The sequence below is a fragment of the Chryseobacterium sp. JUb7 genome, assembly GCF_024806495.1.
In the GTDB taxonomy this organism is placed as follows: Bacteria; Bacteroidota; Bacteroidia; order Flavobacteriales; family Weeksellaceae; genus Chryseobacterium.
The window spans coordinates 634,386-692,056 of record NZ_JANUFF010000001.1; the positions used below are offsets into that span (position 1 = coordinate 634,386).

Consider the following 57,671-nt stretch of genomic DNA (forward strand, 5'->3'; position numbering starts at 1 on the left):
TCCGAAAGAGAATCTACTTCCGGGAGTAACAGGATTAAAAGGCCCTTTATCGTGTTTGAATTCAGCCAGATACGGAATTTCATGGGGTGTAATCGGTGCTGCAATTGATTGCTACTGTACTGCTGTTCAGTATTCTAAAGAAAGAAAGCAATTTGGAAAACCAATCGGTTCTTATCAGTTACAACAGAAAAAATTAGCAGAATTTTTAACAGAAATTACTAAGGCTCAATTACTTTGCCTTCAGTTAGGGACACTTAAAAATGATCATAAAGCAACGCCTGCACAAATTTCAATGGCGAAAAGAAACAATGTAAAAATGGCTATCGATATCGCAAGAGAGTCCCGTCAGATACTTGGCGGAATGGGTATCATGGGTGAATTCCCGATGATGCGGCATGCTGCCAATCTTGAATCGGTAATTACTTATGAAGGAACTCACGATGTTCATTTATTGATTACAGGATTAGATATTACAGGTATCAATGCCTTCTAAAAAAGACAAAATATTTGCATATAGTGAAGCCTGATCAGATTGACCAGGCTTTTTTCATACTCAAAATCAATAAATTATATTCAATGAATAATTATTAATCATTCAACATAGTGTGAGTTGTACTAAAAAAATATAATTTAAACATACAAAAAATACAAGCAATGAAAAAAATAACAACTCTACTGTTAGGGCTATCAGCACCTTTTTATTTCGCACAGCAATCCGGAGATATTGCCAGTTTTGAACAAAAACTTAATCTTACACCTCAAGGTCTGGTAAATTTTATTTCAAATAATCTTGGAGAGCAAAACACCCCAGATTTTGCAAATTATCTGAATAGTTTTAATGTAGGCTTAAAAGCATACAAAATAACCTATTACACCAAAAACGAAAAGAACATATTGGTAAAAGCAACAGGCCTGCTAATGTACCCTAATGTAGATTATAAACTCTCTACTGTAGTTTCCGAGCACGGGACCACCGACAGCCGGGAAAATGTTCCGTCAAACCTTAAAGGTACTTTGACCGCCGGATTTGTGGTAGAACTTTCCTATGTACTCAACGGCTATATTTTAATGGCTCCCGACTATGTGGGTATGGGTTCCGGTGAAGGAATTCATCCTTATGTACACTATCCTACAGAAGCCAGTGCAACTATTGATTTTGTAACTGCTGCCAATAAAATTCTTGCCCAATTAAACATAAAACGTTACGATGAATACTTTCTTACCGGCTATTCTCAGGGAGCACACGCTGCAATGTCTACGTTGAAAAAATTGAATATTTCAAATCCCACCAATCTAAAGTTCAAGTATGCTTAGTATGGGAGACGGACCTTATGATTTTTCAGGAGTGACACTTCAGAAAGGAGTTATAGAAAAAGATGTTTATCCTTTTACTTCTTTTATTGCGAATGTGGTCAATACCTGTAACAATACAGGTTATAAAACGTATACCAACAGCATTTCAGAGGTAATCTCCACAGAATATCTGGATAAATACAATTACCATGTTATTCAGGATAACGGAGGCTTACTTTGGGGACCGTTTCTCTGGAGAAAACTTTTCACCACGAATTTTATAAATGATGTTACCAATAATCAAAACAATAATCTGAGACAGTGCCTGAAAACAAGTGATGTCTACGATTGGTATAACAAAACTCCCATGACATTAGGACATTCTACCATTGATCTTGCTATTCCACCTGAAAATACGTCAAAAACAATTGATACCCAACGTGGATATTATCCATGGTGGGATTTAAATAAATATAAACTTGAGGCTTTCTATTGGGGACCTTTAGGCCATGTTGGAGGAATTATTCCATTTGTAATGGCTTCTAATGCTAAATTTAACACATTGAGAAGTGGTGGTTTATTTAATGAATGGGCGGCTTTAACTTCAAAAATACCAGATAATCAACAAAAAACAAGCCCACTTTATTCGTCACAGATTAAACTAAATTTACATAATCTGGAATTAAAAGAAATTGTAGATTTCAATACCGAAAAACAGACCCGGAAGTCGGTCACAAATAACAACTTATCGAATTTAAAAGATGGAGTTTATTTATTAAAAGTATCCGACAACAATTCAGAAAAACTAATTCCTTACATCAAAAATACTCCCAATGCAATTACAGAAAAGGAAATTGTAAAATCTGATAATAATAATATTCTCACCTTAAAACTTGATGAAAATGAATTAACTCAGATAAATATTTTCGATGAGAATAAAAATTTAATTAAAACTATTTCTCGCGAAGATTATAAAAAAGATGAGGGAATTAATTTAAAAATAATTGATAATCAAAACAATATATTCGAAATTATAACTCCTTATTACAGCCTTCAGTTTAATAAAAAGTCTGAGAACCTGACTCGTCTCAATGAAAGAACAGAAATATTCAGTAAAAACAAACAGATCTTTATCATTGCAAAAGACAGTTTAAAAGACATTGCTATTTACAGTATATCAGGAAGTTTAATAGAAAAAACTGAAATAAAAAAAAATCATTTTGAATCCAAAACTCTGGAATCAGGAATCTATGTTGTACAGGTCACCAATAATAACGGGAAAATTGTAAGTAAAAAAGTAAAAATCTAAAAAACCATTCTTCATAATCAAAAAGCACTTCAGAAATGGAGTGCTTTTAACTTTAATAGGCAAAAGACTTTATATTTTCTATGAAATTAACATTCGGGTTTAAAATTTCCTGAATAAGACTTTTAATAGATTTCATCGCATCATCTATAGTTCCTTTGTCAAACTGCAGCGAAACAACTCCCTTTTTAGCTTCAGCAAAACTCCAGATTCCTGTTTCTATCGGAAGTCCCCAAAATTCAGGAAGGTTCTGGACAACATACTGATAAATACAAAGCTGCAAAGCCTGCTTCCTGTCGCTGTTAAAGAAGTACTCGTCCACATTATCTGCATCTATTTTTACCATAAGATTTTTGATCTTGGCTGTTTTATAATCGATAATTCTTAATGTCCCGTTAAGCCTGTCAATTCGGTCAATGAATCCAAAAAAGGAAATTTTATCATTTTCTTCAAGGTAAAAATCTACATTCTCAAACCGTTTTTCAATATCCAGAATCTCTAACTTATTTCCGTTTTTCACCAAATCAAGATCATGATTAAGGATGTTTTCAATAACTTTTTTTGCAATAGCCTTATGAATATAGTTCATCCCTTTTTCATAAAACTCGGGTTGATGTTTCAGCTTATCAATGGCCACTTCTATATAATAATCTATTGCTTTAATTGATTCTTTTAAATCACTTTCTTTTAATACCTTACCTTTTAACACCTCATATACTTCTTGAAGAGTATAATGCACTAAGTTTCCATAATTTTTCACTGATAACTCTTCCTCAATCTCATCTGTCTCGGAAGTCTTAAGAATCTTGGAAAGATAAAAATCAATGGGGTTATAGAGGTAACTGGTAAGATGGGAAGCCGATACTTTTTCTTTCCATTTTTGAAGCCGTTCTAAAACGATATCCGTTTTTGAAATCTCTATGGGTTGCGTGATAATCGGTTCAGAAGAATTCTCAATAATCAAATGCTCGATCGGGTGAGAACTTTCCATTTCAATCTGAGTGATAAATCTGCTTTTTTCTCCGGTGTTTACTCCGGAACTTAACGCATTGAAAAGTAAATGTACATTTTTTGAATCCTGAATCAGGCGGTAAAAATGGTAGGCATAAATACTGTCATTTTCCAAAAAAGTATGAAGATCAAAAAACCTTCTGATATCAAAAGGAATATAAGTATTCTGAGAGTTTCCTAAAGGTAATTTACCTTCATTAACAGAAAGCATGATCACATTTTCAAAATTCAGAAGACGGGTTTCCAAAAGTCCCATAATCTGCAGACCCCGGAGCGGTTCACCCTGAAAATCAATACTTTCAGAATTAATATACTGATTAATCAGAATCTCCAGTGTTTCCATTTTAATCTCAAACTGGTAAGGCGAAAGCTGATTTTTGATTACCTTAAATGCATTCTCGAAATGAGAAACATTTTCGTATTGAATATCATCTATTTCCAGCCACTTGATATCTTTACAAAAATCTATTAATGAATCAAGATATACGTTTGTAGATTCAGCTTTTTGAAGCAGATTATAATAAGAGAGTCCGGCTAATAGTTCATGCAACAGCTTTTTTGAAATATAAACAATATTCCGTTCTTCTATTTTGGATTTAAACTGAGCAATAACCTCTTCATCTTCAGCTGATTTAGGAAGCTCTTCAAGAATTGGAAAAATATCCCGGTAATAGTAGGAGGATTTATTTTTTTCCAATTGTTTCTGTAGGTAAAATAACTGTTTTACAGCATTAGAAAAAGAAAGATTTTTCAAAGGAAAACCCATTGTAATATTCAGATTCCGAACATCATACATAACATCCAGACTGGCAGGCAAAAGATTTTCATCCAGCAAGACGACTGCTGTATTGGAATAGGTTTTATTTTCAATTTCTTTAAAAATCTCAGGCAGAACTTTTGCCTGGGTTATGTTTCCTGAAACTTCATAAACTTTTATATTTTTAGGCTGGTTAAAATCATCTTCAATCCATTGAAAATCCCGAACATCATTAAATTCTTTCCATGTTTTATGATTTCTTAGAAACTTTCCGGCTTCCTGTCTTTCATCATCAAAATAATAATGATCTGCCTGAAAAAAGCATTGTGCTTTATCCCACTGCAAAAGACTTCTGACCAGCTTTTCCTCTACAGGTGTAAAGGCATTAAATCCACAAAACACAAAGTTTTCTTTTGTATTCTTCGCAAAATCAACAATCTTCTTTTTGGCAGATTCATGAATCATTCCCGAAGTCGCCCAATTTTTTTCCTGTAATTTCTGTTTTAGAACAGGTAGAAAAACATTCATATTCTGCCAGAAATTAATGAATTTTTTTCTTGGCACGTCATCATCTTCGCCAAGATCCTGTGCCCATTCTTTTATCCTCTCCTCATCAAACATGTACTGTAACACGAGCTGATCATTGTCTGAAAACTTCAAAATATCGTCCCAATCCTTTTGTAAAGTCGGAAACCACTTTAAAAATTCAGCAAAATCATCATTAGGAATAAGATGAAGACTTTTATATACGTCAAATGCAAAAAGCCACAGAGAAATCCCCTGAATCGGTTGCTTGTCAGCAATCTCATCAATTAATTCTTCAATCGTAAAAAAACTCGGAAGAAATCCCGAATATTGATGTTCCTCTAAAATCTGTCTTATGAAAACAATAGGTCGCTTACCGGGTAGAACGATATTAAATTCTGAAAGATCAGAATTCTGGGTAAGCAATTCGTTGATAATTTTATTGAGGAACTTCAAGAGGTTTTATAGCTTTTAAAATTTTCTAATTCTTGCGAAATAAGAGCATTATACTCTGCCTGTTTTTCTTTATTATTTCCATGATTGGTTTCTTTATCATAAGAAATCTGGAAACTGCGGTATTCATTCATAATCCGGTTATAAATGCCTTTAAAATTCTTATCGTAATCTCCTGACGTTTTTATTTTTTCAGCGACTTCTTTTCTTAATTTTCTGGAAAAAACTTCTGCTATATCAAAATGTTTCTGCTCATGATTCAAAACATAATCATCGATTCTTTTCACATCCTTCCAGGACTTATCAATATTGAAAATGGTCTGAATATCAATTTTTACAGGTGATTTAGGATTGGTAGATTTTACTACGGTATATTCCCAGCCACAATGCGTGTAAGCTACCACATCAGGATTGCTTTTCCTGTTGACAGGACTTTGAAAATTATCCCAGGTAAGCTTCTGATCTTCTTTCCAAATCATTTTTTGAGAAAACAACACGTTAGTAATCAGAAAACAAGATATAAAAAACAGTCTTATCATTTATTCAACTACAATTGTTTTGGTGATCCAGTTATTTCCACCATTCCAGAATTTAAATGTATAGGTGCCTTTCTGCTGCGGACTAAAATTGATCTGATTCGTTCCTGTATAATTTCCCTGTACACATGGTCCGTTGGAAATATATTTATAAGAAGTAACTGTTCTTGTCAGGTTGTCGTTATGAATATAGTCATACCCATAAAAGCCTTCACAATGAGACGAATAGGTAGAATAAGTCCTGATACTCTGCACCGTAAAAACATCCATTGTATCATTAACAATTTTCACACTGTCAATTTTAATTTTATCAATAGATTCTATGGTACGATAATCGTCATCGTCATTACAAGAAATAAAAAATAATCCTAAAACTATTGCAGAAAAACCAAGGTGGAAAAACTTTTTCATAACTACACAAATTTTGATTATTACTATAATTTAAGCAAAAATTATTCCTTAATTATGTTAAATTAAGAATTAAAATTACCTTTCGATACATAAACTACTTTTTTAGTATCAAAAAACTCTTCATCAAAATAGTTTTTAAGACTGTAAATTTCACATTTAAGTCCGGCAAGCTCTTCTGCAAGGTCACCACCCTTTAAATATAAAATTCCGTTATGTTTGGGATTAAACTGTTCTTTTTCAAATTTACCTTTCAGCCATCTCAAAAATTCCGGCATCTGCGTTACCGCTCTGCTTACAATAAAATGGAATTTCTCTTTCAGTTTTTCTGCTCTTCCGTGGATAGCCGTCAGATTAGTTAAACCTACTCCTTCTGCAACAGCATTAACAACTGTAATTTTTTTACCGATAGAATCTATTAAAGTAAATTCTGATTCGGGGAATAAAATAGCCAGTGGAATTCCCGGAAAACCACCACCGGTTCCAATATCCAGAATTTTAGTTCCCGGAGCAAACTCCATCACTTTTGCGACTCCCAGAGAGTGTAAAATATGTTTTTCATATAAAGACTCCATATCTTTTCTGGAAATAACATTGATTTTTTCGTTCCATTCGTTGTAAAGATCTTCCAACTTATTGAACTGTTCTATCTGTTTTTCTGTAAGATCGGGAAAGTATTTTAGTAGTAACGTTGTAGACATGTGAATTATTATAATCTGCAAAAATAAGTTTTATTTCATATTTATTCAATTTTTGGTTTAAAAAGGATAGAAGTTAGAATCTTAAGCCAGAAGTTACCACTGTTGATGTTTAGCACTTCAAAAATTTTCCAACGATTGGTTTTTTTATATATTTGTTTAATATACAAAAATACTACATGGACAAACTTTCAGATAGAGTAAAAAGATTGGGCTTCTCGCAAACATTTGTAATGTCTAACAAGGCTAGAGAGATGAAGGCTAAAGGAATAAACGTCATCAGTTTAACGCTTGGAGAACCCGATTTCGATGTTCCGGACAATATTAAACAGTCAGCTTTTGATGCCATTAATCAAAACTACAGCCACTACTCCCCTGTCCCGGGATTCCTGGAACTTCGCGAAGCAATCGCCAATAAATTAAAAAGAGATAATAATTTAGAATATAAACCCACACAGATTTGTGTTTCCAACGGTGCAAAACAGGCTATCATCAATGTGCTTGCAGCCCTCCTTAATGATGGTGACGAAGTATTGCTTCCGGCTCCTTATTGGGTAAGCTACGACGAAATGGTAAAAATGATGGGCGGAAATTCTGTAATCCTTCCAACCTCTTATGTTACCGATTTCAAAGTAACTGCCGAACAGCTTGAGGAAGCGATTACCGATAAAACGAAAGCGATTCTTTTCAGTTCTCCATGTAATCCTTCAGGAGGATATTATACATTTGATGAATTAAAATCAATCGCTAAAGTAGTTGCCAAATACCCTCATGTAACTATCATTTCTGATGAAATCTACGAATACATCAACTACGAAACAAAAACAACTTCTATCGCTCAGTTTCCTGAAGTTTATGAACAAACCGCTGTTATCAATGGTATGTCGAAAGCTTTCGCGATGACAGGCTGGAGAATCGGATATTCCGCATGCCCGGAATGGCTGGCAAAAGCATGTGAAAAAATTCAGGGACAAATGACAAGCGGTGCCAACACAGTGGCTCAAAGAGCTTCTATCACTGCTTTACAGGCCGATCCTTCTGAATACAAATACATGATTGACGCTTTCAAAAAAAGAAGAGATCTTGTGTATGATTTAATGAAAGAAATTCCTGGTTTTAAAGTACTGTTACCCAAAGCTGCATTTTATTTCTTCCCTGATATTTCTTATTATTTAGGTAAAACATTAAACGGAACAGAAATTAAAGATTCTGACGATTTCGCTATGTTTATTCTCGAAAATGCCCATGTAGGATGTGTCGGTGGTGTTTCTTTCGGAAGCCCGGAATGTATCCGCTTTTCTTATGCAGCTTCGGAAGAAGAATTAAAAGAAGCAATGAGGAGAATAAAAGAATTGCTGGCAAACGTAAAATAAAAATACAAATGAACTTTTTAAAGAAAATTACCATTGCAACAAGCATTGCTGCGGCAAGTTTTGTTGGGAATGCGTATGGTCAGAACTTCCAGTGGAAAGAAGCACAATCTAATGGTTATACTTATAAATACGTAACCAATGATCCTACTTCCGCAAGATATTACACGCTTAAAAACGGATTGACTGTAATTTTAAGTCCAACTAATAAAGACCCTAGGATACAGACCTATATTGCGACAAAAGCAGGAAGCAAAACAGATCCGGCAGACCATACCGGACTGGCTCACTATCTTGAGCATATGCTTTTTAAAGGAACAGATCAATTCGGATCAAAAGACTGGTCGAAAGAAAAGCCTTTGCTGGACCAGATTGATGCTCTTTATGAGAAATATAACAAAACAACAGACGAATCCAAAAGAAAACAGATCTATAAAGAAATAGACCGTGTTTCCGGAGAAGCTGCCAAATATGCTATTGCCAACGAATATGACAAAATGTTGGCTGGAATGGGAGCAGACGGTACCAACGCCTTCACTTCATTTGAGCAGACCGTATATACAGAAGATATTCCTTCTAATGTAGTTGACAAATTTTTGGCCGTTCAGGCTGAAAGATTCAGACAGCCGGTACTGAGACTTTTTCATACAGAGCTTGAAGCCGTTTATGAAGAGAAAAACAGATCTCTTGATGACGATGGCGATAAAGTTTTTGATATGATGTTTGCTAATCTTTTTCCTAATAACAACTATGGAAAACAAACTACCATAGGGACTATTGAGCATTTGAAAAACCCTTCTTTAAATGCTATCAGAGAATATTTCAACAACTATTATGTTCCCAACAATATGGGAATCATCATGTCCGGAGATTTTAATCCTGATGAAGTTATTGCAAAAATAGACAAGGCTTTTTCTTATATGAAATCAAAACCTGTCCCTACCTATAATGTTGGGCAGGAAAAACCTATTACAACTCCTGTTGTAAAGGAAGTTACAGGTCCTAATCCGGAGAGCTTAATGATTGGATTCAGATTTCCCGGCGCTACTACAAAAGACGCAAGACTCTTAAATCTGGTAGGAAATATGCTGGCTAACGGACAGGCAGGACTTATCGATCTTGATTTAGTAAAAAAACAGAAGTTACTCGGCGCTTATGCCTTTCCTTATTTATTAAAAGATTATTCTGTCCTTTTGTTGCAGGGTAAACCTACTGAAGGACAATCCTTAGATGATGTAAAAAATCTTTTACTTCAGGAAATTGATAAATTAAGAAAAGGAGAATTTTCCGATGATCTTATTCAATCTATCGTCAATAACGAAAAGAAGGCTATTATTCAAAAAGACGAAAAATATTCTTCAAGAGCCGGTATTCTGATGGATGAGTTCACTTCTGACATCGATCATAAAACGTCATTAGAATACGTGGATGAAATCTCTAAGCTTACCAAAAAAGACATCATGGATTTCGCTGCCAGATATCTTCAAAACAACAATTATGTTGCGGTTTACAAAAGAAAAGGAGAAGATAAAAGCATTGTAAAAGTTGATAAACCTACCATTACTCCGGTTTCTGTCAACAGAGAAGATCAGTCTCCGTTTTTAAAGAAAATTGACGAAATGCCGGAAAATGCCATTGCTCCTGTTTGGCTGAACTTCGACAAAGATATTTCTAAAAATAAATTAGGAAATGTAGAGGTGCTTTCTGTAAAAAATACAGACAATGCTCTTTTCAGATTATATTATTATTTTGACTCAGGAAAATGGAATAACAAAATTCTTCCTTTGGCTACAGAATATCTTGAATACCTGGGAACAAAAAATAAATCTTCAGAAGCCATCAGTAAAGAATTTTACAAACTTGCTTCCAGTTTTAATGTAAGTGCTGGAAATGAGGAAACGTATGTTTCTTTGGAAGGTTTAAACGAAAACTTTGACAAAACCGTCGCTTTATTTGAAGATTTAATTAAAAACTCCCAAGCTGACAATGAAGCACTGAATGCTTATAAAGCAAGACTGAAAAAATCCCGTGCTGATGCTAAACAAAACAAAGGCATTATCATGGCAGGACTTAGAAGCTATGCGCAATACGGCGCACAAAATCCTTTTAATAATGTCTTAAGCGATGCCGAACTGGATGCTCTGAAGGCAGAAGACTTAATCAATGTTCTTCATGATTTGTTTAACCATAAACATAAAGTACTGTACTATGGTCCCAAATCAGGTACTGAAGTCGTTGCTTCCCTTACTCCAATTCATAAACTTCCGGGATCTTTGAAAGAATGGTCTAAAACAAAAACATTCACACAAATCCCAACAGATAAAAACAAAGTTTTATTTGCTCACTATGACATGGTTCAGGCCGAGGCTTTATGGGTCAGAAATGCTGATCAGTACAATTCTTCTATCACACCTACCGCCAATCTTTTCAACACTTATTTCGGAGGTGGTATGGGATCAATAGTTTTTCAGACTATCCGGGAATCCAAAGCTCTTGCTTATTCTACATACTCTTATTTTTCTCTTCCTTCTAAAAAAGAGGATAAAGATATGATTATCTCTTATGTAGGAACTCAGGCAGATAAATTCGGAGAGGCTACTACCGCTATGAATGAACTCTTAATGAGTCTTCCAAAATCTGACCAGCTGTTTGAAACCGCAAAAAGCGGATTGAAAAAAACAATTGCTTCAGAAAGAATTACACAGGACGGGATTATATTCACTTATCTGAAAGCCCAAAGGCTCGGAAATAATTCTGACATAAGAAAAAATGTATATGAACAGGCTCCTAAGCTTTCTTTCGGTGATATAAATACTTTCCACGACAAAGAAATGAAAGGCAAAAATTACACCTATTGTGTAGTTGCTTCTCAGGATAAAGTAAAAGAATCTGAAATGCAAAAATTGGGCGAGGTAAAAAAGCTCAGCTTACAGGAAATATTCGGTTACTAAAAATACTTAAAAAGCTCTGGAATCAGAGCTTTTATCTTTGATATTGACCAAAACAATTATAGATTTTATTTATCGATATCAACTTGTTTGATAGACGGAATATTTCTATATTTGCATCAGAAATTTAAATATAAAAACGAGAAAATTATGTCTTTAGTAGGAAAAAAATTCCCAAATGTAACAGTAGACGCAATGTCTGAAATGGGTGACGATTTAAGAATCAACATCTTTGAAGAAGCTACAACAAACCAACAAAAAGTAATTTTATTCTGGTATCCGAAAGACTTCACTTTTGTTTGCCCTACTGAGCTTCACGCTTTCCAGGAGGCTTTAGGTGAGTTCGAAAAAAGAAACACTAAAGTAATCGGTGCTTCTTGTGATACAAACGAAGTACATTTTGCATGGTTGAACGTATCAAAAGATAACGGTGGAATCGAAGGAGTGACTTACCCACTTTTAGCTGATACTCACAGACAATTGGCTAACATCTTAGGGATTGTAGATCAGGATTTCGAATACAACGAAGAAGGAGAAGAAGTTTTCACTGGTTCTAACGTTACTTACAGAGCAACTTACCTTATTGACGAAACCGGAAAAGTGTTCCATGAGTCTGTAAACGATATGCCTCTGGGTAGAAACGTAAAAGAATATTTAAGATTAATCGATGCTTATACGCACGTTCAGAAGCACGGAGAAGTTTGTCCTGCAAACTGGGAAGAAGGAAAAGATGCGATGAAAGCAGACAGAAATTCTACTGCTGAATATTTAGCAAAGAACTAAAATAATGTATTAATTTGAAAATGAGATAATTTGAAAATTAGTCACATGATTATTTAAGAATTATCTCATTTTCTATTTTTATAACATTTTCAAATTAATACAATTTCCAAATTTTCAAATTAAAATTATGTATACAGAATTAACAGAAGATACTCTACAGAACATTGTAAGTGACAATGAAAAAGTTGTCGTTCAGTATGGCGCTACATGGTGTGGGAACTGCAGAATCATGAAGCCTAAATTCAAAAAACTAGCATCAGAAAACGAAAGTATTCCTTTCCTTTATGTAGATGCTGAGAAATTACCGGAGAGCAGAAAGCTAGCTAAAGTCGACAACCTTCCTACTTTTGCCATCTTTAAAAATGGAGAACTGGTAAATCAGGTACAGTCTAATCAGGCAGAAAGTTTAATCAACTTATTTAACGAATTATAATGAAGTTACCCATAATAAGACAGTTTTATCAAAATCAGACTCCCGAGAATCTTGAAAAAACATTAGAAGTTTTAGAAAGTTTCAGCGAGTTCAGAGGAACAAGTGAAGAAGACTTAAATGTTGCCGGAGAGTTAATTACAAATATCTGCGGAGCGCTGGAAGTTCACGCCAACGTACAAAACGGAATGAGTGAGAAGGATGCTTTAAACTCATTCGCTCAAAAGGTTTTAGGATCTATTGATAAATAAAACAAATATTTAAGAAGATATTCTTACAATAAAAAATCCCGATGAAAAGACATCAGGATTTTTTGGGTTTATAAAAATTCTTTAATTCTAATTAGCTTCTTCTGCTCATCAGGATACTTAAAATATACCAGAACAAAAGCATAATTGAAGCAAACAGCTGTAACGAAGCTCCCACATACTGGTTGGTAGCATAAGAATCTTTAAGTTTGCTGGTTTGATATAAAATAGTTGCAGAAGCCAGAATCACCATTCCTACCGAGAACCAAAGCCCAAGATTGAAACCGAAAATCATCCCGGCAACGATGAGTCCGATAGAAATAAATCCACCAATAACGATAATATTTCTTAAAAAAGAAAAATCTCTTTTAGAAGTAAAAGCTACCGCAGAAATTCCTGCAAACATAGCAACCGTTAAAGTTGCCGCCTGAAAGATCACCTGTCCTCCGGAGTAAACCATTGCGATATAAATCAAAGGAAGGAAAATAATTGCTTCAAGCAGAATATAAAATCCAAGCCCGAAATACTGAGTCGATTTGCTTTGTGAAAGCGACCATTTTGTTGCCAAAACTGAAGCCAGCCAAAACACCCCGATGATCAGTAACCAAACATATCTTTGAGCAAACATTGCAGCAATCAGTTCAGCTGGAACTATTCTCAATAAAACAGCTTCAACTCCGATAAACGCAAGAATTGCCAAAGCCACATGTACATACGTTTTTTTGTAAAATTCAGCCTTTTCCACGTCCTTAGCATGGGCGACCAAAACATCTGTCATCATAGTTATTTTTAATTTAAATTATTTTTTTGCAATAAGCTTTAAGTAAACAAAATTACTCATCACCTGTAAATCATTTACTGTATTCCGGTTTTACTCCCAAAATTTTGCCGTCATTTTCAAATATTACGGTAATAATATCCTTTGGAAGATCTGACTTGTCATCGGCATATTTATACTGAATAGCAGGATATGTCTCATTATCCAGTAACTTCTGAAATCCTGATTTATACACTTCTGTTTTCCTATCAAAACTTATCCCCCCGGACAGCTTCTGAATCATATTATCATTAACAATATTTTTCACTTTATCCGAAATCAAAGCATTGATAGCCTGTTTATCTGAAATTTTCAAAGCCGCAACAAATTTAACAAACGATTGGTTGTAAAAATCTATTTTATCTTTATTGAGCTCACCGGTTAATTCAATTTTTTTGCTTTCCGTAACTTTTATAGAGCTCGCATTCTGAGAAAATCCCAGTTGAAAAGCCAAAACAGCCAGTATAAAAAATATTTTTTTCATATTATGAGTAGTGATTGGTTGACGGTAAGATACGAAGAATTATATTACTGATAAAAATTTCATGGTATCTACATTATCTGCGTAAGTATCCAATCCTGGATTCTGAGCTTCTCCAAATGCAACGGAATCAAAGCCAAGCTCTTCTCTTGCAACCACACATTGGATATTTTCTTCATTTTCTGTGATAAAACTTTTCACGTCATCTAAAGAAGAATATCTGCTGAAATTAATTACCGAAAGTGGACTGAAAAGCTTATCATCTTCTATCAGCATAACAAAATTATTATCCCAGAATTTCTCCTGATTTAGAAGATAAACAGCTCTGTTATAGTCATAATTATTAGCATACTTATTATGATTAATCACCTCCTGAAAATCTATAAAACTTTCAAACAATCTGTCGATTACAAAATCATTCGGAATAAACAGTCGCGTTACATTTCTGCAGCCCAATCCAAAATACTGGAAAATATCATTCGCTAAAAGTTTCAGCTCCTCTTCTGTTTCATCACCCTTTAAAACAGCAACTGATGTTCTGTTTTTTCGGATAATATTCAGATGATTTTTAAAATAATACTCCAAATATCTCGCCGTATTATTACTCCCTGTCGCAATAACTGCATCGAAGTTTTCTAATTTTTCCACGAACTCAAATTCAACCTGCCCTTCAGAAAATTCGTTCCATTTTTTCAATAAAAAAGGGATCATATATCGGTCTTTTGAAGATAATTTAATCACCGGAATATGATTGCTCAGCACTACTGAAATTACATCATGAAATCCCACCAGAGGTATGTTTCCGGCAAGAATCAACCCTACTCTTTTTGAGATTTTTGAGATCGAATATTCTTTAATCCAGTTGTTTATATTCTCCTCTGTCAACAAATCCGCCCATTGCTGCAAAGCAAATTTCTGATTTTCAACGGTAAACCACTGATTTTCTATTTTTGACTTTTCTAATAAGAGTTCAAAATCAGCATCATTTTGATTATAATCTTCCGTATTTTTTGCTAAATACCCTTTTATATAATCACTTAGTTTCGTAAGTCCTAAAACTTTATTTTCAATATTCATAATTACTGTAAAATTGGGGAATATTTTGTAATTTTGTGCAAATTTAAAAAAAATTAGCGATGGCTATTAAAATAACTGATGAATGCATTAATTGCGGGGCCTGCGAACCAGAGTGTCCAAATAATGCAATTTATGAAGGAGCAGTAGATTGGAAAGCTTCCGAAGGTACCGAACTTTCAGGTACTGTGACATTACCATCTGGTCTTACAGTGGATGCAGATGCACCCCAAGAGCCTGTAAGTGATGATGTTTACTTTATTGTAACAGATAAATGTACAGAATGTAAAGGCTTCCATGAAGAGCCACAGTGTGCCGCTGTTTGCCCTGTTGACTGCTGTGTTCCGGATGAAGATCATGTAGAATCTGACGAAGCACTGCTTAATAAAAAAGCATTCTTACACGGAGAATAAAAACTGCCGTCTCATTCATTATGAGACGGTTTTTTATATACAATACATCAGAAAATTTAAATAAGAATCTAAAAATGAAGCTGTAACAACTCAAGTTTTTACAGAAAACCAAAAAAATAAATAATATGAGCAAAAAGCACAACTTTAGCGCAGGACCATGTATCTTACCTCAGGAAGTATTCGAAAAATCAGCTCAGGCGATTTTAGATTTCAACGGAATCGGACTTTCTCTTCTTGAGATTTCTCACAGAAGTAAAGATTTTGTAGCGGTAATGGATGAAGCACGCGCGATTGTAAAAAGGCTGATGAACCTTGGGGATGATTATGAAGTTTTATATTTGGGAGGTGGTGCCAGTCTGCAATTTGCAATGGTTCCTTACAATCTAATGAAAGTTGGAGGAAAAGCAGCTTATTTAGATACAGGGACTTGGGCTGCAGGAGCTATTAAAGAAGCTAAAAAAGTAGGAACAACAGATGTTGTAGGCTCTTCAAAAGAAGAAAACTACTCTTTTATTCCTAAAGATTACACCGTAGGTTCAGAATATGATTATTTTCACTGTACATCCAATAATACGATCTACGGAACTCAGATGAAATCTTTCCCTGAAGTGGATACACTGATGGTTTGTGACATGAGCTCTGATATTTTCTCAAGACAGCTTGATTTCTCTAAATTTGACCTTATCTACGCCGGAGCTCAAAAAAATATGGGGCCTGCAGGAGTCACTTTAGTGGTTATTAAAAAAGAAATTTTAGGTAAAACGGGAAGAGAAAACATGTTCTCAATTCTGGATTACTCTCAGCATATTGCTAAAGAATCAATGTACAATACGCCACCGGTTTTCCCTGTTTATGCATCTTTGCTTACTTTACAACATTTGGAAAACAACGGAGGAATTGCTGCTGCTGAAGCGAGAAATGAAGCAAAAGCAAAACTTTTATATGACGAAATAGATAACAATCCGCTGTTTGAAACGTTCTGTGTAAAAGAAGACCGTTCACTGATGAATGTTTCTTTTAAATTAACAGATGAAAGTAAAAAAGAAGCGTTTGACAATGCCTGGAAAGCTGCAGGAATCAGCGGTCTGAATGGTCACAGAAGCTTAGGAGGTTACAGAGCTAGTCTGTACAATGCTTTACCGATTGAGAGTGTGCAGGTTTTGGTAGATGTCATGAAATCCATTAAGTAATTTAATTATTTAAAAATCAATAAATTAAATATTATTGAGTGTTATTTTAAATTTTCTTAATTTGCGCAACTATTTAAATTTTAAAATAAGCCGAACTTTAAATATTTAAATTAAATAAAAACCATGAAAGTTTTAGCTAACGACGGTATTTCGAAAGCAGGAGAACAGGCATTGAAAGATGCAGGAATTGAAGTGCTGAACAACAGAGTGGCACAGGACCATGTAATCAATTTCATCAACGATAATCATGTAGATGTTCTTTTGGTAAGAAGTGCTACGAAAGTAAGGCAGAACCTTATCGATGAGTGCCCGGGTCTGAAGATTATCGGCAGAGGCGGCATAGGAATGGATAATATCGATGTTGAATATGCTATTGAAAAAGGAAAATACGTAATCAATACCCCGACGGCATCGTCCAGATCGGTAGCTGAATTGGTTTTCGGACATTTCTTTTCTTTAGCAAGATTTCTTCACGAATCCAACAGATTGATGCCATTGGAAGGAGAAACTCATTTCAATGCGATGAAAAAATCGTTTAACAATGCGTATGAACTTTCAGGAAAAACACTAGGAGTTATTGGTTTTGGAAGTATTGGTCAGGAAGTAGTAAAAATGGGAATTTCTTTAGGAATGAACGTAAAAGTTTTAACCAGAAAACCCAGAACAGAAGTTTTGACTTTAAGTTTCTTTAACGGACAGTCTGTCAGCTTTGAAATCACTTCTACCAATGATACAGATGCTTTCCTTAAAGATGCCGACTTTATAAGTATCAATACTCCGCAAACGAACGAATATATCATAGACACCCCTCAATTTGAAAAAATGAAAGACGGCGTCTATATTGTAAATACTGCAAGAGGCGGCGTGATCAATGAAGTTTCCCTAATAGACTTTATTGAATCTAAAAAAGTAGCCGGAGCCGCACTTGATGTTTTTGAAAAAGAACCAAATCCGGAAGTTCTTTTGCTGATGAATCCTGCATTATCGCTTTCTCCGCATGTAGGAGGAAATACAGTGGATGCTCAGGAAAAAATCGGAATCGAGCTGGCCGAACAAATAATTAAGATAAAAGAAACTATAGAATAAATATGCCTGTTTTTAAACCTTTCCGTGGAATAAGACCTCATAAAGACTATGAGAGCACTTTCCCTACTCACCCTCTGGATAATTTTACGCAGGAAGAAATAGCGGAAAAAGCTCAAGTGGAAAATACTTACATCAACATGATTAAGCCTTATGTTGTAAGTAAATCTAAAGATATTGACAGAAATCTAAGAAAAATCCGTTCTACTTTTGAAGAACTTCTGGGCGATAACAAACTCGTTCAGGACAATTCTGCCTACTATCTTTATGAGCAAATCTACCCCAATAAACAAATTTTCAGAGGTTTACTTGGTTTAGCAAGTATTGAAGATTTCTGGAGCGGAAAGATCAAAAGGCACGAGAGCACGATTCCTCAGAGAAAAGAAAAGCTGGCACATTATCTTGATAAAGTAAATCTTCAGGCTGAGCCCGTATTATTGACTTATCCTGCGAATTCCAAGATTGAGCTGCTGATGAATCATGAGGAAAAAAATGTTCCGATTTTCAACCATGTAGACACCAAAGGAATCAGACATAAAATCTGGAGAATAGACAACCGTTTAAAACTTCAGCAGTTTAAAGAGGTGATCGATCAGATTGATTCTTTTTATATTGCAGACGGACACCACAGAATCGGGTCAACGGCTCTTCATGCAAAACATCAGAAGGATAAAAATAAGAGACATAACGGAACGGAACATTACAATTTTGTGTACAGTTTTATTGTTTCCAACCAGTCGATTAAAATTCACGATTACAACAGAATTGTGAGTGATCTGAACGGTTTGTCGAAAGAAGAATTCTTAAAGCAGCTGGAAAATTATTTCTTAATTCACGAAAAAGAAGAAACTGCCTACTATCCTTCTCAGAAATTCCACATTTCGATGTATCTGGATGGTAAGTTCTACTCTCTTCACGTGAAGCACGACCTTCGTTCCAAAGAAATGTCTCTTGATAATCTTGATCACCATCTTTTGGATAAATATATTTTTAAAGATATTTTAAAAATTGAAGATCCGGATAGCTCAGATCAGATTTCTTATGTAAAAGGAACCTCAAATCTTGAGGGAATCAATCTTTTAAAAGAAAAAATTGACAATGGAGAAGGTAAAGTAGGATTCGGAATTTATCCTGTAAGTTTTAATGATATGATTAAAATTTCAGACTTAAAATTAAGTATGCCTCCGAAATGTACATTCATTGAGCCTAAATTGGTTACTGCATTGTTAATGTACGATATGAAACCTTAAAAAATTACTATTTTTTCGCTACTTTTATCAGCGGAAAAGAAAGGTCAATAAGAAATGAAAAAAATCTTCATAATAATTCCACTCTTTTTGGGTGGAATTTTGTTTTCTCAAAAAAAACCTGTTAAAAAGCCTGCTAAAAAAGCCACTACCGTTAAATTCACCTACCATGATGAATTTAAAAAAATTTCCGATGAAATATTTACCAACGGAACTGCTTATGATAATCTCGGAGAGCTCACAAAAGGAGTCGGACCTCGTTTCAGCGCTACACCCGGATACACCAAAGCTACGGAATGGGCAGAAAAAAAATTCAAAGACGCAGGTATTGAGATGATCTGGAGACAGGACGTACGAGTTCCGGTTTGGATAAGGGGCAAAGAATCTCTTCAGATTAAAGCAGCTAATGGAGACTGGAAAAATATTAAAATGCTGTCTTTCGGAAATTCTGAGGGTACCGGAGGAAAAGATCTTATCGGCGAAATTGTTTTAATCAATACCACGTCTGAACTTAATGCTCTGTCAATAGGACAGTTAAAAGATAAGATTGTTTTCGTTAATTTACCTATAGACCCTAAAATCATCAACACCGTTGACTCGTATCTGCAGGCTGCCAAATCGAAACTTATTTCTTCTTCTGTCATTGCAAAAACGGGAGCAAAAGCATTAATTATAAGATCCTTAACAACAGCATTAGACGATACACCTCATGCAAAAATGGTGTATTACGAACCTGATGATAAAGTAAAAATCCCTTCCCTAACCATCGGCGTAAGATCGGCTGACGAACTTGAAAAATTACTTAAAAAACAAAAAGTTACAGCAAAGCTGAATATGGCTGCAGAATCAAAAGGAGAAGCCATCAATCATAATATCATTGCAGAAATTCCTGGTAAAAAAGACGCTAAAGTCATTGTTCTGGGAGCTCAGCTGGATTCCTGGGATTTCGCAGAGGGTGCTCACGACGATGGTTCAGGTGTCGTACAGTGCATCGAAGTGCTGAGAACTCTTAAAGCACTTAATTATGACAACAACCATACGATCAGAGTTGTTTTATACGCCAATAGTGAAAATGGCGGACAGGGTCGTGAAATGTATGCTGCCTATGTTAAAAAAAGAGATGAGAAACATGTTTTCGCATTGGGAACCGACTCCGGAGGATATTCCCCGAGAGGATTTTCTTTAGACATGGCTCCCCAAAGAAGGAAACAGATCTTTGAATGGAAAAATTATTTTCTTCCATACGGGGTCTATGACTTTGATCAGACTTATGCTATTCAGGATATTTCGCCGCTGAAAAAGCTGGATATTCCGTTAGCAGAAATGGTAGTTGACACCCAAAGATATTTCGACTATCATCATTCTGTAGAAGATACTTTTGATAAAGTCAATAAAAGAGAATTGCTGCTGGGAGCAGTCGCGATGACACAAATGATTTTCATGATTGATAAAAATTGGTAAAATGAAAAAGATACTGGGAACTTCATTATTACTTCTCAGTCTGGCTGTTTTTGGTCAGGCTAAAGAAGATTCAATACAATTCAGTAAAATATCCGTTGAAATATTAAATAACGGAAAAGGATATACAGAATTAAGAGATTTAACTAAAAATATCGGACACCGTTTAAGCGGATCTGAAGCTTACGAAAAATCGGTAAAATGGGCTGAGCAGAAACTTCGCGATGCCGGTGCAGATAAGGTATGGCTTCAGGAGGTGATGATCCCTGTCTGGGAAAGAGGTAAAGAATCTTTGCAGATCCAAACCTCCAACGGAAAATGGAAAAGCTTAAAAATGCTTTCTTTGGGAAACTCTGAGGGAACCCGTGGTAAAGATGTTTCCGGAGAAATCATTATGGTGAAATCGATGGAAGAATATGAAAAACTTTCACCCGAACAGGTAAAAGGGAAAATAGTATTCTTCAACTACCCTTTCAGCCAGTCTTTTGTAGAAACATTCAGAGGATATGGTGATGCCGCAAAATACAGAGTGAATGCAGCTTCATTAACAGCTAAAAAAGGCGGTAAATTTGCCATCATCCGCTCACTTTCTTCTGCTTTTGATGATGTTCCCCACACCGGAGCCATGCGCTATGAAAACGAAAATAAAATCCCGGCTGTTGCCATTGGAAATACAACTGCGGATGAGCTGGAAAAGCTTTTAAAATCTCAAAAAGTTACAGCAAAACTAAATTCCAACTGCGGAATGAAAGGCGAAAAAATTTCCCACTCTGTTATTGGTGAGATCACCGGTAAAAAAGATAAAAGCGTTATCGTAGTCGGTGGACATCTGGACTCTTGGGACGTGGGCGAAGGTGCTCATGATGACGGTGCCGGAATTGTTCAGAGCATCGAAGTTTTAAGAACATTTAAGAAGTTGGGAATTCAGAATAATCATACTATAAGAGTGGTTTGTTTTGCAAATGAAGAAAATGGCGTAAAAGGCGGCATTCAATATGGAAAAATAGCTAAAGACAATAATGAAAAACATCTTTTTGCTTTAGAATCCGATGCCGGAGGTTTTACCCCGAGAGGAATTTCTTTGGAAATGGATAATGAAAAACGAAATCAGATCAAAGGCTGGGCAAACCTGTTTTCGCCCTATGGAGTTTATAATTTTGAAGGAACCTATTCCGGAACGGACATTTATCCTCTTCATGATATGGGTGTTCCTACGGCTGAGCTTGTTCCCGACTCTCAACGGTATTTTGATATTCACCACACGGAAGAAGATACCTTTGAAAAGGTGAATCGCAGAGAATTATTACTCGGAGCTGTAGCCATGACCCAGATTATTTATATGATTGATAAAAACTGGTAAAATATATTGAATACCGTCCTTATGGGCGGTATTTTTTTTGAACCTCTTTTCTAACATTCCTTATTTTGAAATCAAATATAAAAGATTTCCAGAGGTGAATAAAACCTCCGTGATGCCAATTAATATCAAACTTATTCTCATTATCTTTATAATATCCGGGGAGCACGATTTTAGAATGAAACAATGGCGAAACATCTTTTATCTTATCATAATAATCAATACCAAGATTCGATTTTCTGACATATTCCAGTTCTATAATAGTTACCTCTTTTCTGGCATGAAAGACATACAGCGTAACATCATAGAGATCTGTAAATTCTTGGTGAAGAAAATCAATAATATCCGCTAAATCCTGTGGTACTTTTCTATTATTGTTTTTATTTTTAAGTTTTCGTAATTCGTGAAAATTTAAACCTTCACCATCCTGAAAGTCAGAAAGTATAAATTTAAAATTTGATGAAACTTTGTTAACACAGAATTTATCGGCTAGTTTCAATAAATCCGATAATGACTGGCTGATTATTGTTTCTAAAGCACTTTTCTGCATTTGATCGAGTTTTTATTAGTCTTGATAAAAATTAATATCTTAATTCTCTCTCAAAGATATTTTTTTTCAGAATACTAATTTCAGGCTAATATTTTCTATTTCAAAATATCTTGAATAGTCCTGTATCAGATGGCTAAGCTCTATCTGGCACATTTAATAAAATCAAACAGTATTTATTTTTTCATTGAATTATTCCGTCAAAAAAACAATTATTAAAACGTAAGTATTTAATAATTAAACACAAAAACGAAACGTTTGGCATAAAATTAGCTACATAAATTCTCAAACACATACACTAGATGAAAAAAACTCTAATTGGATCTGTAAAGACTCCATAATGCTGAATACGACTTATTGTCAAATCTTTGAAGATTTCAGCAATTCAAACAATTAGATAAATCATATTGATTGGGATTTTTATTAAATGCTCCATACCATTTAATACAAATTCTTTACAATACATCGTGAACCTTAGCCAGCGTAAAAGATCATTCTTTTTGCCATGATGTACTGCAATCATTTGTATAGGAAAAACTGGTGTTTTTCCACAGTTGTTCTCTAATCGGGAACAAATAATAAGAAGTACAACAACCTTAAAAAGAGATTAATTATGAAGAAGAATGTAATGGGATTAATGTTTAAGAATCGTGAAGATTCTATGAAGATGCGTGTTTTGAGTATTATGTTACTCGTTGGATTTGCGCTGTTTTCAGCGTTGGTATCTCTGTCAAAAATCAGTTTCAGTAATTTGATGATATATTCGATCGCCTTTGTAGCGTATGTAGGTTTCAGTCTGGTATTTATCAGCTCTTTAACCGGAAACAGCTATCACACGGAGATCAAAAAAAGAGCAAGCAGACACTCATAACTTGACATTTAAATTTTACTAAAAGTCGAGCCTCAACTTCGTTGAGGCTCGACTTTATATTATGAGTTCAGATATTCTTTTTTATTCAGTTTCACATCCAGGATTTTTCCGTCTCTTTTTATCTTGACATCTATAGTATTCTGATCTTTTTCCACCCGGTTGATAAAATAATGGCAGGCAGAATCTTTATCCAGATGATCGAGATCCACATTATTAATACTGATAATAGAATCTCCTATTTTAAGCGGAAAATTCTCCTCCTGAAATACAAAAGCGACCACAGGCCTGGCATCTACAAAACGATATCCGAATCCGAAAGATTCCAGCTTGGGAGTTTCCTTTTTACTATTTTTCATGTAAACCCTGTTATTCGTCCAGTCGAGAACAAAAACAAAATTCTTAAAGAAATCATTACCGATAAGATTTGAGCTTCCGGTGGTCACCAGTTCATCGACAAAACTATTATTTCCTAACTCCATGATGTCTGTTCTGAACACAAATCCCTGCACAGGCTTTCCGGCTCCAAAAGCTCCTACCGAACTCGACCCGAAGGTTTCTACGACCTGTTTTACTTTCTTAGAATCATAATAGCTGTCAGCGATTTTCAGCCTTCCCGAAAATCCGGTATCAAAAGTAAACTCTATCTTCTTATCCAGCATTTTAGCCAGTACAATCGGTGTTTTCTGAGGCTTAGCTTCGAAATTAATCACCGTTTCATAACCTTCAAGATTAAACTGTGACAGATCTTTTGTTGCTTCCAGTATATTTTCAGTATAATTAATTCTCCAAAACAGCTTAGCCATCTGATTGGCCCCCAAAATTCCGTCTACTTTGAAGCAGCCTAATTCAGAAACCGTAAAATCCATTACTACTACTCCAATGTTTTTAAAAATGACCTGATCAACTATCATTTCCGGAAGTTCTGTAAAAATCTGAGACTGCTTATTTTTCTGCGAATCTTTAATTTTGCTTTTATGCTTTTTCTCCAATCCCAACTCGGTATACACTGCATTGGAAATCACCGTTGGTGCTCCTGTATCAAACAAAAAGTTATAAGATTTACCATTGATATTCACCTTTACAAAAGGCAGATCATTTTCAAACCTTAAATTGATTTTTTCCACTTTATTTTTAAGCTGTACTTCTCCGGTTTCAAAGAACTTTTTGCCCTGAGCAGAAATTGAAAGCGTTGAAAATACAAAAAGGGTGTAAAGGATTTTTTTCATTAGCTTATTTTACACGAAAATAAGGTTTTTCTAAATAGTTTTAATTTAGTAAATAAAAAATATGGAATGTATATTTTCAACAGTTAAACAACAAAAGCCATCCTCCCGGACAGCTTTCAGATATTTCAAATGATCTTCTAAAATTTATTAAGAATTTTCTGTGGTAAAACTTTCACCAGTTGTTTTTTATACCCTTCTTCCAGAATGACAAATTTCCAGTACTTCCGGTCTTTAGAAACAGCACAGGCTTTCATACCGGCATTAATAAGATAAGAACTTTCGTTGGCTAAATATTTCACATTATTCTTACCATATTTAGAAATTAAAAGAGAGCTGACCTTTTTTTTCATGTCTTCATTCATCGAGCTTACATTGCATTTGAGCCTAAAAGAATAATCAACAATAGAAAAGTATTCAGTATTAATTTTTTCAGCTTTTCCAATCGTTCCAAACTTCAGATCCTGAACATCAATCTTCATGAATGGGTTGTTGTAGGTCATCGTCAAAATCCTATTCATCTGATCTTTTGAAACCACCGTAAAGAATTTTGGGTAGATACAGCTTATAGCCTGATCTATATTTTTATTTTTGATACTGTTAGCGAAATAGGTGAGATTTTTTTTAACCGCTGCATCGTCGATATTAATATTGGTCTGAGCAAAAGACAACGCAGAAAATATCAGAAATAAAAATGTAAATAATTTGGTTTTCATAATTTGATCTAGATTAAACTTCCCGGTATAATTTTTCAAAATCTACCATAAGTGGTGCTTTATTTTCAATAGATATGTCGTAAGATTCAGTAAAATCGTTACATCAAACACTTCGCTCAACAAAAAAGCCATCCTTTCGGACGGCTTTAAAATTTTATAGAAATTCGATTACTGTACTTTTACAAGCTCAACATCGAATATCAACCATGCATTTGGCGGAATAACTCCTCCTGCTCCTCTCTCTCCGTAAGCCATTGCCGGCGGGATCAATAAAGTAGCAGTCTCTCCTTCTTTCAATAAAATGATTCCTTCATCCCAACCTTTGATTACTCTACCCATTCCGATTGGAATTTCGATTGGCTCATTTCTGTCGAATGAAGAATCAAACTTAGTTCCGTCTACCAGCTTACCTGCATAGTGTACAGATACGTTATCACCAGCTTTAGGAGCTTTTCCTTCTGTTGTTTTTGTGATTTTATAGTAAAGACCTGATTCAGTTTTCTGCATTCCTGCTTTCAAATCTTCAACCATTTTCTCTTGGTTTGCTTTGAACTCCTCTTCTTTTTTCTTTTTATCAGCTTCTTCTTTAGCAATGAATGCTTTGTTGCTTTCTGCGATTTTAGCTTTTCCTTCCGTGAAAGTTTTAGTAGGATCGTAGTTTTTATACTCATCACCTTTGCTGAAAATAGAAACTTTCTCTAAAACAATATCCGTTTTAGGTTTGTCCTGAGCTCCTTTTTCTACATTAGCAATCGCATCAATGACATCATCTCCTTTTACAACTTTCCCGAAGATCGTGTGTCTCCCGTCCAACCAAGGAGTAGCCACTTCCGTGATAAAAAACTGAGAACCGTTGGTATTAGGTCCTGAGTTTGCCATAGAAAGGATTCCTTTTCCTGTATGGTGAAGGTCGTTTCTTTCGTCTTCGAATTTATAACCAGGATCTCCTGCACCCGTTCCTTTAGGATCTCCTCCCTGAATCATGAAATCTTTAATGACTCTGTGGAAGATTGTTCCGTCATAAAAAGGTACTCCTTTCGCTTTAGCTTTGTTATCTATTTTTCCTTCTGCAAGACCAATAAAATTAGCCACAGTTACCGGCGCTTTTTTATCTTCGAACTTTACGATTAAATTTCCTTTAGTCGTTTGAAGATTAGCATAAAGTCCATCATTAAGACCTTCGTAAGTTTCTTTGTCTACGTTCATTTTTTTATAAATTGGTGTACAACTCATCAGCGAGATACTAGCCGCTGCCAGAATTATATTCTTGTTAAACAATTTCATTTATTATAAAGCTTTTAATTTTATGATTAAAGGGATGTCGTTATCAATTTTCTTCTCATCGCCATAAGTTCCGTAAGCCAGAGAAGATGGAACTAAAAGTGTAACTTCCTCACCATCATGTATAAAACGTAAAGCATTTTCTACAGCTTTTAATTCATCAAAGTGTCCAAATTTGGCGTCTCTTCTTTCAAAAGGCTGATCATAGATTTTGGTCTGATCAAAATCATAGAGTTCGTAAGAATAAGAAATCAGTGTATTGTCCTGTCTTCTTTCTCTCCTGTCGAAACCTTCAGTATTCACCCAATAATTAAGCTGTGTGGGACAAAATTTCACAGCCTGCCCATTGATCCAGTCCTGAATATGATTTCTTTCCTGAGAGTTAAGATTTTTCATCCGCTCTCGGGAAACATTAAGGTCACTCTGACTCAAAACACCGCCTACAGGAGGGTGTGCCTGCTGCGTATTTCTGTTACAGCTCAATAAGCCAAGTACTGATATGAAGAGTATTTTTTTCATAAACTTTTGCGAAAATACACATTTCGGGAATCAATTACAAAACTTGAGGGACTTATTGAATTAAAAGTTTTAACATTTTCGCTGTCATCCTTAGCGCAAAGTCGTCAAGGAATAATTACAGCTCTCCATTCTGATAATACGATTATCCATTAAATAATTAAGCTCCACCCTAGATTTTATTTTAAATATGGGTTGAAGGTTTTATCTTCAATAAAAAGCTGAGATTGGTTCTTTATGTGTCAGGCTGAGGCTCTCGAAGCCTTCTTCAATTAAAAAATCCTTCGACTGCTTCGCGCTCAGGATGACACCGTGAAAATTTACGCATAAATTACATCGGTTATAATAGAAACTTAATTTCTTCAGAATTCGCTGTGGCAAAAACGAATACGGTATATTTTAAAAACAAAAAACCGGGAAAATTCCCGGCTTGATATTATTTAACGTTTAAAATTTAAACTGTTTCCAATACATGATCCACCAATACTCTCCATCCGAAAGCATCTTCAGTATGGTTAGTCTGTAAACCGACTAAATCACTTTTAAGAAGTACAGCATAGCTCTCTTCATCAGAAAGTTTAGGCAATTCCAATTTTTCATTGTTATATCCTAATGCCTGGAAAACGGTAGTTACTACTGCAGTTCCTACACCCCAAACTTCTTTCAGAGTTCCGTTTTTCTGAGCTTCCACCACTGTTTTTACAGGAATCGGCTCTACTTTCACTTCAATTCCTCTTTTCTTAGCCAATTGAATAAAGCTGTCTCTTGTTACTCCGTCAAGAATTTTTTCAGAAGTAGGTGGCGTATAGATTGTATCGTTTATTCTAACAAAAACATTCATTGTTCCACTTTCTTCGAAATATTCGTGAGTAGCATCATCAGTCCAGATAATCTGATCATATCCTTCTTCAATCGCCAGCTGAGTCGGGTAGAAAGAAGCTGCGTAGTTTCCTGCCGCTTTAGCCGAACCTACTCCACCATTTGCCGCTCTTGAATAATGATCAGAAATTTTCACAGAAACCGGCTCTGTATAATAGCTTTTTGCCGGTGTTGCTACGATAGCAAACATATATTTTTCTGAAACTCTTGCTTTCAACGCTTCTTCTGTAGCGAAAATAAGAGGTCTGATATATAAAGACATTCCTTCTCCCTGAGGGATCCATTCTCTGTCTAAATCAACTAAAGCTTTCAATCCGTCAAGGAACATTTCTTCAGTTACTTCAGGCATTGCAAGACGCTTCGCTGATTTATTGATACGTTCAAAATTCTTTTCAGGCCTGAAAAGGAAAACTTGCCCGTCTTTGTCTTTATAGGCTTTCATACCTTCAAAACAAGCTTGTCCATAGTTTACGCCCATCATCGCAGGTGTAAAAGGTATCGGACCATAAGGAACTAATTTTACATCACCCCACTTCCCATTCTCATACTCACATATCACCATATGATCGATAAAAGTATTTCCGAATGAAAAATTGTTTGGGTCGAATGTAGAAATTCTGGAGTTTTCAGTTTTTTGAATTATCATTTCTAAAATTTTTTATGATGTTCTACAAATTTAACATAATTTTCTAAATATAAAAATTTTAGAGTAAATTTGTAAAAAAATAGCATGAAAAGAGAAATTAAGACTACAAATGACGGAAGCAAAACACTGTTTATCAATGATTTAAATGAAAACTATCATTCTCATCACGGAGCCCTTCAGGAAGCAGAACATGTGTTTATCAAAAATGGACTTAATTTAATAAATGATTGCGAAATTAATATTTTAGAACTCGGTTTTGGAACAGGTTTGAATGTTTTGGTGACAATTAATGAATATTTAAAAACTGACAAAAATCATGTCATCAACTATTTTTCCCTGGAAAAATATCCGATAAATGAATCTGAAATGAACGATTTGGCATATTTTGAGCATTTTGATAACCCGGAATTCAAAAATATTTATCAAAAAATTCATCTGGCAGACTGGGAAAAGCCAGTTGAAATCATTAGTGGTTTCAACTTAAAAAAGATAGAATGTGACTTTTTTGATCTGAAAAACATAGAATTACCTAAAATAAACCTTGTCTATTATGACTGCTTTGGAGCGAGAGTGCAACCCGATCTTTGGGAAAAACCTCTATTCGAATTGGTTTCCGACAAAATGGCAGTTAATGGATTATTAACGACCTATTCGTCAAAGGGCAGCGTAAGAAGAATTCTTCAGGAGCTTAATTTTAAAGTAGAAAAAAAACAGGGCCCTCCCGGAAAGAGAGAGATGATTAATGCCGTGAAGCTTTAAAAGTTATGAATTACAAGTTATAAGTTCTGAGTTTTTAGAATATGAAAATTTATAGAAATCATAGTTAACCTATCACTCATAATTTATAACTCGTAACTTAAAACTATCATCATTTTTTTCTAAATTAGCTATACAAAATATTATACAATGATTGATAAGATAAACATCAGAGTTTATGCTTGTGCAGTAAAAGACAAAAAAGTTTTAACATTATTTGAAGAGTACGCCGGAGAACCTTTAATGAAGTTTCCGGGAGGCGGATTGGAATTCGGCGAAGGAGTGACAGACTGCTTACATCGTGAATTTGATGAAGAACTGAATGTAAAAGTAGATATCGTAGAACATTTATATACTCAGGAAAACTTCCTGGTTTCAAGATTCAGAGAAAACGAACAACTGCTTACCATATATTATATAGTAAACATTGTAAATGAAGGTGATTTTTTAATCCTTGATCCCTGTATTGAAAAAACAGAATGGATTGAAATCGACAGACCCGACAATCCTTTTCCTTTACCTGTAGACAAAGTCGTATTTGATATACTAAAAGAAAAATTCCTGTAAGCTCTTACAGGAATTTTTTTTATCATTAAGTATTTAATTTATTTCATAACCTTGAATTGGTTGGCTCCCGGATAAGGTACCAGGTATCCCGAATTCCAGTTGGACTGTAAAAGAGATTCCAAAAACTCGTCAGTACGGTTTTTATGCGGATCATATTTGTCTTTTAAGTCTATATCAGCCATTTTACCTTTTACATTCCACCAAAATGCACTCCATCCTCCTCTCAATTCTCTGATGATTTCATAAACATTTTTCCCGGTAGCCCTATTCATCAGTTTTGCAAAAACCTGACCTTCCGTTGTGGTAAGATCCCTCAGTTGCTTTTCGTATTGGTCGGCAAGCATATTCTGACGGTCTTTGATAAATTTCCTTTTCGCCTTACTGTCCATATCCGTCATATCTTTCTGGATATCCCTGTATTGCTGAAGAGCTGTTACAAACAAGGGATAGACTCTGTATAGTTTTTTATTAAGGAAATAATAATAATTTTTATCTAATTGATTATTAAAACGAGGTTTATTGATCAGAACCAACTCGTCCAGCACCATGACAGGCTCTCCATTGATTTCATAAACCCTCATTTTCTGCCTTTCGTCGTAGTAATATTTATTACCATATTCATCTACCTTCAACAGCTCTGGAGGATACTGGCTTAAGGGTTTTACAATAACAGAGTCTTTCTGTCCGAAAACACTGACACCAAAAAAGAAGATGAAAAGACAAATAATCTTGCTAAAATTCATTATTTTTACGCGTATTAGAACAAAAATTAAACGCAAAAATCATTCCTTTTTATGAAATTTGAAAAGAAATCTTTAAAATTTTTAGAAAAATATTTAAATACTTCATCACCAACAGGTTACGAACACAGAGGGCAGGAAGTATGGATGGATTACATCAGACCGTATGTTGATAAAATTGAAGTGGATCATTATGGAACTTGCTATGGTATAATTAATCCCGATGCCGAATTTAAAGTAGTCATTGAAGCTCATGCTGATGAAATTTCGTGGTACGTAAATTACATTACAGATGAAGGATTGATCTACGTAATCAGAAACGGAGGCTCAGATCAGAGTATTGCTCCTTCCAAAGTTGTTCATATTCACGGAGAAAAAGGAATTGTAAAAGGAGTTTTCGGATGGCCGGCTATTCACACAAGAACCAATCAGAATGAGCCTGTTCCGAAAATTGAAAATATCTTCATCGACTGTGGGGCAACCTCAAAAAAAGAGGTTGAAGAACTGGGAATTTATGTCGGCTGTATGATCACTTATCCTGATGAGTTTTTTGAAATGAATGACCGCTATTTTGTCTGCCGCGCATTAGACAACAGAATCGGAGGTTTCATGATTGCGGAAGTAGCAAGATTAATAAAAGAAAACAAAAAGACACTTCCATTCGGATTATACATTACCAATTCCGTTCAGGAAGAAGTTGGATTGTATGGCGCAGACATGATCGCAGATACAATCAAACCCAATATTGCCATCGTTACCGATGTTACCCATGATACGACCACTCCAATGATTGAAAAGAAAAAAGAAGGTGATCAAAAATGTGGTGACGGACCCGTAGTTTTCTTTGCTCCGAGTGTTCACCATACAATCCGGGAATTAATCATTGATACAGCAAAAAATAAAAAAATTCCATTCCAAAGAGCTGCAGCAAGCAGAGCTACAGGAACGGATACTGATGCATTTGCCCACTCCAACGGCGGAGTCCCAAGTGCATTAATTTCCTTACCTTTGCGTTACATGCATACAACGGTGGAAATGGTGTCTAAAGAAGATGTCGGAAATGTTATTAAACTGATCTATGAAACACTTCTGAAGATCACACCTGAAATGAAACTGAAGTATCATTAAGAAAAGAAGTTAGAAATTAGATCTTAGAAGTTAGTTTTATTCTAACCTCTAATTTCTAACTTCTAAAATCTAAATATTTAAGTAAAAATGAAAACGAAGCTTATTGCTCCTTCCCTTTTATCTGCAGACTTTGGGAATCTGCAAAGAGACATTGAAATGCTGAACAACTCTCAGGCCGACTGGTTCCACGTTGATGTGATGGATGGCAGATTTGTTCCAAATATTTCATTTGGTTTTCCAGTCATGAAAACTGTTCAGCAACATGCCAAAAAATTTGTAGATGTTCATTTAATGATTGTTGAACCGGAAAAGTATGTTGAAGAATTCATCGACCATGGCGCTGATCTGGTTTCTGTTCATTATGAGGCTTGTACTCATCTTCACAGAACGATTCACCTTATTCAGAGCAAAGGAGCGAAAGCCGGGGTTGTTTTAAATCCTTCCACTCCTGTTTTAATGTTGGAAGATATTATTGCTGATGTAGATTTAGTATTATTAATGAGTGTAAACCCTGGATTTGGAGGTCAGAAATTCATTGAAAATACCTACAAAAAAATCGCTGAGACAAAAGACCTGATCTTGAATAATAACTCCACAGCTCTTATACAGGTAGATGGCGGTGTTAATCTTGACAATGCCGGAAAATTATTTGAAGCAGGTGCGGACGTCTTGGTTGCCGGAAATGCTGTTTTTTCATCAGAAAGCCCTGAAAGAACTATTGAGCTTTTGAAAATTTAATTTTCTTGAAAATTATAATATAAAAAAGGCAGCTTTTCAGCTGCCTTTTCTCGCTCAATATGAGTTATGATGGTTGTTAGTTTTTATAATGTTGGTATACTTTTTGTCTGTTTTTCTTGATGTAAAGGTCAATAAAATATTCTTACAAAGCATCCGTATTTATACGGAATTTTCATTAAGTGTTTATACTTAACGAAAATTTTACAGTTTATTCCAACTTATTCCAAACGCAGGCGCAAACGACTAAAACAATGCTTATTACAGAAAACAAAGTTCTGATATTATTCAAAAAATTCCATCTGCTTTCAAAAGTCTCCCGCATTATTTTTATCTGTTCACTTGTTGAATTGAGAATATCAAACTGATCCAACTGCTCATTTAAAGGAACATTTCCGATAACCGTAACCCCAAAAACTCCCACGAGATAAGCAATCGCAGCTAAGAATATAAATAGAAAAACAGGATGATGCCCCCGATACAGAAAAGTCGTGACAGGAAGGAGAAAGGTCGTCCCCATAAAACTTATGAAGAATACAGGGTTCAAAATTTCCCGGTTAATAGACTGCATGGATTTCAGGTATTCTGCATCGGACAATTTACCCAATCCCAAAACTACAGAACAGGAATACGCATAGAAAAGACCACCTATCAAAGCAGTCAGAGTTGCCGTAATGATTAATAGTATAGTCATCATTTTCATATATTTTTATTTTGGTGATTTCAATTTCGTGGTTATAAAAATAATACATTAAAACATAAGTTTTAGATAAAAAAATCCTTTTCAAAATTGATATATAAATGATTATCAGAATTTAAAAGAATAGTCAAATTTAATCATGGATTTATAAGAGTCTTTCCTTATTTTAGTGATCAAATCGGTCAAATGAAAAGTAAATTTATCAGTATATTCTTATTAAGTGTCCTGTTAGGAAACGGAAAGCTTACCGCTCAGCATCAATCCCCAGATACAAAAAAAATGGAATGGTTTCAGGATGCTAAACTTGGGATTTTTATTCATTGGGGAATTTACTCTGTAGACGGAATTTCAGAGTCCTGGTCATTTTTCAATAATTATATTAATCATGAAAATTATCTTAAACAGCTTAACGGTTTTTCAGCATCACAGTATAAACCCGCCGAATGGGTCAGTATGATTAAAAATTCAGGAGCAAAATATTCTGTCATTACCACAAGACACCATGATGGAATTTCTCTTTGGAACTCTAAAGCGGACAAAGCGATTACCACTTCAAAAGACGCTCTTGCAAAAGCTGATGTTCTGACCCCTTTTGTAACGGAGCTCCGAAAATCAGGATTAAAAACAGGTCTTTATTACTCTCTTCCGGATTGGAGTCATCCTTATTATGACGTCAATACAAGAACAAAAAAAAGATATGAAATTAATGATGATCCTAAACGATGGGATCGTTATATTACGTACTATCAAACTCAACTCAATGAGCTTTCAGCCCAATACAAGCCTGACCTACTATGGTTTGACGGGGATTGGGAGCATACTTCCGACGAATGGAAAGCCCCGGAAACACTTGAAAAATTAAGAAAATACAATTCAAATATTATTATTAATTCAAGGCTGAACACTCATGGAGATTACGAAACTCCCGAGCAGGGAATTCCTGTTGTCAGTCCACAAAGTGAATATTGGGAGCTCTGCTACACCATGAACGATTCCTGGGGATATCAGCCTTTTGACCAACACTACAAGACTCCAAATATGATTGTCAGAACCCTTGCAGATGTTATCAGTATGGGCGGAAATCTACTTTTGGATATCGGACCCAAATCTGATGGCACCATTCCGGAAAAGCAAATTGAAATTCTTAAAAACCTTGGAAGATGGACATCAAAAAATGCAGATGCAGTTTATGGAACACGCCGTGGGCTGCCGTTTGAGAACTACAAAGGAAAATCTGCCATTTCAAAAGACGGCAAGAAACTATTTCTCTATCTTGAAGAAGCTAAGAATTTCACGGAAATTTATGGTTTGATTTCCAATCCTGTCAGCGCAAAAATTATAGGTGATCCGAATGGGAAAGTACAAATTCATCAGAAAAACAAAATATTGCATCTGGATTTTTCAAATACCAATTTTGATCAGGATGTAACTGTCGTTGAGCTTAGTTTTAATGAAAAAATAAAATTCAATCAGAATATTCAAAAAGATGTACTGGCTTTATCGGAAATTTTAAATGTCAAAGACTCTAAATCTGCCGTTTACCAAATCTCAGAACAGCTTCATGAGGGAAGCACTATTTTCAATAATTCAGGATTAACAAACGATGGCTTGGATATGAAAATTCAAAAATCAAATAAAACCAATCCCGAAACTTTACGCTGGATAAGCAAACATACCGAAGCTCTTTTTGAAACAGGCAAAGGACTTCCCGATGGTCACTATTCCGGAAATTCTGTTCTTTCTAAAGATAAGCAGACTTTATATCTTTTTGTAGAAGGGATACCCACCGGACCAATTGCTTTAAAAGGGATCAAAAATAATATTTCAAGAATCCGGATCGTTGGGGAAGGTTCGATGATTTCCCACTCCATTTACAACAAATTATACTGGAGCGACAGGCCGGGAATTATTTATATCGACGTTCCTAAAGAACGATTAGATAAAAACATGACCGTCATTGCTGTCCTTCTCGACAAACCTATTGAATTGTACCGGGAAAAAGTGGGCGCTATTGAAAGTAATTTATAAGTAAACCTTACAGAAAGCAAAAATCCAGAGAAAAATTCTCTGGATTCTTTATTTTTAAGAAATTTATTCTTAGAAAATTTCTCTTCCTGAAAAATGGAATTGAGCTTCGATAAGAGCATTCTCATCAGAATCAGAACCGTGAACAGCATTTTCTCCGATGCTTCTTGCAAACATCTTTCTGATCGTTCCTTCAGCAGCTTCAGCCGGGTTTGTAGCTCCGATTAAAGTTCTGAAATCTTCAACTGCATTGTCTTTTTCCAAAACTGCAGCCACGATTGGGCCAGAGCTCATGAATTCTACCAATTCTCCGTAGAAAGGTCTTTCTGCGTGTACTTCATAGAATTTTTTAGCATCAGCTACTGTCAGCTGAGTTAATTTTAAAGCTTTAATTTTAAAACCTCCTTCTGAAATTTTACCTAATATAGCACCGATATGTCCGTCAGCAACAGCATCAGGCTTAATCATAGTGAATGTAATGTTAGACATAAACGTATATTTTTTTAATGCCGCAAAATTAAGAAAAAAAATTGTGATTTCAATTTTAAAGTTTTTTTAACATAAAAATAACTTTTATTAAGAAATCGTAAATAATTTTTGGCACAGTAATTGTTTATTCTATTGCGATTCTCATGTTTAATTTGAGTTTTCATGGTTATTAGTTTTTACCCAGCTTCGGCTGGGTTTTTTTATTAATAGCCAGTAGCGCAAATTTTCAGCATTACCTAATCATAAAAATGATAAGAATAAGATTCTCAACACATTATTGCTTCTTTATCAATCATTGAAGTCTTAAAATTTAATATATCGTTCATTTTGTGACAGAAACACTATAAAATAACCTGCCAAAAAACATCTCATTGTCAGATATTTTGTCATCACTTATATCTGCTTGTCATATTTTATGTCATCCTTTTTTTTCGTAAAAAGGTGTTATATGCAAAATAAACTCCTATTATTGCCAATACAGTACGGGAAATAATCATTGGCATTATAGATTTTGATTCTAAAAGACCCACAATTCCGGACATGATAAAGGTGATCATCAACTGCATAAATCCCATCAACGCTGCGGCAGTTCCCCTTCCTTCTTTAAAAGGCGACAATGCATGCGCCGTCGTAATTGGAAAAAGCAGACCTACAGCAATGAGTGAAATATATAAAACAGCGACTTCAAGACTTACATGAAGTCCACTCAATGTTATTATTATATGTAAAAAGCTCATTAAAAAAAGGAGAATGGCAGCTGACAAAAGTATTTTAAAGTCTTTAATTCTCTTCATTAATTTTGGCGTTATATAAGCTGCAAAAATAAGTGCCATCGAATTAAAAGCGAATATAAAACTAAACACGACACTGGAAAACCCATGAATCTCCATAAATAACAAAGGCGCATTGGAAATATAAATAATAAGAGATGCAAACGCCACACTTCCGATAATTGTGTTGTTCATAAAATCTCTATTGGAGATAATCTCTTTTAACTGATTCCCTAACTTTATTTTGGCTGCGTCCGTTTTCGAAGAGTTGATACTTAAGTTGGTTTCGGGAACATATTTTACAACTAATAGCAATGTCAAGGCTCCTAAAATGCTCAAAAAACTAAAAGCACTGTTCCATCCCCAAAATCTGAGGAATACACTTCCCAGCAATGGCGCCACAATGGGAGCAATGCCACTGATCTGTGATTGTTTTGAAAAAATGGTGACTGCTTTTTCTTTGTCATATAAATCAATAACAATAGCTCTTCCGATTACAATTCCGGCGCTCCCTCCAAAAGCCTGGATAAAACGCATTACCCACAATACATAAATATTTTCCGTAAAAACAATGGCCACAGCTCCCAAAATAAACAGAAGCAAGCCAAAATACAACATTGGTTTTCTTCCTTTTTTATCTGATAAAGGTCCCCAAAGCAACTGCCCGATAGCAAATCCTGCAAAAAATATGGAAATAGAAATCTGAATATGTCCGATATCGGTCTGAAATATTTTCGCCATCACAGGAAATGCAGGCAAATACAGGTCGATACTTAGAGATTCTAAAGTGTTTAAAAGCGCTAAAATAAATACAATAATACTGAGGTTTCTCATAAAGAATTTTTAAATCATTACCCATCTGAACAATGGATTTACAACGGGCAAAATTCTGATAAAAAGAACGTTCTTTCAATAAAAGAACTGAAGAGATGCCAGCACAAATTGAGGATTTTCTGACTTAATCTTTACTATTTTTGAATACGTCAGGAGAGTTTCCCGTATGCTTTTTAAAGAAGCGGGAAAAATAAGAAGCATCATTAAAACCTAACTTAAAAGCCACTTCCTTTACTGTTAAAGCACCAAAGCTCAATTCTCTTTTGGCCTCAAGCAAGAGTCTCTGTACAACCATCTTCTTCACCGTCGTCCCCCGTGAAAAACGAACAATATCATTAAGATGATGTGTACTCATGTTTAATCTTTCTGCGTAAAACTTCGTTTCTCTCTCGAAAATAAAATGAGTTTCAATTAATGCATTTAACTGTTGAATCCTAAGCTTATCATTAACTAAAACTTCCTGAGAGTTAAGCTCTTCCGTTATAATGATGCAAAAAGCTTTTAAATACGTTTTAATAAGATTCATCCGGGATTTCCCATGATACTCCTGTCCGAGAAGTTTGATAAGGAGCTGGCAGGTTTGTAAATTTTCAGTATTCAGAAAAAACGGATGTGCACCAGCGGTTAAAAGAGTTTCAGTTTCACAAACCTCTTTAAAAATCTCTCTGCTTATAGCAAAAACATAGCCTTTCTCACCCTGCAGCTTCATATTGAATACCTGTCCGGGCGCAATAATACAGATTTGGTTATTTTTAAGTTGATATCTTTCAAAGTCAAGTTCCAGAAAACTTGTATCTTTAACTTCACTGAACCACAAAATTTCAAAAAAGTTATGACGATGGATATCATGAAAATTTTCAGGATGTCCTGTTTCTAATGTTGTGAACTGAAAATCCTGATAGGAAAGATTATGAATAGGAATCTCTTTTTCCTGACTCATAGAAGTTTATTTTTGAGAAGCCTCTTCCGCTTCATCCATCAGTTTAATATAGGTTGCATACCGGGAATGCTGAATCTCACCTGTTTCCAGTGCATCAAGCACTGCACATTTGGGCTCATTGATATGAAGGCAGTTGTGAAATTTACATTCTTCCCTTTTTTTGAAAATTTCCGGAAAATAATGCTGAACTTCTTCTTTTTCAATATCAATCATCGCAAATTCACGTACTCCGGGAGTATCAATTACATTTCCTCCAAAATCCCAGAAATGCATCTGCGCAAAAGTAGTGGTATGTTTTCCTTTTAAATGAGTATCTGAAATCTCAGAAGTTTTTAAATTCAGATTGGGCTGCAGTGCGTTTACCAAAGTCGATTTCCCACATCCTGAGTGTCCGAAAAAAACAGATGTTTTATCTTTCAGAAGATCCTGAAGCTGATCAAGATTTAATTTTGAATATGAAGAAATTTCTAGAGACTCATACCCTATTTCCTGATAAAGAAATTCTATATCTTTTACAATCTCAATTTCTTCCTCATGCAGAACATCAATTTTGTTGAATAAAATTAATGGGGTAATGTTATAAGCTTCGCAACATGCTAAAAACCGGTCAAGAAATCCCAGTGAAGTTTCCGGATGTTTCAGTGTAAAAATAAAACATGCCAGATCTATATTTGAAGCAATGATGTGCGCTTCTTTCGAAAGGTTTACAGATTTTCTGATCAGGTAATTTCTGCGCGGATCTATCTTCGTAATCCAGGCGATATCATCCTGTTCCAATTGAAATTCAACAAAATCACCTACAGCAAGAGGATTGGTCAGTCTCGTTTTTATTAACTTGAATTTACCGCGAATTCTGGCTTCAAAAATTTTATCTGTTTCCATTTCTAAAACCTGATACCAACTTCCCGTAGATTTAATGATTTTTCCTTTCATATTTTAAGATGCTGCAAATATAAGCAATTAGGGCTTAGGTTGTAGGACTTAGTTGATTTCATCCTGTAAAATCATACCCTAAATCCTATTCCCCAAGCCCTTCTAACTACTATTATTTTTTAAAGATTATCTGTCGATCATGATACTGTTCTGTACCTCAATAGATTCTTCATGAATTGCTTTGAAAACTTTTTCTATAAAATCCTGAGACATGCCTGTTTCCCTGGCTTTCTGAGTCGCATATTCCGTAATAACTTTCCAACGTTCCGGCTGGAAGATTGCGATATCATTCTCTTTTTTAAGCTTACCTATTTTCTCTGAAATTTTCATTCTTTGTGAAAGAAGCTCAATTAACTGGAAATCGATGTCAGAAATCAGCGTTCTGTGTCTTCCCATATCTCCCTCAAAACCTGCAAAACCTGTATTTCTAACTTTCAGATTAGAGATTAATTCTGCCAAAACTTCCGGTGTAATTTGCTGTGAAGCATCACTCCATGCTTCATCTGGATTGCAATGTGTTTCGATAATTGCTCCCTGGTAACCTACGTTTAGCGCTTCCTGGGTAATATCTGCCAGGCCTGTTCTGTTTCCGCAAATATGAGAAGGATCAATCAGCATCGGAATATTCGGAAACTGGCTTTTGAAGTCTAATGCAATCTGCCAGTTTGGATTATTTCTGTATTTCGTTTTCTGGTAAGTAGAGAAACCTCTGTGGATGACCCCTAAATTTTTAATATCCTGTCCCAGAAGTCTTTCCAAAGCACCTATCCATAATGCTAAATCCGGGTTTACAGGATTTTTAACAAGAACGGTTTTGTCTGTTCCTCTCAATGCCATTGCAATTTCCTGGACGGTAAAAGGATTCACGGTAGAACGTGCACCAATCCAAAGGATATCTACATCGGCTTCCAGGGCAGCAAAAACATGGTGTGCATTAGCTACTTCAGTTGCCGTTTTGAAACCGTATTCTTCTTTTACTTTTTTTAACCAGTTTAAACCGATCACTCCCACTCCTTCAAATCCGTTCGGTTTTGTACGCGGTTTCCAGATTCCAGCACGGAAAATAGGAACACTGGCATTGGTATCTTTTATCCTTTTTGCGGTCTCCAGCATCTGAGCTTCACTTTCCGCGCTACATGGTCCTGCAATCATCATGGGTTGTGAAAACTCATTGATCCAGTCGTTTTTCAAATCTTTTAAATTCATATCAATAATTTTTTTATTTATTCTTTATTTTAAAATTAAACACAAATAATTCTTGCATTATAAAATTTACTTTACAATTCTTTCAAAAAAATGCCGTTAAAGTTTTAAAGGAATCAGGAAATAATAAAAGAAGGTTTATGTATTCCTGTATTTTTTGAGAAAGAAATTTAAATTAGCTGTACCAATAAAATCGGTAATAACTTTTAAAATTTCTTTGATAACTAAACGAAAAGCCAAAATAACCGCTAAAATAATTAGCAGTTGCAAAACCAAAAAGGTTTCCATAATTGGACTTATGTGAGATAAATTTTTCCACTTTTATACTGTGAATCGTCTATTCAAGCTTTTCGAATGATGATTTGTTTTTGTCAGAAAATGATTTTTCGTACAAATATTTGACAAATATATAAAATTTATTTAAATATTTAATTTTTTGATAATATTAAATCGATGTTAAAAAATAAAAAAATTGGATATCAATAAATAGAAAATGAGTAAGCGTCTGATTTTCCACAAATTATATACTTTCCTAAAAATTAAGTCAGATCAAACTTCATTAAATCATCCAAATCTTTCAATAATGGATTTTTTTCGATGAATTTTTCGAAGACTTTTCTTTTAGTCATGACTTCGATTTTAAGATTTTCAAAATCTCTTTTGTATTCAATTTCGATTGAGAAATTATGGACTTTCGTTTTAAAATGATTGAAAAACTCCCTGCTGACCTTATCGAACTCCACTTTTGCAGAATCTGAGGGATATAAAACTGTAATCAGATTTTCAGTAGATTTTATAAGCTTAAAGCCTTTTATGGCATTAAAAACAAAGGTATCTTTTCTTTGAAGCTGTTTTAGTAAAAGAGTCCATTCCTGTTGTAAATCGGTTTCTGTAAAATGATTCTGAGGCAGGTTATCGGTTTTTACCGTAGCTTTTTCTTCAACTTCTACTTTATCTTCTTTATTGATAAAAGAATTGATACTGAAACCGGTAGAAATTCCGGATCTCGATAAAGGTTTGGATGTTTTTTTGATTTCCTGAGGAGCGGGTTCTGCAGGAGCTGGTTTCTCAATTATCTCTGCCTTTTTTTCCTGAGGTTTCGGAGCAATATTTACTTCCTGCTTTTCGCTAAGAAACGGTGCTAGTATTAAGAACTTTTTTTTTTTGTAACGTCTCCATTAGCCGTCAAAGAAGCCAATTGCATCAATGCAATTTCTACCGTAAGTCTTGGGTTTTTAGAATTCTTATAATTGATGTCTGCATGATTACAAATCTCAATGGCATCAATCAGCTGCTGAGCATTCCATTTCTGGGCCTGCTGCACAAACTTTACTTTAGTCTGCTCCCCTACTTCAATGAGTTCTATCGTAGATTCGTTCTGGGCCATCATTAAATCTCTGAAATGATTTCCGAGACCGGCAATGAAAATATGAGGATCAAAGCCTTTTTTTACAATTTCATTAAAGGCAAAAAGCACTTCAGGAATCTTATTCTCTTTGGCCAGATCTACCATCGTAAGATATTGATCGTAATCCAGAATATTTAATACCTCTGCCGCTTTGGCCAGTGTGATATTTTTTTGGGAAAATGTCGAAAGCCTGTCAAAAATCGACAGTGCATCTCTCAGTGCTCCGTCGGCTTTCTGAGCAATCAGATACAGCGCATCATCTTCGTACTGAATATTTTCTTTCTGAGCAATCGTTTTTAAATGCCCCTGAATATTTTCAATGGTAATTCTTTTGAAATCATAGATCTGACAACGCGATAAAATCGTAGGAATGATTTTATGCTTTTCTGTCGTTGCCAAAATGAAAATAGCATGAGCAGGCGGTTCCTCAAGTGTTTTAAGGAAAGCATTGAAGGCAGCAGAAGACAGCATATGAACCTCATCGATAATATACACTTTGTATTTACCTACTTGGGGTGCGAAGCGTACCTGATCTATCAATTCACGAATGTCATCAACAGAGTTATTGGACGCGGCATCTAATTCATAGATGTTATAAGCAAAGCCGTCTTCTGAAACGGAACCGTCTTTTTCATTAATTTTTCTGGCCAAAATTCTGGCGCAGGTAGTTTTTCCTACTCCACGGGGTCCGCAAAACAGTAAGGCCTGAGCCAACTGGTTTTCTTCAATAGCATGTTCTAAAGTATCCGTAACATGGGATTGCCCAACAACAGTGTCAAACTCCTGAGGGCGATATTTTCTTGCAGATACGATGAAATTTTCCATTGCCCAAAAGTAAGAAATATAGTTCTAATTTGAAAATATAAAGTTTTCAAATTTTGTTTAAAATATCATTTTTCTGAACATTGGAAAATTTCCACGCGATTTTATTTTTTCTGATAAGCAAAGTCAATCAACTCAACGATTGCTTTCTCAACTTCCTGTCTACCTTCATCAGTTTTCATGTCTATACCACAGAATTTGTTGGCATTATACCCTGTGTACAGATTTAAATAATAAGCCCCGGAAATGATCAAAGCCATAATAGCCCTGTATCTTGTAGCATCTTCGCCAAAATAAGGATCGGTGATGTTTTCAAACAGCATACCTCCCGCTTCTTCGCGTTGTTCAACTAATTTTCTAAGAATTGGCTTACTTTCAGAAAGCTCCCAAAGAATGATTTTTTGAAGTTCTTTATTTTTCTTTAAACTTTCGAATTGGTTCAATACCGCCAATTTAGAAAGTTCCTGACCTCCATCTGAAAGATCTACTTCAACATTCTGATTGATTTTGCTCCAATAATCCTGAGATCTGATATATTCATCAATCAGTTTTTCGGTGCTTCCAAAATATTCATAAATAAGTTTTTTATCAAAACCGGCAACGGCCGCAATTTTACTTACTTTAAGACCTGAATAACCTTTAACTCTTAAAATTTTTCCAACGGCTGCAAGGAGCTTTTGTTTGGTTTTTTCCTTATCCCTTATCGGGCCTTGCACTACTTTTCTAGGCATATAATATTATTTTTTTGCAATATGCAATTTATTGTTTATATCTTCAAACGCATTGAGCGTTTTATCAAGATGTTCTTTTTCATGTCTGGCCATTACACTCATCCTGATACGTGCGTCTTTTCTTGGTACGGCAGGATACAAAATAGGGTTTGTATAGATTCCTCTTTCTATTAGTAGCCTTCCTACGTCACCTGTTACATACGGATCACCTATTTTTACCGGAACAATTGCTGAACAGGTAGTTCCTGTATCCAATCCGAGCTCATTTAATCCTTTTTTGAAATAATTAATATTCCACCAAAGCTTTTCTCTCCATTCAGGTTCTTCATCAATCAGATCAATTGCTTTTATGATTCCTAATGATGAAGGCGGCGCTGTTGCCGAAAAAATCTGCTGACGTGACTGAAATCTTATAAGAGCAGTTATTTTTTTATCTGCAATTACATATCCACCCAGGTTTCCGAATGTTTTACTGAATGTTCCGGTGATAATATCTACCTTATCCAACAAATCGGTGTCTTCCAAAGTTCCTCTACCTGTTTTCCCAAGAATGCCAACACCATGTACATCATCTACCATCAGGAAAGCATTATACTTCTTTACCAGTGTATAAATCTCTTTTACATGAGAAGTATCACCATCCTGGGAGTACACACCATCGATCACCACTAGCTTTGTACGGTATTCGCCTTCTGATATCTTCAAAATGTGTTCCAAAGCTTCCAAATTATTATGAGGAAATGTCTTTTTATTGGTATAAGCACATCCCTCATGTACACTCGCATGTACAGCCATGTCTAAAATAGCAATATCCTCCTTCTGCATTAAAGCCTGCAATGTCGCACTATTAGCGGTATATCCCGTTGTGAAAATAGCTGCCTCCTCTTCTTTTCTTCCAAAAAAGGTAGCAATTTTTTTCTCCAGCTTATTATGATAGTCAAAATAACCTCCAATAAGCGGTGTTGCCCCTGTTCCAGTACCATATTTCTCAATCCCTTCTATAGCAGCCTGTTTTACTTTGGGGTGCTGGGTAAATCCTAAATAATCACTGGAAACAAAACTTACGTAATCTTTTTCCTGATTTCTGATATTTACATTCACTACAGAGTTGGTACCTGTGGTATTTTTAAGTCTGTAATTCATGTGGCCATTTGACTTCATATGATCCAGGAACTCATAAAAAATCTCTGCTCTTTGAGATATATTATGGTCCGGAATATTCTCGAAATCCTTAAATGTTGCTGTTGTAAAGTCTATGCTCATCCTTAATTATTTTAGTTGTTTGAAGAAACAAATATATGACTAATAAGCGGGTGAAGCTTTTAATTTTTAATTAAAATTTATTATGCATACAACATTTAAATCATATGAGCTGAAAATCAATTTATTTCGCACACAATAGTGAATTTTATTATCTATTCTCAATCATGGAATTATTTTTAATGATTATCTATTAAATTTAATAAAAAGAATATTACGTTACTATTATTAAGAAAAGAAAATATTCATTATGAATATAACAAATTAGTTTACAGCAAATTAAATTACACAAGAAACGTCAATATTAACAAAAATTATCATTGAAAGCCTGTACGGAGTTCTTCACCTTCAGTTTTTCAAGAATATTTTGCCGGTGCCGGCTCACTGTATTGATACTTATTGAAAGAAAATCTGCAATTTCTTTACTCGTGAAGCCTTCTCCTACATACTTTAAAACCTCCAGTTCTCTCACCGATAAAATATTTTTAAAGTTTAATCTATCCTCTATCAGCACATCTCCTTTTATCGAGTTTACAATTAAGAATTCGGGTGTCATGCCCGAAGACTGATCAATCGAAACAGTATAAAGACAAAGGGCAAATCTCAGCTTTTCATTTTCCGGAGAATAAATATAAAACATTTTGTGCTGAACGAATGTATACTGATCATTTTTATCCTTCATCCGGATCCGGGACAAAACATGATAAGCAGAACGTTCTGTACTCTTCAAAGAATCTATCATCTTAAAAAAACGCAGTTCATGAATATACTTTTTAAGTTTATCATCCGGGTGAATTTTTTTCAGAATCTCTTCCTCCCATATAGATTGGATCTCCATCGGATTATCTTTAAATTTTAAGCCCAACACTTCTGCAGTTTCCGAAGAATAAACATAGCTTTTATTTTCCTGCATATCGCTGAGTACTGCAACAGCATTTTCGAGCTGAGTATACATCAATGCAGCCTGTTTGTAGATACCAATATCTAAACTACAGATTTTCAAACCCTTATTCAGTAATGTTTTATTGAGTTTTTCTACGATCTCCATAAAATGGTTATTTATAAGTATTGACGGAATACCTGTTTAGTTATAATTTTGCTAAAATAACGATTTGCGATCAGTTATCTTTAAATGAAAGTCAATTGCAGAATGAAAAGAATTATTTTAAGTTGTTGTTTATTTTTTCTTACTCAGCAAACCTTTGCGCAGACCCTGGAAAAAATGACGTGGTTTAATGAACCCGAAAAATGGGAAATCAAAAACAATAAAATGTCTATGATGGTAACGCCTCAAAGCGATTACTGGAGAATTTCCCACTATGGGTTTACTGTTGACGATGCTCCTTTTTATTACACCACCTATGGCGGAGAGTTTGAAGCGAAGGTAAAAATATCCGGAGATTATAAAGCCCGATTTGATCAGATGGGACTTATGCTGAGGATTGATAAGGAAAATTATATCAAAGCAGGAATTGAATTTGTAGATGGTAAATATAACCTGAGCACCGTGGTAACCCATACCACAAGCGACTGGAGTGTGATTACTTTAGATAAAACACCTCCAGCAGTCTGGATCAAAGCCGTTAAAAGACTTGATGCAGTTGAAATTTTTTATTCTTTTGATGATAAAACTTATATCATGATGAGAAATGCCCATTTACAGGATAACAGTCCGGTAATGGTGGGGCTAATGGCTGCCTGTCCTGACGGGACTGGCTTTACTGCGACTTTTGAAAACTTCAGAGTAAAACATCTTCCGGATGAACGCCGCCTGAAATGGCTTGAAAACCACAAATAACAAATGATTGAATTACATTCAATATAGAGTCAATTTATTTCACCTCTCAATATTTTTTTGAGAGGTTTTTTGACTCATTTTTAAAACAAAAAACCGGATATCGACATCCGGTTTGTATTTGTGTATATTAGAATCTTTGTGCCAAAAATTAAGATTATCTTTGAGGGGAAAGTAATCTCATGAGTATTAATTCATTCTGGTAAGAACAATAGTATAGTTTTTGGAAACATTGCCATTATTAGTTATATTGATCGTTCCAGCTGAAGGCATAGCCAAGGTATAGTTAAACGCAGTACCATTGCCGCCATCCTGGCAAACTACCACCCCGGTCCATGTTGTAGAAATACTCGTTCTGCTATTTTGAGCAAATGTCGGCGATTTTGATGTTGATCCACTTCCGATATTTCCACCCAGTCCATTAATCGAATAAAAGCCATTTCCTGCTCTCGCAGTCACATAGAACTCTGCAACAGAACTATCGACACAGCCGTTATAAGATGTTACGATAGCTTTATAAATAGCTCCATCCACCATATTGGTGATTAATGTACCTGTAGCACCACTTGCTATCGCCGCAGTTGTATTTGCAATTACACTTCCATAGGTAGAAGTGGCAGCTTTAACTAAAACTCCGGTAGGATCAGAATAGACAGGATTTACTACTGTCGTACCAGCCGCTGTATTTATTGCTCTTACCCTTGTGTTACCATTCACATCAAGCAGTTCAGTAGGTGATGCTGTACTAATTCCTACATTTCCGCTTCTAATAGAAATAACCCCGCCTGCAGAATTATTAACAATGGCTCCTCCTAATGACAGATCTCCATTATCATTAAACACCATTCTTCTTACATTGTTGATACGGTCAATAATTTCAAAAGAATTTGATGAACCTGTTGTTCCGCCAGTTGAAGGAGATAACGCCCATATAGATGTTCCGACACTGAAACGGGATTCACCACCGTCTACATGCAGTCTTCCTCCCGGGGCTGCAGTTCCGATTCCAAAATTTCCATTAGGTCTCAGAGTAGCCACCGTCGTTAGAGTCTGTCCGTCTCCATAAGTACCGACAGCGTTGGCTCCTACTTTAAACTGTAAGCCTGTTTCTGCTCCTGAAGCATTGATAGCGGGTGCCGAAGTATTGGAAAGGTCAATCCATAGATTATCCCAGCTTCCACTTCCCTGACTTCTTTTAATCCCGAAATAATCTCCTACAATATCAAGTTTAGCTGCTGGTGCAGTATTTCCTATTCCGACTCTTCCTAAATTATCATCTGTAAGATACATAAGCTCATTTGGAGTGATTCCCACACTGAAAGAAAGATATCGAGGTCCACTGTTGCTGGCGCCGGTATTTACATCTCCGAAGTTTATTCGGGCAATTCTTCCTCCGTTGATGCTTGAAGAGGTTCTCATATTAATCCCGAAATTATCTGCCCTGTTCCCATAAGCATAAGTATCCTGACCAATATTAATATCCAATGCTTCTTTCGTTGTTGCGGAAGTGATTGCTGCATTAAAATAACCACTTCCTTCCACATCCAGTTTACGGGTAGGAGAAACAGTTCCTATACCCACATTTCCACTGGTTGCTATTGAAAAATCATTGGCTTGTTGAGCTGCGGTTGGCGTACCTGTTGCCGGATTGTCTTTTCCGCCATCAACGGTAAATGCTCCAATAGGATTAGGAGTATTGATCCCTATCTGTGCGCTAATTTTTACCGTAAAGACTGATGCAGCCAGTACGAGAGATAGTACGGTTTTTTTCATAAGTTAAAAGTTTTTTATATAATTATCTGATTCATCGTAAATTTAATATTTATTTGCTAATAAATCTATTTTTTTTCGTTAAAAACTCAATATTAATCAAATTTATTAATTGAAAGTTAAATATTACATACATATCAGAATAAAAAAACCGGAATCGACATCCGGTTTGTATTTGTGTATATTAGAATCCTTGTGCCAAAGTTAAGATTATCTTTGAGGGAGAAATAATCTTGTAAAAGAAACAGTTTAATTTATTCGGGTAAGCGTGATAGAATATGCTCTGGCAATATTTCCATTGTTGGTCACGTTTATTGTTCCCGCCGAAGGCATTGTTAGAGTATAATCAAATGCAGTACTGTTTCCACCGTCTGCACAACCTGTTACCCCGGCCCATGATACCCCAACAGTAGATTTTACTGATTGTGCAAAGGCAGGGTGATTATTGGAAGGCGAAGCAATAACCAGCAGCCCATTTTGACCATTTATGGCAAAATAACCATTGCTAGAAGAATTCTGAATCATAAAATCTGTCATTGCAACAGCTCCACAGGCATTACCTAAAAGAACAGTAGCTCTGTAAAGAGCACCATCTACCATACCAGTAATCAGAGTTCCGGTACCACCACTTGCTACTGATGCTGATGTAGCACTTGTAACTCCTCCAAGGGTTGCCGAAGCTGGTTTTACTAAAACACCAGTAGCATCAGCATAAACTGGCGTTACTACAGTAGAACCGGCTACTGAGCTCATTGTCCTTACTCTAGTTGTGCCATTTATATCCAAAGTATTTGTCGGAGCAGCGTTATTACCAATTCCGACACTTGTACCGACAGTACTTATAGCCGCATTGGCTCCGGCTGTACCAAGAGTTCCTCCCATGAAAGTATTACCATTTTCCTGTAATATGATACGGCGGACATTATTGGTACGGTCAATAATACTGAACTGATGGGTAGGAGATGTTGTTTCAGAAGCGAGTCCCCAAGTAGAGGTTGTATTACTAAGCCTCACCTCTGCTCCTTCAACATGAAATTTAGTCGCAGGGGCAGCTGTTCCGACTCCCATATTACCATTCGGCCTCATAGTTGCCACAGTTACCAATGTTTGACCATCACCATATGTCCCCGCAGTATTAGATCCTACATTAAACTGTAATCCTGTTTCAGCACCTGATGCATTGATAGTAGGTGCCGAGGTATTGGAAAGATCAATCCATAAATTGTCCCAACTTCCACTGCCAGGACTTCTTTTAATTCCAAAAGTATCTCCTACAATATCCAGTTTCGCTGCTGGTGCAATAGTTCCTATTCCTACACTACCGGTAGCAGCAACTGAAAAATCATTAGCTTGTTGCGCTGTAGTAGGGGTACCAGTTACAGGATCATCTTTGGCACCATCGACAGTAAATGCACCAATTGGATTAGCAGTATTAATCCCTATTTGAGCACTCATTTTAAATGTAATGGCCGAGACAGCCAATACAAGAGATAGTACGGTTTTTTTCATAGACTAGTAGTTTTATATTAAGTATTGTGAATTATGTAAATTTAACAAAATTTTATATAATAAACTGATTTTTTTCGATTTAATTGTAAAATTTTAACTAAAAATGTAAATTAATAATCAAATATATTTTATTAAAAATATCAACAATAAGTGAGTAATTTATAAAACCGATAGTCTTTTGAGACTAAATATGAAACAATACTTTTAATATTCCATAAATAGTGATTTTTTATAAAAATGATTTTTAGAGTTCGCAGAATATATAAAGTTTAATTTTTACCGATGCAGAAATTGATAGAAAACTTTCATTGCTTTCTTTTCGTAGGCATCTTTTAATGAAATCAACATGGCTGTACGGATCATATTTTTACCTTTGATGGGAATGGTTGTCAGTTCATCTTTTTCGGTTACCGTAGTCTGAGCCAGAATCGTGTACCATTTTCCACTTTTTATCAATTCAAGTAAGGTGGGAATATCATTGATTTCAATCAGGACTTTAGGCTTTAACCCACTGTTTTTAAAAGCTTCTGTTACAAATTTTGTGGTACTGTAGCCTTTTGTGGGAAGCGCCAGTGGAAGGTTAATAATTTCTTTTAGAGTTATGCTTTCTTTCCTGATAATTGCCGCATTTTTTGAAACCACTAAAGTCATTGGTGAGGTAAATAACGGAATATATTTAAACACTTCTTCCCTATTCCCTTCTGCAAAAGTAAGCGCAAAATCGAGTTCAAGATGATGGAGTTTTTCGATCAGCTCAGAAGTTGTTCCAAATACAATATTTACTTTTACTTCAGGATATTCCACCGAAAACCGGATCAGTGCTTCAATCAAAGTGGAACGCATCCCGTAAGTAACTCCAATATTAAGCTCACCACTTTTAAGCTCTTCCAGATCTCTCAATGCCAAAAAGCCTTCCTGGGATTTCAGAAGGCTCTTTTCTGCATAGGCTGAAAATATTTTGCCGGCTTCGGTAAGTGAAATTCTTTTTCCAATCCTGTTAAACAGTGGAATTCCCAATTCTTCTTCCAGTTGTTTAATCTGTTGTGAAAGCGTACTCTGGCTGATGTACAGATGATTAGCCGCTTCAGTAAAATTAAGTAATTCTTTAGCTTTAAGAAAATAACGAAGTTGTCTGAGTTCCATTTTGCAAATAGGTTTTATCGATGAATAATTTCATAAAAACACTTTTCACAAATTTAGAAATTTATCATTTACCAAAAGACCGTATATAAAACAACAAGTACTGTTATAATGATTATACTTCCAATGGTAAAACTTCGATTGGTTTTAAACATCGAGATATCAACCTCCAAACTATTGACCTGCAATCCCTTTCTGGTTTCTTTGAGGCTGATGAAAATCATTCCCAGAACACACATGATAAATACTACCGCCATTCTGTCTATAAAAGGTATCTCGTAGATGCCATTTGCGTTCGGAACTGCAAAACCAATGAGGTTTAAAAACGACAAATCAGCTATCATCGGCAGAAATTTTAAAATAACGGAGAAAATAAAACCTCCGATAGTAGCAAACAATGCAGCATTCGAGGTCGTCTTTTTCCAGAAGAAGCCTAAAATAAACATCGCAAATACTCCGGGACTTACAAAACCTGTATATTCCTGAATGTACTGAAAGCCGCCTTTTTTATCAATTCCGAGAAACGGAGAAACAATAATAGCAATGATAAAAGAAGTGACAACAGCGATTTTACCGATCTTCACCAGATTTTTTTCGGAAGAGTCTTTTCTGATATATTGTTTGTAAATATCCAGAGTAAAAATGGTGGCAATACTGTTTGCTTTCCCGGCCAGTGAAGCGACAATAGCAGCAGTAAGAGCTGCAAATGACAAGCCTTTGAGACCTGAAGGCAGCAAATTGAGCAATGTAGGATAAGCACGATCCGGATTTAAGCTTCCATCCTGTATCATCTCCTGCTGGAACAGTCCTTTTTGATATAAAACATAAGCGGCAATTCCGGGTAAAACGACAATAACAGGCATTAACAGTTTCAGAAAAGCCGCAAAAAGAATTCCGGTTCGGGCTGTTTTAAGGTCTGCGCCCAGGGCTCTTTGGGTGATATACTGATTGCAGCCCCAGTAATTGAGATTTACAATCACCATTCCGCCAATCAGCACAGAAATTCCAGGCAAATCCAAATAGTGGGGATCTGTTTTTCTGAAAATCATATGAAAATGTTCATCAGCATGCTCTTTCATTAAGGCCAGTCCTTTTCCAAATCCGGAAAATCCAAATTCTGAAGATACCAGAGTGACGGCAAGATAAGTAGTCACCAATCCGCCGACAATCAGGAAAAAAACCTGAATAACATCCGTATATCCGATCACTTTCATTCCTCCCAGTGTGATCATCACCGCAAATAAAGCAAGAAACCCCATACACAGTGCTAGATTAAACCCTGAAATACTGTTGAGCGCCAAAGCCCCTAAATACAGTATAGACGTAAGATTCACAATAACATATAACATCAGCCAAAAAACAGACATAATCAAAGCTACTTTTTCGTTGTACCGTTTATGAAGATACTGTGGCATCGTATAAATTTTATTTTTCAGATACACCGGAATAAAAAATACAGCAACTATAATCAGCGTAAAAGCAGCCATCCATTCATAAGTTGCAATCGCGAGTCCCATACTAAAACCGCTTCCGCTCATTCCGATAAACTGTTCTGCACTGATATTACTCGCAATCAATGAAGCTCCGATAGCCCACCAGGTAAGTGATCCTTCTGCCAGAAAATAATCTTTACTGTCTACTTTTTCGCTCTTCTTTTTCCTGAAAATATAAATTCCATATACAACAATGATAATGAAGTATAATGTAAATACAATGTAATCAAAAGTGGTTAATTTGCTCATATTTCAGATAAGGCTTTATAATGAATATCGGATAGATTTCTTAATACTTCAGCGCTTTGTTCAGGGGTAATATCACGCTGTGACTCGGCAAGCATTTCATAGCCGACCATAAATTTCTTTACTGTTGCAGACCTCAGCAACGGCGGATAAAAATGCATATGAAAATGCCATTCCGGATGAGGTTTCCCATCGGTCGGAGCCTGATGAATTCCTGCAGAATAGGGAAATGAAACCTTAAAAAGATTATCGTATTTTATCGTTAAAGTTTTTAAAATACTGGCATATGCTCTCTTTTCATCATCCGTAAAACTGATTATATTTTCAATCTTTCTTTTACTGACAATCATTGTTTCATAGGGCCAGGTTGCCCAAAATGGAACCAGCGCTGCAAAATGATCATTTTCAAAAACAATTCTTTCTCCGGCCTGTAATTCTTTAGCCAAATAATTTTCAAGAAGAGATTTTCCATTCATCTCAAAATATTTCTGAAGATTCTCCTGCGTTTTTACCACCTGAGTCGGAATAGATGACTGTGCCCAGATCTGCCCGTGGGGATGCGGATTGCTGCACCCCATTACACTTCCTTTATTTTCAAAAATCTGAACATAATTGATAAAATCGACATGTCCCAAATGACGATATTCATCCTGCCAGACTTCTACAACATTAATAATATCTTCCAACTGCATTTCAGGAAGTGTGAGACTGTGATCATGTGAAAAACACACCACCCGGTTGATTCCCCTTTCCGGTTTTGTTACAAAAAATTCATCTCCAGAATCTGAAAATGCTACCTCTTCATTGAGTAAAGCTCCAAAATCGTTGTCAAAAACATAGGCTCCCTTATAGTCCGGGTTTTTATCTCCATTCACGCGCATGTTACCCGAACATAAATAACACGAAGGGTCGTGCTGTGCAGGTTTTTCAACAGACATTTTTTCCTGCTGACCCTGCCAGGGGCGCTTTGCCCGTTGCGGAGAAACCAGAATCCATTCATCCAAGAGCGGATTATATCTGCGGTGCGGATGATCTTTATGATTAAATGCTGTATTCATTTTCTTTGTATTGATGGGTTCCGTCGGAAATTTTCACTTCATAAACATTCATCTCGATGTCGTAGGCTTTTTTATACTGATTTTTCACCTTATCAATTACCTGTCGGACATCATTGGTTTTAATCAGATTAACAGAACAGCCACCAAAACCTCCGCCCATCATTCTTGATCCTGCCACTCCTTCCAATTTTAAGGTCTCGTCAACCAAAAAATCAATTTCTGGACAGCTGACTTCATATTCTTTTGAAAGACCGTGATGGGTTTCGGTAAGAAGCCTGCCCAGTTTTTCATAATCTTTACCGGCAAGCGACCGTGCTGCATCTTCGACCCGTCTAATTTCTTCAATCACATAAAGACATCTTTTGTATACTTTATCACTCAGTTCATCTTTTACAGCGTTCAGCATTTCCCGACTGCAATCTCTGAAAGTTACCATCTCCGGAAAATGGTTTCTGATGATCCTTTTACCTTCTTCCACCTCTTCTCTTCGATCATTATAGCCTGAAGTAAGATGGGTATGCTTTATACAGCTGTCAAAAAGAATTAAACTGTAATCTTCCAGTTTCGCATCAAAATATTCGTATTCCAGAGAATCACAGTTTACCATAACAACTTTGTCATCCTTTCCAAAAACAGAAGCAAACTGATCCATCACCCCGCAGTTGACCCCTACAAAATTATTTTCAGCTTTCTGCCCGATCAGAACGATCTCCTCCTTTGTAAAATTCAGATTAAAAACGTTGTTCAGAGCATATGCAAAGCCACACTCCAAAGCAGCAGAGGAAGAAAGTCCGGATCCCATAGGAATATTCCCACTGAATACCATATCCAACCCTTTAAGTTTTTTTCCTGTATTATTAATTTCATCAACCACACCCAACAGATAATTCACCCAAACGGAAGGAGCTTTTATCATCTCATCACTTATCGTAAATTCATAAAAATCATTAAAATCATGAGCTATAATTCGGCAGATATCCGAATCTTTTCTTTCTGTAATGGCAATGCAGATATACCTGTCGATTGCTGCAGGAAGGACAAATCCGTCATTATAATCTACATGCTCTCCAATAATATTGATTCTTCCCGGTGATAAAAAAATACTTTCCGGAGGATCTCCAAAATGATGCTGAAAAGCCCTTTTTGTCTGTTGTACAAGCTGATTTTTCATCGTTCAAAAGTTTTTAAAATTAGTATCTGATTTTTAGTTTATTTCAAATGTAAATTTGATTTCGTTGGAATATTTTTCTCCAGGTTTAAGAATCCCGCTTTTGAAATTTTCATGATTCGGAGAATCGGGAAAGTTCTGTGCTTCAAAACAGATTCCGCTGGTATGATGATATACTGTATTTTCTTTTCCTGTGATGTGATCACAAGAACCTCCTACATAGATATGGACACTTGGCTGATTGGTTTCAACTTTAAGCGTTAACCCGTTTCTTTCATTAGTGAGTATCGCTGCGGTCTTTTCTCCTCTTAAAACAAAAGAAGTATCTATTTTTGCAGGACAGGTTTTTAAAATCGAAAAGTCGAAGGGGGTATCCTGTACTGTAAGAAAATTTCCTGTAGGGATCAAATCATCATCAGATTCCAGAACTTCTTCTGCATTAACCTGCATTTTTAAGCTTCGCACATCGCCCTGATGACCATCAAGATTAAAATATGAATGTTGGGTGAGATTGATCAGAATATCTTCTTCAGTAACTGCCTGCAGAACGACATTCAATTCATTTTTATCATTCAGGCTATACTCTGCTGTTATTTTTGTTTTAAGATCATTAATGAGGATCTCATATTGTATTTCAGATTCGAATGCTGAAACCAGATTCCAAAACTGATTGCTGAGATTTAAACTTCCCCCGTGTAGGTGATGCGGTCCATGATTCTGTTCAAGCTGTATTTCCTGAATTCCGTTCTTATATTTTCCAAAATGAACTCTTCCGGCATGAGGACCTACGACGGCACCTAAAAAAGGTTTTGCCACAAGCATAAAAGATTCGGCATAGTCTTCAATAGTATCAAACCCTAAAACAACATCCAGATTTTCATTTTCAGAAACGGGAATTGTAAGGGAAGAAATAACAGCGCCAAAATCACAACATGTAATTTCGACGCCGTTTTTGTTCTTTAGTGTTCTAAAAAACTGTTTTTCTTTTCTCATCATTTGTATTCTTAGCGTGTTTTTATGATAAGCCACATATTAACTATGTCAATCATAATAATTTGGTTAAGATATAAACATTCAATACATTTACCGACCAATACCTACCGGTTTTTCAGTTTTCACTACCGGTTTTTATGGTGAATATATTTAATAACATGAGGATAAAAGTTTCGCTAAAACAGTAATTATAGAGTATTTAATGACATTTATAGCTTTTCATATCTCCAGACCGTAAAATAAAAGTTTATGAAAATTATTAATATCGACCGTCAAATTTCAATTCCTGTTTATAAACAAATTGTAGAAAGTATTGAAACTGCCATTATGGAGAAAAGACTCTTCCGTAATGATAAGCTTCCGTCTGTCAACAAGATTTGTATTGAATATCAGATTTCAAGAGATACCGTTTTCATGGCCTATGAAGTTTTAAAGAAAAAAGGAATCATAAAAGCTATTCCGTCCAAAGGATATTACATAAAAACTGAAGATTTTAACTATGACAAACGCTATTTCCTTCTTTTGGATGAATTAAACATTTTCAAAGAAGATCTGCTCAACTCTTTTCTGGACGGTCTTAATAACAAAGTACAGGTGGATACTTTTTTTTATCACTTTGATCTCGGAATGTTTCGGAAATTAATCCTTGACAATATCGGAAATTATTCCAAATATATTATTTTACCAGCCAACCTTCAGGGTGTGGAAGATATTATCCGGCAGCTTCCTGAAGAAGATGTTTATATTTTGGATCAGATGCGGGATTCACTGCAAAATTATTCGGGTATTTATCAGAATTTTACGGAAGACATCTTTAACGCACTTAAATCCTCTCTTTCCCTTCTGGAAAAATATCAGCATTATATTTTGATATTTCCGGGGAATAAAGAGCCCATCGATATGGTAAACGGTTTTGTGAAATTTTGTAAAGCCTATAAAAAGAAATACTCCATTATTTCCGGACTGGAAAAACATACGCTAAAAAAAGGACAGGTCTTTCTCATCCCCAATGATCGCCAGCTGGTGGAAACGGTGGAAAAATGCAGAGCAAAAAAATTAAAAACCGGAAAAGATGTAGGCATCATTTCATATAACGAAACGCCCTTAAAAAAAGTTGTCGAAAATGGCATCACCACCCTATCCACAGATTTTTCGGCTATGGGAAAAAGACTTTCGGAGATTGTTCTAAAAAATGAAAAAATTCTGATCGAGAATCCTTCAAAACTATATCTGCGGGGTTCTTTATAATTAATGAATCAACCCGATTCTTTCTTCTTCCAGATCGATCTGTAATAGATGCTTCCTGATGATATGCTCGTCGTAATGCTGGTTTTTATCATGATTCTGAGCGATAAGCCACTGCCTTTGCTGATTTAAAATATCCAGATAAGCCAGTCTCACTTCAGGAGATATCTTAATATCAGCACCTTCTTCCAGCTTTCCGCGCCATTTTTCATGAATCTGCTGCAGAAAAGGACTTTTTTGGAATACCTCACCATAATTATTCGTGATATGCACCAGTGTAAATTTTGCCATTTCTCTTTTCAGTAATTCATCCGCCTCATCATCAGGAAGATGATCATCAAAAGAAGGCATATTTACTTTTTTAATCAAATAAGGAAGCGTTAACCCCTGTACCAATAAAGTCGTTAAGATCACAATAAACGTAATGAACAGAATCAGATTTCGCTGAGGAAAACCGGGACCTCCCGCATATAACTGAGTCGGGATAGACAACGCCGCAGCCAGAGAAACGACCCCACGCATTCCGGTCCAGCCCATAATAATCGGAGCTTTAAAACCCGGACTTCGGGTATCGGCGACATTAATATAATTTCGTGCAACCAAGGTAACAATGACAGCTCCATAAGCAGATAAAATTCTGACGACAAC

The 57,671-nt window shown here is 35.5% G+C and carries 54 protein-coding genes (2 of these 54 cut by a window edge); 22 read left to right on the forward strand and 32 right to left on the reverse strand.

Annotation, left to right across the window (positions count from 1 at the left end; all coding sequences use genetic code 11):
* The 3 genes from M2373_RS02950 to M2373_RS02960 form a co-directional block, all read left to right on the forward strand.
* Positions 1 to 493: the 3' portion of an acyl-CoA dehydrogenase family protein gene (locus M2373_RS02950; protein WP_259107283.1), read on the forward strand. The gene continues 686 nt to the left of window position 1, outside the view; 493 of the gene's 1,179 nt are visible here — the last part of the coding sequence; the start codon falls outside the window, past its left edge; it ends in the stop codon at positions 491 to 493.
* 161 nt (positions 494 to 654) lie between these two features.
* Positions 655 to 1,314: a lipase family protein gene (locus M2373_RS02955; RefSeq protein WP_259107286.1), complete on the forward strand. Its 660-nt coding sequence runs from the start codon at positions 655 to 657 to the stop codon at positions 1,312 to 1,314.
* Positions 1,307 to 2,602 carry a T9SS type A sorting domain-containing protein gene (locus tag M2373_RS02960; RefSeq protein ID WP_259107288.1) on the forward strand — a complete coding sequence of 432 codons (1,296 nt, stop codon included), beginning with the start codon at positions 1,307 to 1,309 and terminating at the stop codon, positions 2,600 to 2,602. The genes M2373_RS02955 and M2373_RS02960 overlap by 8 nt, the downstream gene beginning before the upstream one ends.
* Positions 2,603 to 2,654: 52 nt before the next feature.
* Here the strand turns inward: M2373_RS02960 and M2373_RS02965 are convergent, their stop codons facing one another.
* From M2373_RS02965 to rsmG, 4 genes are all read right to left on the reverse strand, one after another.
* Positions 2,655 to 5,348, reverse strand: coding sequence for a PD-(D/E)XK nuclease family protein (locus M2373_RS02965; RefSeq protein WP_259107291.1), 2,694 nt, complete (start codon positions 5,346 to 5,348; stop codon positions 2,655 to 2,657).
* Positions 5,345 to 5,824, reverse strand: a complete 480-nt coding sequence (locus M2373_RS02970; RefSeq protein ID WP_259107295.1) for a DUF922 domain-containing protein — start codon at positions 5,822 to 5,824, stop codon at positions 5,345 to 5,347. The genes M2373_RS02965 and M2373_RS02970 overlap by 4 nt, the downstream gene beginning before the upstream one ends.
* A gap of 60 nt (positions 5,825 to 5,884) precedes the next feature.
* Positions 5,885 to 6,292, reverse strand: a complete 408-nt coding sequence (locus M2373_RS02975; protein ID WP_259107298.1) for a hypothetical protein — start codon at positions 6,290 to 6,292, stop codon at positions 5,885 to 5,887.
* Between the two features lie 62 nt (positions 6,293 to 6,354).
* The gene (rsmG, locus tag M2373_RS02980; RefSeq protein ID WP_259107301.1) at positions 6,355 to 6,990 is read right to left on the reverse strand and encodes a 16S rRNA (guanine(527)-N(7))-methyltransferase RsmG; all 636 of its coding nucleotides are present in this window, start codon (positions 6,988 to 6,990) and stop codon (positions 6,355 to 6,357) included.
* Positions 6,991 to 7,166: 176 nt separating this feature from the next.
* Here rsmG and M2373_RS02985 point away from each other — a divergent pair, with 176 nt between their 5' ends.
* The 5 genes from M2373_RS02985 (at position 7,167) to M2373_RS03005 (ending at position 12,769) form a co-directional block, all read left to right on the forward strand.
* Entirely contained in the window at positions 7,167 to 8,360 is a 1,194-nt protein-coding gene (locus tag M2373_RS02985; protein ID WP_259107304.1) for a pyridoxal phosphate-dependent aminotransferase, read from the forward strand.
* 8 nt (positions 8,361 to 8,368) lie between these two features.
* Positions 8,369 to 11,308, forward strand: a complete 2,940-nt coding sequence (locus tag M2373_RS02990; RefSeq protein WP_259107306.1) for a pitrilysin family protein — start codon at positions 8,369 to 8,371, stop codon at positions 11,306 to 11,308.
* A 147-nt stretch (positions 11,309 to 11,455) separates the two neighbouring features.
* Positions 11,456 to 12,088, forward strand: coding sequence for a peroxiredoxin (locus tag M2373_RS02995; RefSeq protein ID WP_259107309.1), 633 nt, complete (start codon positions 11,456 to 11,458; stop codon positions 12,086 to 12,088).
* Positions 12,089 to 12,215: 127 nt separating this feature from the next.
* The gene (locus tag M2373_RS03000; RefSeq protein ID WP_048510538.1) at positions 12,216 to 12,521 is read left to right on the forward strand and encodes a thioredoxin family protein; all 306 of its coding nucleotides are present in this window, start codon (positions 12,216 to 12,218) and stop codon (positions 12,519 to 12,521) included.
* Entirely contained in the window at positions 12,521 to 12,769 is a 249-nt protein-coding gene (locus M2373_RS03005) for a DUF6952 family protein (RefSeq protein WP_059136935.1), read from the forward strand. Before M2373_RS03000 ends, M2373_RS03005 begins: the two co-directional genes overlap by 1 nt.
* Before the next feature lie 91 nt (positions 12,770 to 12,860).
* Here M2373_RS03005 and M2373_RS03010 read toward each other — a convergent pair whose 3' ends face one another.
* The 3 genes from M2373_RS03010 to M2373_RS03020 all read right to left on the reverse strand — a co-directional run bounded on the left by M2373_RS03010 (position 12,861) and on the right by M2373_RS03020 (position 15,141).
* Positions 12,861 to 13,547: a Bax inhibitor-1 family protein gene (locus tag M2373_RS03010; protein WP_259107312.1), complete on the reverse strand. Its 687-nt coding sequence runs from the start codon at positions 13,545 to 13,547 to the stop codon at positions 12,861 to 12,863.
* Between the two features lie 70 nt (positions 13,548 to 13,617).
* Positions 13,618 to 14,067 (reverse strand): peptidylprolyl isomerase, encoded by a 450-nt coding sequence (locus M2373_RS03015; RefSeq protein WP_259107315.1) that lies wholly within the window; start codon positions 14,065 to 14,067, stop codon positions 13,618 to 13,620.
* Positions 14,068 to 14,106: 39 nt separating this feature from the next.
* A complete protein-coding gene (locus M2373_RS03020) occupies positions 14,107 to 15,141 on the reverse strand; it encodes an acyl-CoA reductase (RefSeq protein WP_259107318.1) in 1,035 nt (344 codons plus the stop codon).
* Positions 15,142 to 15,200: 59 nt separating this feature from the next.
* Between M2373_RS03020 and M2373_RS03025 the strand changes: the two genes are divergently transcribed.
* From M2373_RS03025 to M2373_RS03050, 6 genes are all read left to right on the forward strand, one after another.
* The gene (locus M2373_RS03025; RefSeq protein WP_074228974.1) at positions 15,201 to 15,551 is read left to right on the forward strand and encodes a 4Fe-4S binding protein; all 351 of its coding nucleotides are present in this window, start codon (positions 15,201 to 15,203) and stop codon (positions 15,549 to 15,551) included.
* A gap of 125 nt (positions 15,552 to 15,676) precedes the next feature.
* On the forward strand, positions 15,677 to 16,741 hold the full coding sequence (gene serC, locus M2373_RS03030; RefSeq protein ID WP_259107325.1) for a 3-phosphoserine/phosphohydroxythreonine transaminase: 1,065 nt from the start codon (positions 15,677 to 15,679) through the stop codon (positions 16,739 to 16,741).
* Positions 16,742 to 16,864: 123 nt separating this feature from the next.
* The gene (locus M2373_RS03035) at positions 16,865 to 17,827 is read left to right on the forward strand and encodes a D-2-hydroxyacid dehydrogenase (protein WP_259107328.1); all 963 of its coding nucleotides are present in this window, start codon (positions 16,865 to 16,867) and stop codon (positions 17,825 to 17,827) included.
* A gap of 2 nt (positions 17,828 to 17,829) precedes the next feature.
* Positions 17,830 to 19,074, forward strand: coding sequence for a DUF1015 domain-containing protein (locus M2373_RS03040; protein WP_259107331.1), 1,245 nt, complete (start codon positions 17,830 to 17,832; stop codon positions 19,072 to 19,074).
* Between the two features lie 54 nt (positions 19,075 to 19,128).
* Positions 19,129 to 20,532: a M28 family peptidase gene (locus tag M2373_RS03045; protein WP_259107334.1), complete on the forward strand. Its 1,404-nt coding sequence runs from the start codon at positions 19,129 to 19,131 to the stop codon at positions 20,530 to 20,532.
* A 1-nt stretch (position 20,533) separates the two neighbouring features.
* Positions 20,534 to 21,889: a M20/M25/M40 family metallo-hydrolase gene (locus M2373_RS03050; protein ID WP_259107337.1), complete on the forward strand. Its 1,356-nt coding sequence runs from the start codon at positions 20,534 to 20,536 to the stop codon at positions 21,887 to 21,889.
* Between the two features lie 19 nt (positions 21,890 to 21,908).
* Here the strand turns inward: M2373_RS03050 and M2373_RS03055 are convergent, their stop codons facing one another.
* Positions 21,909 to 22,436, reverse strand: a complete 528-nt coding sequence (locus M2373_RS03055) for a hypothetical protein (RefSeq protein ID WP_259107341.1) — start codon at positions 22,434 to 22,436, stop codon at positions 21,909 to 21,911.
* A gap of 610 nt (positions 22,437 to 23,046) precedes the next feature.
* Between M2373_RS03055 and M2373_RS03060 the strand changes: the two genes are divergently transcribed.
* Positions 23,047 to 23,304 carry a hypothetical protein gene (locus M2373_RS03060; protein WP_259107344.1) on the forward strand — a complete coding sequence of 86 codons (258 nt, stop codon included), beginning with the start codon at positions 23,047 to 23,049 and terminating at the stop codon, positions 23,302 to 23,304.
* 59 nt (positions 23,305 to 23,363) lie between these two features.
* On the opposite strand, the gene M2373_RS03065 is transcribed toward M2373_RS03060, so the two are convergent.
* The 5 genes from M2373_RS03065 to M2373_RS03085 form a co-directional block, all read right to left on the reverse strand.
* A complete protein-coding gene (locus M2373_RS03065; protein WP_259107345.1) occupies positions 23,364 to 24,530 on the reverse strand; it encodes an aspartyl protease family protein in 1,167 nt (388 codons plus the stop codon).
* Positions 24,531 to 24,667: 137 nt separating this feature from the next.
* Positions 24,668 to 25,243, reverse strand: coding sequence for a hypothetical protein (locus tag M2373_RS03070; protein ID WP_259107348.1), 576 nt, complete (start codon positions 25,241 to 25,243; stop codon positions 24,668 to 24,670).
* A gap of 168 nt (positions 25,244 to 25,411) precedes the next feature.
* Positions 25,412 to 26,449 carry a peptidylprolyl isomerase gene (locus tag M2373_RS03075; protein ID WP_259107351.1) on the reverse strand — a complete coding sequence of 346 codons (1,038 nt, stop codon included), beginning with the start codon at positions 26,447 to 26,449 and terminating at the stop codon, positions 25,412 to 25,414.
* Between the two features lie 81 nt (positions 26,450 to 26,530).
* A complete protein-coding gene (locus M2373_RS03080) occupies positions 26,531 to 27,043 on the reverse strand; it encodes an FKBP-type peptidyl-prolyl cis-trans isomerase (protein ID WP_259107353.1) in 513 nt (170 codons plus the stop codon).
* A 451-nt stretch (positions 27,044 to 27,494) separates the two neighbouring features.
* Positions 27,495 to 28,565, reverse strand: a complete 1,071-nt coding sequence (locus M2373_RS03085) for a branched-chain amino acid aminotransferase (RefSeq protein WP_259107355.1) — start codon at positions 28,563 to 28,565, stop codon at positions 27,495 to 27,497.
* An 84-nt stretch (positions 28,566 to 28,649) separates the two neighbouring features.
* Here M2373_RS03085 and mnmD point away from each other — a divergent pair, with 84 nt between their 5' ends.
* Together mnmD and M2373_RS03095 are read left to right on the forward strand one after the other, a co-directional pair.
* Positions 28,650 to 29,324 carry a tRNA (5-methylaminomethyl-2-thiouridine)(34)-methyltransferase MnmD gene (mnmD, locus tag M2373_RS03090; protein WP_259107357.1) on the forward strand — a complete coding sequence of 225 codons (675 nt, stop codon included), beginning with the start codon at positions 28,650 to 28,652 and terminating at the stop codon, positions 29,322 to 29,324.
* Positions 29,325 to 29,471: 147 nt separating this feature from the next.
* The gene (locus M2373_RS03095; RefSeq protein WP_259107359.1) at positions 29,472 to 29,888 is read left to right on the forward strand and encodes an NUDIX domain-containing protein; all 417 of its coding nucleotides are present in this window, start codon (positions 29,472 to 29,474) and stop codon (positions 29,886 to 29,888) included.
* 38 nt (positions 29,889 to 29,926) lie between these two features.
* On the opposite strand, the gene M2373_RS03100 is transcribed toward M2373_RS03095, so the two are convergent.
* Positions 29,927 to 30,631 carry a DUF4294 domain-containing protein gene (locus tag M2373_RS03100; RefSeq protein WP_259107361.1) on the reverse strand — a complete coding sequence of 235 codons (705 nt, stop codon included), beginning with the start codon at positions 30,629 to 30,631 and terminating at the stop codon, positions 29,927 to 29,929.
* Between the two features lie 51 nt (positions 30,632 to 30,682).
* On the opposite strand from M2373_RS03100, the gene M2373_RS03105 reads away from it, so the two are divergent.
* Together M2373_RS03105 and rpe are read left to right on the forward strand one after the other, a co-directional pair.
* On the forward strand, positions 30,683 to 31,756 hold the full coding sequence (locus tag M2373_RS03105; protein ID WP_259107363.1) for a M42 family peptidase: 1,074 nt from the start codon (positions 30,683 to 30,685) through the stop codon (positions 31,754 to 31,756).
* 87 nt (positions 31,757 to 31,843) lie between these two features.
* On the forward strand, positions 31,844 to 32,494 hold the full coding sequence (rpe, locus tag M2373_RS03110; RefSeq protein WP_259107365.1) for a ribulose-phosphate 3-epimerase: 651 nt from the start codon (positions 31,844 to 31,846) through the stop codon (positions 32,492 to 32,494).
* A 208-nt stretch (positions 32,495 to 32,702) separates the two neighbouring features.
* Here the strand turns inward: rpe and M2373_RS03115 are convergent, their stop codons facing one another.
* Positions 32,703 to 33,188, reverse strand: a complete 486-nt coding sequence (locus M2373_RS03115) for a DUF1772 domain-containing protein (protein ID WP_259107367.1) — start codon at positions 33,186 to 33,188, stop codon at positions 32,703 to 32,705.
* A gap of 189 nt (positions 33,189 to 33,377) precedes the next feature.
* On the opposite strand from M2373_RS03115, the gene M2373_RS03120 reads away from it, so the two are divergent.
* Positions 33,378 to 35,219: an alpha-L-fucosidase gene (locus tag M2373_RS03120; protein WP_259107368.1), complete on the forward strand. Its 1,842-nt coding sequence runs from the start codon at positions 33,378 to 33,380 to the stop codon at positions 35,217 to 35,219.
* Positions 35,220 to 35,288: 69 nt separating this feature from the next.
* Here the strand turns inward: M2373_RS03120 and M2373_RS03125 are convergent, their stop codons facing one another.
* The 9 genes from M2373_RS03125 to M2373_RS03165 all read right to left on the reverse strand — a co-directional run bounded on the left by M2373_RS03125 (position 35,289) and on the right by M2373_RS03165 (position 45,654).
* Positions 35,289 to 35,705 (reverse strand): nucleoside-diphosphate kinase, encoded by a 417-nt coding sequence (locus M2373_RS03125; protein ID WP_225686135.1) that lies wholly within the window; start codon positions 35,703 to 35,705, stop codon positions 35,289 to 35,291.
* 413 nt (positions 35,706 to 36,118) lie between these two features.
* Entirely contained in the window at positions 36,119 to 37,309 is a 1,191-nt protein-coding gene (locus M2373_RS03130) for a multidrug effflux MFS transporter (RefSeq protein ID WP_259107369.1), read from the reverse strand.
* A gap of 124 nt (positions 37,310 to 37,433) precedes the next feature.
* On the reverse strand, positions 37,434 to 38,249 hold the full coding sequence (locus M2373_RS03135; protein ID WP_259107370.1) for an AraC family transcriptional regulator: 816 nt from the start codon (positions 38,247 to 38,249) through the stop codon (positions 37,434 to 37,436).
* 6 nt (positions 38,250 to 38,255) lie between these two features.
* Positions 38,256 to 39,182 carry a ribosome small subunit-dependent GTPase A gene (gene rsgA, locus M2373_RS03140; RefSeq protein ID WP_259107371.1) on the reverse strand — a complete coding sequence of 309 codons (927 nt, stop codon included), beginning with the start codon at positions 39,180 to 39,182 and terminating at the stop codon, positions 38,256 to 38,258.
* A 126-nt stretch (positions 39,183 to 39,308) separates the two neighbouring features.
* Positions 39,309 to 40,388 carry a bifunctional 3-deoxy-7-phosphoheptulonate synthase/chorismate mutase type II gene (locus tag M2373_RS03145; RefSeq protein ID WP_259107372.1) on the reverse strand — a complete coding sequence of 360 codons (1,080 nt, stop codon included), beginning with the start codon at positions 40,386 to 40,388 and terminating at the stop codon, positions 39,309 to 39,311.
* Positions 40,389 to 41,532: 1,144 nt separating this feature from the next.
* Positions 41,533 to 42,618 (reverse strand): DNA polymerase III subunit gamma/tau, encoded by a 1,086-nt coding sequence (gene dnaX, locus M2373_RS03150; RefSeq protein ID WP_259107374.1) that lies wholly within the window; start codon positions 42,616 to 42,618, stop codon positions 41,533 to 41,535.
* A 101-nt stretch (positions 42,619 to 42,719) separates the two neighbouring features.
* Positions 42,720 to 43,346: a TetR/AcrR family transcriptional regulator gene (locus tag M2373_RS03155; protein ID WP_259107376.1), complete on the reverse strand. Its 627-nt coding sequence runs from the start codon at positions 43,344 to 43,346 to the stop codon at positions 42,720 to 42,722.
* Between the two features lie 6 nt (positions 43,347 to 43,352).
* On the reverse strand, positions 43,353 to 44,609 hold the full coding sequence (locus tag M2373_RS03160) for an aminotransferase class I/II-fold pyridoxal phosphate-dependent enzyme (RefSeq protein ID WP_259107378.1): 1,257 nt from the start codon (positions 44,607 to 44,609) through the stop codon (positions 43,353 to 43,355).
* A gap of 301 nt (positions 44,610 to 44,910) precedes the next feature.
* Positions 44,911 to 45,654 (reverse strand): response regulator transcription factor, encoded by a 744-nt coding sequence (locus M2373_RS03165; RefSeq protein ID WP_259107380.1) that lies wholly within the window; start codon positions 45,652 to 45,654, stop codon positions 44,911 to 44,913.
* A 102-nt stretch (positions 45,655 to 45,756) separates the two neighbouring features.
* Here M2373_RS03165 and M2373_RS03170 point away from each other — a divergent pair, with 102 nt between their 5' ends.
* Positions 45,757 to 46,404, forward strand: coding sequence for a DUF1349 domain-containing protein (locus M2373_RS03170; RefSeq protein ID WP_259107381.1), 648 nt, complete (start codon positions 45,757 to 45,759; stop codon positions 46,402 to 46,404).
* Between the two features lie 186 nt (positions 46,405 to 46,590).
* On the opposite strand, the gene M2373_RS03175 is transcribed toward M2373_RS03170, so the two are convergent.
* From M2373_RS03175 to M2373_RS03205, 7 genes are all read right to left on the reverse strand, one after another.
* Positions 46,591 to 48,174, reverse strand: a complete 1,584-nt coding sequence (locus M2373_RS03175) for a hypothetical protein (RefSeq protein WP_259107382.1) — start codon at positions 48,172 to 48,174, stop codon at positions 46,591 to 46,593.
* Between the two features lie 246 nt (positions 48,175 to 48,420).
* Entirely contained in the window at positions 48,421 to 49,680 is a 1,260-nt protein-coding gene (locus M2373_RS03180; protein WP_259107383.1) for a hypothetical protein, read from the reverse strand.
* A 276-nt stretch (positions 49,681 to 49,956) separates the two neighbouring features.
* The gene (locus tag M2373_RS03185; RefSeq protein WP_259107385.1) at positions 49,957 to 50,823 is read right to left on the reverse strand and encodes a LysR substrate-binding domain-containing protein; all 867 of its coding nucleotides are present in this window, start codon (positions 50,821 to 50,823) and stop codon (positions 49,957 to 49,959) included.
* A gap of 68 nt (positions 50,824 to 50,891) precedes the next feature.
* Positions 50,892 to 52,562, reverse strand: coding sequence for a sodium/sugar symporter (locus M2373_RS03190; RefSeq protein ID WP_259107387.1), 1,671 nt, complete (start codon positions 52,560 to 52,562; stop codon positions 50,892 to 50,894).
* A complete protein-coding gene (locus M2373_RS03195) occupies positions 52,559 to 53,617 on the reverse strand; it encodes a UDP-glucose--hexose-1-phosphate uridylyltransferase (RefSeq protein WP_259107389.1) in 1,059 nt (352 codons plus the stop codon). Before M2373_RS03195 ends, M2373_RS03190 begins: the two co-directional genes overlap by 4 nt.
* Positions 53,601 to 54,788: a galactokinase gene (gene galK, locus M2373_RS03200; protein ID WP_259107391.1), complete on the reverse strand. Its 1,188-nt coding sequence runs from the start codon at positions 54,786 to 54,788 to the stop codon at positions 53,601 to 53,603. The genes M2373_RS03195 and galK overlap by 17 nt, the downstream gene beginning before the upstream one ends.
* Positions 54,789 to 54,821: 33 nt before the next feature.
* On the reverse strand, positions 54,822 to 55,781 hold the full coding sequence (locus M2373_RS03205; protein ID WP_259107393.1) for an aldose epimerase family protein: 960 nt from the start codon (positions 55,779 to 55,781) through the stop codon (positions 54,822 to 54,824).
* Between the two features lie 246 nt (positions 55,782 to 56,027).
* Between M2373_RS03205 and M2373_RS03210 the strand changes: the two genes are divergently transcribed.
* Positions 56,028 to 57,026 (forward strand): GntR family transcriptional regulator, encoded by a 999-nt coding sequence (locus M2373_RS03210; protein WP_259107395.1) that lies wholly within the window; start codon positions 56,028 to 56,030, stop codon positions 57,024 to 57,026.
* On the opposite strand, the gene M2373_RS03215 is transcribed toward M2373_RS03210, so the two are convergent.
* Positions 57,027 to 57,671, reverse strand: partial view of a Na+/H+ antiporter gene (locus M2373_RS03215; RefSeq protein ID WP_259107397.1) — the 3' portion only. The gene runs 939 nt beyond the window's last position; the window shows 645 of its 1,584 coding nt (coding positions 940-1,584); its start codon lies off the right edge, out of view; its stop codon occupies positions 57,027 to 57,029.

Coding starts and splice junctions, on each gene's coding strand:
- M2373_RS03020 (WP_259107318.1), bottom strand. CDS start 15,141: ATGAATATTGAAAATAAAGTTTTAGGACTTACGAAACTAAGTGATTAT.
- M2373_RS03165 (WP_259107380.1), bottom strand. CDS start 45,654: ATGGAGATCGTAGAAAAACTCAATAAAACATTACTGAATAAGGGTTTG.
- M2373_RS03000 (WP_048510538.1), top strand. CDS start 12,216: ATGTATACAGAATTAACAGAAGATACTCTACAGAACATTGTAAGTGAC.
- M2373_RS03045 (WP_259107334.1), top strand. CDS start 19,129: ATGAAAAAAATCTTCATAATAATTCCACTCTTTTTGGGTGGAATTTTG.
- M2373_RS03100 (WP_259107361.1), bottom strand. CDS start 30,631: ATGAATTTTAGCAAGATTATTTGTCTTTTCATCTTCTTTTTTGGTGTC.
- M2373_RS02960 (WP_259107288.1), top strand. CDS start 1,307: ATGCTTAGTATGGGAGACGGACCTTATGATTTTTCAGGAGTGACACTT.
- M2373_RS02990 (WP_259107306.1), top strand. CDS start 8,369: ATGAACTTTTTAAAGAAAATTACCATTGCAACAAGCATTGCTGCGGCA.
- M2373_RS02975 (WP_259107298.1), bottom strand. CDS start 6,292: ATGAAAAAGTTTTTCCACCTTGGTTTTTCTGCAATAGTTTTAGGATTA.
- M2373_RS03155 (WP_259107376.1), bottom strand. CDS start 43,346: ATGCCTAGAAAAGTAGTGCAAGGCCCGATAAGGGATAAGGAAAAAACC.
- M2373_RS02995 (WP_259107309.1), top strand. CDS start 11,456: ATGTCTTTAGTAGGAAAAAAATTCCCAAATGTAACAGTAGACGCAATG.
- M2373_RS03135 (WP_259107370.1), bottom strand. CDS start 38,249: ATGAGTCAGGAAAAAGAGATTCCTATTCATAATCTTTCCTATCAGGAT.
- M2373_RS03095 (WP_259107359.1), top strand. CDS start 29,472: ATGATTGATAAGATAAACATCAGAGTTTATGCTTGTGCAGTAAAAGAC.
- M2373_RS03065 (WP_259107345.1), bottom strand. CDS start 24,530: ATGAAAAAAATCCTTTACACCCTTTTTGTATTTTCAACGCTTTCAATT.
- M2373_RS03105 (WP_259107363.1), top strand. CDS start 30,683: ATGAAATTTGAAAAGAAATCTTTAAAATTTTTAGAAAAATATTTAAAT.
- rsmG (WP_259107301.1), bottom strand. CDS start 6,990: ATGTCTACAACGTTACTACTAAAATACTTTCCCGATCTTACAGAAAAA.
- M2373_RS03120 (WP_259107368.1), top strand. CDS start 33,378: ATGAAAAGTAAATTTATCAGTATATTCTTATTAAGTGTCCTGTTAGGA.
- M2373_RS03060 (WP_259107344.1), top strand. CDS start 23,047: ATGAAGAAGAATGTAATGGGATTAATGTTTAAGAATCGTGAAGATTCT.
- M2373_RS03115 (WP_259107367.1), bottom strand. CDS start 33,188: ATGATGACTATACTATTAATCATTACGGCAACTCTGACTGCTTTGATA.
- M2373_RS03195 (WP_259107389.1), bottom strand. CDS start 53,617: ATGAATACAGCATTTAATCATAAAGATCATCCGCACCGCAGATATAAT.
- mnmD (WP_259107357.1), top strand. CDS start 28,650: ATGAAAAGAGAAATTAAGACTACAAATGACGGAAGCAAAACACTGTTT.
- M2373_RS03170 (WP_259107381.1), top strand. CDS start 45,757: ATGAAAAGAATTATTTTAAGTTGTTGTTTATTTTTTCTTACTCAGCAA.
- rpe (WP_259107365.1), top strand. CDS start 31,844: ATGAAAACGAAGCTTATTGCTCCTTCCCTTTTATCTGCAGACTTTGGG.
- M2373_RS03025 (WP_074228974.1), top strand. CDS start 15,201: ATGGCTATTAAAATAACTGATGAATGCATTAATTGCGGGGCCTGCGAA.
- M2373_RS03125 (WP_225686135.1), bottom strand. CDS start 35,705: ATGTCTAACATTACATTCACTATGATTAAGCCTGATGCTGTTGCTGAC.
- galK (WP_259107391.1), bottom strand. CDS start 54,788: ATGAAAAATCAGCTTGTACAACAGACAAAAAGGGCTTTTCAGCATCAT.
- M2373_RS03050 (WP_259107337.1), top strand. CDS start 20,534: ATGAAAAAGATACTGGGAACTTCATTATTACTTCTCAGTCTGGCTGTT.
- dnaX (WP_259107374.1), bottom strand. CDS start 42,618: ATGGAAAATTTCATCGTATCTGCAAGAAAATATCGCCCTCAGGAGTTT.
- M2373_RS03130 (WP_259107369.1), bottom strand. CDS start 37,309: ATGAGAAACCTCAGTATTATTGTATTTATTTTAGCGCTTTTAAACACT.
- M2373_RS03185 (WP_259107385.1), bottom strand. CDS start 50,823: ATGGAACTCAGACAACTTCGTTATTTTCTTAAAGCTAAAGAATTACTT.
- M2373_RS03075 (WP_259107351.1), bottom strand. CDS start 26,449: ATGAACGTAGACAAAGAAACTTACGAAGGTCTTAATGATGGACTTTAT.
- M2373_RS03160 (WP_259107378.1), bottom strand. CDS start 44,609: ATGAGCATAGACTTTACAACAGCAACATTTAAGGATTTCGAGAATATT.
- M2373_RS03210 (WP_259107395.1), top strand. CDS start 56,028: ATGAAAATTATTAATATCGACCGTCAAATTTCAATTCCTGTTTATAAA.
- M2373_RS02985 (WP_259107304.1), top strand. CDS start 7,167: ATGGACAAACTTTCAGATAGAGTAAAAAGATTGGGCTTCTCGCAAACA.
- M2373_RS03040 (WP_259107331.1), top strand. CDS start 17,830: ATGCCTGTTTTTAAACCTTTCCGTGGAATAAGACCTCATAAAGACTAT.
- serC (WP_259107325.1), top strand. CDS start 15,677: ATGAGCAAAAAGCACAACTTTAGCGCAGGACCATGTATCTTACCTCAG.
- M2373_RS03205 (WP_259107393.1), bottom strand. CDS start 55,781: ATGATGAGAAAAGAAAAACAGTTTTTTAGAACACTAAAGAACAAAAAC.
- M2373_RS03080 (WP_259107353.1), bottom strand. CDS start 27,043: ATGAAAAAAATACTCTTCATATCAGTACTTGGCTTATTGAGCTGTAAC.
- rsgA (WP_259107371.1), bottom strand. CDS start 39,182: ATGAAAGGAAAAATCATTAAATCTACGGGAAGTTGGTATCAGGTTTTA.
- M2373_RS03035 (WP_259107328.1), top strand. CDS start 16,865: ATGAAAGTTTTAGCTAACGACGGTATTTCGAAAGCAGGAGAACAGGCA.
- M2373_RS03055 (WP_259107341.1), bottom strand. CDS start 22,436: ATGCAGAAAAGTGCTTTAGAAACAATAATCAGCCAGTCATTATCGGAT.
- M2373_RS03070 (WP_259107348.1), bottom strand. CDS start 25,243: ATGAAAACCAAATTATTTACATTTTTATTTCTGATATTTTCTGCGTTG.
- M2373_RS03175 (WP_259107382.1), bottom strand. CDS start 48,174: ATGAAAAAAACCGTACTATCTCTCGTACTGGCTGCATCAGTCTTTACG.
- M2373_RS03005 (WP_059136935.1), top strand. CDS start 12,521: ATGAAGTTACCCATAATAAGACAGTTTTATCAAAATCAGACTCCCGAG.
- M2373_RS03010 (WP_259107312.1), bottom strand. CDS start 13,547: ATGATGACAGATGTTTTGGTCGCCCATGCTAAGGACGTGGAAAAGGCT.
- M2373_RS03015 (WP_259107315.1), bottom strand. CDS start 14,067: ATGAAAAAAATATTTTTTATACTGGCTGTTTTGGCTTTTCAACTGGGA.
- M2373_RS03085 (WP_259107355.1), bottom strand. CDS start 28,565: ATGATAATTCAAAAAACTGAAAACTCCAGAATTTCTACATTCGACCCA.
- M2373_RS02970 (WP_259107295.1), bottom strand. CDS start 5,824: ATGATTTGGAAAGAAGATCAGAAGCTTACCTGGGATAATTTTCAAAGT.
- M2373_RS03190 (WP_259107387.1), bottom strand. CDS start 52,562: ATGAGCAAATTAACCACTTTTGATTACATTGTATTTACATTATACTTC.
- M2373_RS02955 (WP_259107286.1), top strand. CDS start 655: ATGAAAAAAATAACAACTCTACTGTTAGGGCTATCAGCACCTTTTTAT.
- M2373_RS03145 (WP_259107372.1), bottom strand. CDS start 40,388: ATGAATTTAAAAGATTTGAAAAACGACTGGATCAATGAGTTTTCACAA.
- M2373_RS03180 (WP_259107383.1), bottom strand. CDS start 49,680: ATGAAAAAAACCGTACTATCTCTTGTATTGGCTGTCTCGGCCATTACA.